Raw genomic sequence first — 45,118 nt, 5'->3', positions numbered from 1 at the left:
CCACTCGAAAGCTGAACCTTGTTATAAAAGTAAACTTTCATAACTGCCACCGAAATGGCGTTTGGTTGATGCTTTTCTTGCGCAAGTGCCCACACAGATTACTTGGCTTGATATATTGTTAAAGAACGTTTGCTCGGCTCAGTGGAGCTCGTAGCAGGGAAGCGAATTTTACGCGACCCGGTGAAGAAGTCAAGAGCTTGGTTTGTTTTTTTATCGAACCAGCCTGCTTGTTTCTTACTTGCTGCCACCTCGGTGACAACGGAGGCGAATTATATAGATCAGATTTGATCACGCAACCCCCAAAAGCACTTTTTTAGCAGAAAATGAATCGTTCGCTCGAACTTTCACCAAGTTGCGTTTATTTCGCAAGCAAACCGCTATTATAGCTACAATTAATCAACAAAAAGGCTCGCTATCTTTCAATAGCGAGCCTCAGTTTTCACTTTAAATCTTGCAACTAAAGTTGTTCTTTTATCCTGTTTATTTTCTTAACAGGCAAAATTAGCTAATTTTGAATACTATTTATTGCTTCGCTAAGTATGCTTAGCTTTTACTTTGATCATTATTCGACGAATCAGTAGATTGCTCATCTTTGGTTTTTTTAGCACTTGGCTCTACATCTTCTTCTTTTTCTTCTCTTTGATCACCGAGCACATGCTCTAACTTTAGTTTATTTACATTCTTGATTGTCATGACCGGACCAGAGATAGCATAGGCGGTGAATAATATGAATAGAACCAGAGCTGGTTCCGTAGCTACAATAACAAACACAAGCACAACTAATAAAATAACAAGAAAGTTTACCTTGCCACGCCAATCAACATCTTTAAAAGAGTGATACTTAAAGTTACTCACCATCAAAAGGCCACAGGCAATTGTAAACAACACTACCACTAAGCTCATACTCTCGGGGTCGAAATCGTATTTCGCTCCTACCCATACTAATCCCGAAACAATAGCTGCTGCACTTGGAATCGCTAGGCCTTGAAAATACTTTTTATCTGAACTCGCGCTCGCGGTATTGAATCGGGCTAATCGCAATGCACCACCAGCCACAAAAATAAACGCTGCTAACCATCCTAGCTTACCAACATCATGTAATGCCCAGTTATAAGCTACTAAAGCTGGAGCAATACCAAAAGAAACAATGTCTGCCATGCTATCGTATTCAGCGCCAAACTCGCTTTGAGTATTGGTTAAACGCGCTACTCGGCCATCGAGGCCATCAAATACCATGGCAACGAAAATTGCAATTGCGGCTAACTCAAAGCTTCCATTCATCGAGGCGACAATGGCGTAAAACCCCGAAAACAAGCCGGCAGTTGTCAGCAAGTTTGGTAATAGATATATACCCCGATGTTTATTTTGGTCTGGCATAGTTTTTCCTGTAATTACAAAAAGGATCTTATTCATTAGCTACAAAGCATATCATAACTGCCTACTATATATAAAAAGCGCCACCCGAAGGTAGCGCTTTTCCTTGCAAATGGCGTGAAATATGAGCTCTGTTAAGCTATTGAGTTATAACTAAGCCATCTTCTCCTGCATCCACTTTGATAATTTTTCCCGGTATCAAGGTTCCAGCAAGAATCTTTTGTGCTAACGGATTTTCAAGCTCATTTTGAATGGCTCTTTTCAAAGGCCGTGCACCAAACAATGGATCGAATCCAACTTTAGCCAGTTGAGTAATCGCTGCTTCCGATACGTCAAGCTTGTAATCTCGCCCCTCAAGGCGGTTAAACAAACGCTGGAGCTGAATTTTTGCAATTCGATTCAAATCGGAATCAGCAAGTGGATGAAACACCACCGTTTCATCAATGCGGTTTAGGAATTCAGGCTTAAATGCGGTTCGCAGAACATCTCCCAGCATTGCCTTCATTTCTTCATATTGCACTTCACCCGCATGCTCTTGAATTAGGTGTGAACCTAAATTAGAGGTCATAATGATTACCGTATTGCGAAAATCAACAGTTCGCCCTTGGCCATCGGTAAGGCGGCCATCATCAAGCACCTGCAATAGAATGTTGAATACATCGGGGTGCGCTTTTTCAACTTCATCAAGCAACACCACTGAATAAGGACGCCGGCGAACCGCTTCGGTTAGATATCCGCCTTCTTCATATCCCACATAGCCCGGAGGCGCTCCAACAAGCCTTGAAACACTATGTTTTTCCATGAATTCCGACATATCAATACGCACCATGGCATCATCAGAATCAAACATGAATCTAGCAAGTGCTTTGCAAAGTTCAGTTTTACCTACACCCGTTGGGCCAAGGAATAGAAACGAACCAATTGGCCGGTCCGGGTCACTTAACCCTGCACGGGAACGCCGAATTGAGTTCGCTACTGCAACCACTGCTTCATGTTGCCCCACAACACGCTGATGAAGGTTATCTTCCATTTGCAGCAACTTCTCGCGCTCTCCCTCGAGCATTCTCGACACAGGAATACCTGTCCATCGCGAAAGCACCTCTGCAATTTCTTCATCGGTAACTCTGTTTCGTAACAATGTCATTTCCTGCATTTCAGCACTTAAAGCCGCTTCTAGTTGGTGCTCTAACTCAGGAATTTTTCCATACTGTAGCTCAGCCATACGATTCAGATCACGGGCACGATTTGCAATTTCAAGATCATTTCTAGCCTGATCAAGCAATTCTTTTATATGCTGGTGCCCTTGCACAGCCATTTTCTCGCTGTTCCAAACCGTTTCTAACTCAGCGTAAGCTCCTTCCAGCTCACTCAATTCATTACTGAGCGTTTCCAAACGCTTTTTACTCGCATCGTCTTTCTCTTTCGCTAGCGCCTGTTGTTCAATTTTAAGCTGAATAATTCTTCGCTCTAACCGATCTAGCTCCTCTGGCTTCGAATCCATTTGCATGCGGATACTCGATGCCGCCTCATCGATCAAATCGATAGCTTTATCGGGTAACTGTCGATCGCTAATATAGCGGTGAGATAAAGTTGCAGCGGCAACAATCGCCGGGTCGGTGATCTCCACCGAATGATGCAGCTCATACTTTTCTTTGAGGCCACGAAGAATCGCAATAGTATCTTCAACCGAAGGCTCTTCAACTAAGACCTTCTGAAAACGACGCTCCAATGCAGCATCTTTTTCAATGTATTGTCGATACTCATCTAAAGTAGTAGCGCCAACACAATGAAGTTCACCACGGGCCAAGGCAGGCTTTAGCATATTGCCCGCGTCCATGGCGCCTTCAGCTTTACCAGCCCCAACCATAGTATGTAATTCATCAATAAACAGAATTACCTGACCTTCCTCTTGATGAAGCTCGTTCAATACAGCTTTTAACCGCTCTTCAAAATCACCTCGGTACTTCGCGCCAGCTAATAACGAACCTAAATCAAGCGAGAGCACACGCTTTCGTTTTAACCCTTCCGGCACTTCGCCATTTACAATTCGCTGCGCCAAACCCTCAACGATTGCAGTTTTACCCACGCCCGGCTCACCAATAAGCACTGGGTTGTTTTTTGTTCTTCGCTGCAGAACTTGCAGTGTTCTACGAATTTCTTCATCACGGCCAATCACTGGATCTAACTTACCTTGCTCGGCTCGCTCGGTAAGATCGATAGTATATTTTTGCAACGCTTCGCGTTGCTCTTCCGCATTAGCATCATCCACGCTTTGGCCTTTACGCAAATCTTGAATTACTTGCTCAACTTGCGAGCTCTGAACGCCTTGAGATTTTAATAAGGCACCCAGCTTACCTTTATCTTCAGTAGCCGCAAGAACAAATAATTCACTGGAAATAAAGCTGTCTTTGCGCTTTTGCGCATACTTATCGCAAAGGTTCAGTAGATTAGAACTATCACGCGAAATCTGTACATCACCACCAGTGCCCTGCACTTGCGCTGCCGCATCGAGAATTTTAGTAAGCTCCGCCCGAAAAGTGGCTATATTTACACCGAGCTGTTGAAGTAACGGCCGTATCGAACCACCCTCTTGATTCATTAAGGCAAGCATAATGTGAACAGGCTCAATAAATTGATGATCTCGGCCAAGCGCCAATGATTGCGCTTCCGCGATAGCAGATTGAAATTTACTTGTGAATCGTTCCATACCCATGATCTACCTCACTCAAAGCATAAAGTAATGCCAGTACAAGTAATGTAGGTGCGTTTTTCGCTATTTCAAGGATATCTAAGGAAAATTGTAAAGATTTATTTACGTGCGCCAGATTAACGTAGCCATGCGGCCAGTTTTTCCATCACGGCGAAAAGAAAAGTAATCCCGAGGCTGGGTAAAAGTGCATTCACCTCCGCCTGAAATCGATTTAACACCATGAAATTGCAACTGCTGGGCTGCAATAGCATAGATATCAGCGAGGTACTTAGCCTCATGCGGAATAAATGCACACGCGAGTTCTGGATGCAAAGATAGCATTGCTGAACGCACATCTTCACCCACCTCAAAAGCCTTTGGGCCAATTGCGGGGCCAAGCCATGCGTGTATCTTATTAGGAGGGGATTTAAACTCGGCTAAAACATTGCCGAGAATATTACTTGCCAAACTGCGCCAACCACAATGAACAGCGGCCAGTTCTTTACCGTTCTCACTCGCTAGTAATACCGGCAAACAATCAGCAGTAAGGATTACCAAAGGTGTATTTGCACAATCAGTGTAAGCTGCATCACCTTCTGGAATATCTTTATATCCATTTTCAGAAATACGAATAACGCCATTTCCATGCACTTGATTTAACCAACATGGTTCTTTCGGTAGTTTCAAATGATGGGTTAACCGCTTTCGATTCGTTTTCACTGCCGCAGGTAAATCGTGCACATGAGCCCCTAGGTTCAAACTTCCATAAGGAGCCACACTTACACCACCAACCCGTTGGCTACTAAACCCTTGAACCCGATCAGACATCGGCCAATTCGGCAGCAATCCACGAATCATACTTCTTTATGTTCCTTGCTATCGGCACGCAAAGCGGCGAGTAGGTTTTGCATATCTTCTGGTAATGGCACTTCCCATTCCATCATTTCGCCTGTTCTAGGGTGAACTAAGGCCAAACGGATAGCATGCAAGGCCTGCCTAGTAAACCCGCGCAGAAGGGTGATAAAGGCCTCACTTGCTTGCCGAGGTGGACGAGGCCGCCCGCCATACTGAGGATCGCCTACGAGCGGGTAAGTTAAATGCGCCATGTGTACCCGTATTTGATGGGTACGGCCACTTTCCAAGCGTAAACGCAAACGCGTGTGGGCACGAAAACGTTCTGCTACCCGATAGTGTGTAACCGCGGGTTTACCTGAGCGAGTAACCGCCATCAAGGTACGCTTTGTAGGATGCCTACCAATAGCAGCTTCCACCGAACCACCTGCTGTCATCACGCCCGTGCAAATAGCTTCGTACTCACGAGTAATTTCTCGAGCTTGCAATGCTGCTACTAAAGCCGTGTAAGTTGGCAAAGTTTTAGCTACAACCATCAAACCGGTTGTTTCCTTATCCAAACGATGAACTATGCCAGCTCTAGGTAATTGCTCAAGGCTAGAGCAATGATGTAGCAACGCATTTAATAGCGTTCCATCGGGTGTACCTGCTCCGGGGTGTACTACCAACCCAGCAGGTTTATTAATAATTAACAGATCGTCATCTTCATAAACAACGTTCAAATCAATAGCTTCGGGCGCAGAAAACACCTCAGGCTCAAGCGTTGCTTCGAGCACAACTTCTTGGCCTGCAATAACTTTTTCGCGGGGTTTAGTAACTACATTACCATCTATCCGAACATTGCCTTCTTGAATCCAGGTTTTTAAACGCGAACGTGAAAAATCTGGGAACAACTCGGCTAATGCTTGGTCTAATCTCGCACCTAGAAGGTGATCAGCAATAATTGCTGTTTGTTTCACATAATCTGTCATAGAACCTGCGTTATGCATCCTCGTGCTGTGCATCGTTGCTTTAGTACGTTACAATCTGGAATTAGTGCCTAGTGTACTTCAGATGATGATAAACATCCCAGGGAATTCAACGGAAAAATAAAAGAGATCAGGTTAATCATGAGAGTAGTTCTTTCGATCGCCATCTGCGCAGTGTTATTTTTAAGCGGATGTTCATCTCGTTCAAACGACGATATACAACGTTCTGAACTAGAAAACTTATACGAATTATCACAAAGCTATCTGCAAAATGGGCGCTTTGCCGATGCGGCAACGCTGCTAAGCCAAATTAATACGCGTTACCCGTTTGGCCCTTACGCCCAGCAAGTTCAGCTCGATTTAATTTACGCACAATATAAAGTGGGCCGACAAGATCAGGCTCTCACTGTTATTGACCGTTTTTTATCATTAAACCCTAACCATGCAGATAACGATTATGTTCGTTACATGCGCGGCTTAGTTCATTTGCAAGCCGAAGGGGCGTTCTTCCAAGATGTATTTGGTGTAGATCGTAGTGATAGAAATCCAGTTTACGCAGAACGAGCTTTTGATGATTTTGCTGAATTAGTTCAGCGCCATCCTGATAGCAAATATGCGGCTGATGCACGCCAACGCATGGTGTGGATTCAATCGCGCCTTGCCAGCCATGAACTTGCAGCTGCAGAATATTACTTGCGCCGAGAAGCCTATATGGCCGCAGCCCGGCGTGGCGTTTACATCGTAGAAAACTTTCCAAATGTAATTGAAGCCAAACGTGCTTTAGAAATTATGGTGGTAAGTTACGAAGCGCTCGATTTAACCCAAGAAGCAAGCGATGCAAGACAAGTATTAAACACTAATTTTTAATACATTGAGGGCGCTATTTAAATAGCGTCCTCATTTTCTTCCCCAGTACGAATTCTTATTACTCGCTCTACCGCCGAAACAAAAATCTTACCATCGCCAATTTTACCCGTTTGCGCGGTTTCGGTAATAGCTTCTAAGCATCGATCTAAATCAGCATCGGCTACCACGATTTCAAGTTTTACCTTCGGTAAAAAATCAACCATATATTCGGCGCCACGGTACAACTCCGTATGCCCGCGCTGACGGCCAAAGCCCTTTACCTCAGAAACGGTCATTCCCGCTATACCCACCTCAGACAAAGCAGCACGCACATCATCTAATTTAAAAGGTTTAATAATTGCTTCAATCTTTTTCATAGAAGTTAACCTTTATTGCTCGCAAATGAATGCATTAGTGTATGCACATAATGATTGGTAATTGGATACCGGCGATCTTTATTAAAGTTGCGGCGGGTAACTTTAGGGCCTACAGCTCCCTGCCGACGCTTATATTCGTTACGCTCGATTTTGCGGATAATATCTTTTACTACTTCTTCCGAATATCCTAAAGCAACGAGATCAGCGATGGATAAATCTCTTTCTGCGTAGCCATCAATAATCTCATCAAGTACATCATACGGCGGCAGCGAATCTTGGTCTTTTTGATCCGGCGCTAACTCTGCCGAAGGTGCACGAGTGATTACACGCTCGGGAATTGCAGGTTGTTCTGCCGAATTTAGCGAATTTCGATAAATCGAAAGTTGATACACTAAACTCTTTGGTAAATCTTTAATCGGCGCAAAGCCACCGCACATATCGCCATACAGTGTACAGTAACCCACCGCGAGTTCGCTTTTATTACCTGTTGTTAACAATAAACTACCATGTTTATTCGATAACCCCATCAACAAAACACCGCGGCACCGGGCTTGTAAGTTTTCTTCGGTGGTATCGCGCTCAGTATCACCAAAGAGTGGCGTTAACGTTGCCATGAAACTTTCTACCATCGGCTCAATAGGAACGATATCAAATTCACAACCTAATGTTTGCGCTTGCTCTTCGGCATCCGCTACGCTGATATCGGCTGTGTAGCGATATGGCATCATAACAGCCCTTACTCTATCGCCACCAAGCGCATCTACCGCTAGCGCCAAGGTTAACGCAGAATCGATTCCGCCGGATAGGCCAAGTAATACACTAGGAAAACCATTTTTTTGCACATAATCACGGAGCGCTAGCACCAACGCTTGATAAATACTTGCTGAGTTATCAAGATTACTAGGCAGGGTTTGCTTAACCGCCTGCATACCCTGGAAATGTGCGGTAACCACCGCTTCTTCGCAATGAGGCAAATGCACCGCCACTTCGCCATCGGCATTTAACACCACGGAATTACCATCAAAAACAACTTCATCTTGCCCACCAACGGTATTCACGTACACCAAAGGCAGTTGCGTTTCTTTACAACGCGCCGATAGAACTTGCAGACGTTGCGAGTATTTGTATTCCTCAAATGGCGAAGCGTTTACCGAAACCATAATCTGAGCACCTGCTTCTCGGGTTTCTCTCGCCGCTTCAGGGCTCCATAAATCTTCACAAATAAGTAAACCAATTCGCACACCCTGCAACTCAACCACAACCGGTTTTGAACCCGCAGTAAAATAGCGATGTTCATCAAACACGCCATAATTCGGAAGCTTGCGCTTGTGGTAAGTTGCAATTTCACGCTGCTCAGAAAAAACACTCAAGGCATTCCAAAAGGTTACGCCATCGGTTTGCGGAAAACCTATAGCAACGGCTACATTAGTTGTAGCCGCACAAATTTCATCCAGCGCAGCGGATACTACTTGGTATAAATCAGGGCGATATAAAAGATCTTCAGGCGGGTAACCGGTGATTGCTAACTCTGGAAAAACAATCAAATCAGAATCTTGATGCTCAGCAATGGTAGCTAGTATCTTTTCTTTATTCGCTTGAATCGCGCCTACAGTGAGGTTTAATTGCGCCAAGGTAATATTTAACGGTAAATGCATGCCGATATCCAATTCAAAGCAAAAGGGAGGAACGTTATTTGCGCTCTAATGTAGCAAATAATGTAGCAAATAATGCAGCAAATAATGCTGCGAATAATATAGCAACCTCAAGCACCTCGCAAACTTCAGCTTGATGCGAGTAGAAACCTTTCGCCACCACTGGTTAAATAAAAACCAGTGATTTCTTCACCCTGTTCCGGCTCAGCGATCTCTGCCCATTGATAATAGACATTACGGTGCACTCGCGCTCGAAATTGATCGCGAACAACCACGGCGGGTAAACTATTATCAATAATTAGTGGATTGGCTTTAGAAATCAAATAGCGTTCATCAACGTTGCTCGATACTTGCAGATATGGCAGCTCATTTTTCTGTACCTGCTGCCATGCAGTAATTACGAATGGCAAATCATCTACTTTTATCCGTACTTTTTCTACCGGCGTTACTAGAAAGTATTCGCCGTTCTCTTGTTTAAGTACACTCGCAAAAAGCTTTACTAGTGCTTGTCGGCCAATTGGCGAATTCATGTAAAACCACTGGCCATTCGCAGCGATACGAATATCAATATCACCGCAAAAAGGTGGATTCCATTGCTCAACTGGGGCTCTATGTTGATGTTCTAAGCTAGCTTGAAGTTTGCTTAAATCCATAGATAAAGCCTAGTTCTGGCGCAACAAATACCAAAGTGTTGCCTCAGTTCGGTTAGATACTTTGATAGCTTTAAATATTGCGGATAAATGCACTCGAATAGTACCTTCAGTGATACCAAGGATATTCGCGATTTCTTTGTTTGATAAGCCCTGTGCCAACAGCTGCATTATTTCGCGTTGCCGCGGAGATAGCTTTCTATCGGCCTCAGTTTGTTTGCGGTAAGGCAAATCATCGGTAGGTAAATACGGTTTATCTTGAAGGAGGCCATGTATCGCTAATTTTACACTTTCGGCGCTAGCATCTTTACGCAGGTAACTTTGCGCTCCTTGAGCTATTCCAGTTTGAATATCAGCTGTACCGCGGCGCCACGTGAATAGAACGATATGAGAATTTGGAGCCAAACTGTGCAATGTATTAGTAACGAAACGATGATCGGCATCGGGCAGATCTAACTCCGCGAAGATAAGATCATACATTTCACCTGAATTAAGGTAGCTTTTTGCTACTTCAAGGCTTGTGGCTTCATAAATTGCAATTGATCCAGGTTGCGACGTTAGCACATGGATAAGCCCGGTTCGCGTTAGAAACTGCGGATCAATAATTAAAATCTTCATATTCTCTTGTGCTCTCAAACAGTAACAACATTTTTTCGGCAAGAACTATATTGATGTCGAGTTCCTCTATTATTACACAAACTTTAACAAATATATTAGACAAGTGTTAGGCCTGAGTGTGTAAATAAGGGTCACTTGATGGCTTTATGAGATGAATATCATATTATGACCGCTATGTAATGTAATTATCACGTGATTGAAATTTATCTAAGCACTCTACCGATCAGAGCCTGTACTAGAGTTAAAAAACGAGTATATTAACCAGTACAATTATTTTAGTTATTGAAAAAGGTCTGCGATGAAGGCAATTAAACTTCTTTCGAGCGTGCTAAGCCTCGCTCTATGCTCCACGAATGATGGTTGTAAAAAACTATACAACTTGCCCAGTTTAAAATCTCGCTTTGCTGTGATTGCATCAGCATTTTTATTCACTGGCGCACTCTCGGTTTCTTCTGCACAAGCTGTTTCTTCTGCACAAGAAAGTGGGTTTGAAAATCATACGGTATTCCATAATTTTAACGGCTATACCTTCACAGGTAGCCCAGGCAAAACTGCGCGCCTGCTGAGCTTCACAGTAATGGTGATCGCCGATGGAAAAATTGTAGATACAGGAAACCAACAGCTAATCGAGCAATATGAAGGTGCTAGAAAAATTAATCTGCTCGGCAGAACAGTGCTTCCTGGGTTAATCGATTCTCATGGTCATATTTCTAGCTTAGGAGAGAACTTAAGCTTAGTTGATGTTCGCGGCACAACCAGCCGCACTCAAGCGGTTGCTGCGGTAGCAAATTACGCACACAAGAACCAACATCACGAATGGATTGTAGGCCGTGGTTGGAACCAAGAACTTTGGCCAGACCGCCGCTTTCCAACTCGGCAAGATTTAGATGAAGTAATTAACGACCGGCCGGTTTGGTTAGTTCGGGTAGATGCACATGCGGGTTGGGCAAATTCAAAAGCTTTAGAAATGGCCGGCATCAACGACGATACAGTGGATCCACCTGGTGGCCAGATCATTCGTGATAGTTCAGGTAAAGCTACTGGGGTTTTAATCGATACCGCCATGGCTATGGTTCAACAAGCTTTGCCCATTGCAACTGATGAGCAACTTACTGATATCAATAATAAAGCATTTGAACATCTACTTTCTTTAGGTATCACTCAAGTTCACGATGCTGGTGTAGACGCGCGCCGATTAGGGATATTCCGTGATTTAGCGGCAGAAGGTGAATTACCGCTACGGGTAAATGCCATGATTGCCTCAAGCGAACCAACGTTGGCCGAACTGCTTGCGGCAGGCACGTTTCGTAGTGCTGATGATATGCTGCAAATCAATAGCGTAAAGGTATATGGCGATGGTGCGTTGGGCAGCCGAGGAGCTCGCTTGATTGAACCTTATAGTGATGATGAGGGGAACACTGGCCTATTAATTAACCCCGAAGAGCGGGTTCGAGAGTTGTTTACCGTAACCCACAATAGTGGCTTTCAAATCAACTATCATGCCATTGGCGATTACACCAACCGCTTAGCTCTAAATGAGTTTGAACGTTTGCCAGCCTCGGAGCATGAATATCGCCACCGTGTTGAACACGCGCAAATTGTGAGTATGGACGATATCCCACGCTTTTTAGCGTTAAATATCATTCCTTCAATGCAACCTACTCATGCCACCAGTGATATGAATATGGCTGAAGATCGGGTTGGTTCTGAGCGAATTGCCGGCGCCTATGCTTGGCGCGAATTCTTAGACCAAGGATCGTTAATTGCCGCTGGCTCTGATTTCCCAGTGGAACTAGCAAACCCCTTTTATGGCATTCATGCTGCAGTAACACGGCAAGATCGTGATAATCAGCCAGTGGAAGGTTGGTATCCTGAGCAACGCATGAGCTTACAAGAGGCATTGCGAAGCTTTACCCTTGATGCTGCTTACGCAGGCCATTTGGATAACGTAACCGGCACCTTAGAACCCGGTAAATGGGCTGATTTTATTGTTCTCGATCAGAACCCAATGCGTATCAAGCCTGAAGATTTATGGCGAATTCGTATTGAATATACTTTTGTAGCCGGAAAAAAAGTTTATAAACGTCCAATTTAATCGCTATCTTGCGCGTAACCATACGTATATTTAGATTCTAGCGAGAGAATATAGCCACCTAGCGCTGTAATTAGTGTTGTTATAAGGATAACTATGGCAGACCAATTTTTATTTGCCGATGAAGCGGCCGATTCGGAACCAAAAGAAACGTATCCGCCGTTTCATATTCTCGTTGTTGATGATGATGAAGAAATTCATGTGATTACCAAAATGGCATTATCTGATTTTAAACTCGATAAGCGGCCATTAGAGTTTCATTCAGCGTACTCAGCAAAAGAAGCAAAAGAGATCCTCAGCACCCGTAACGATTTTGCCATGATGCTACTCGATGTGGTTATGGAATCAGATCATGCTGGCCTTGATGTTGCTCGCTGGACTCGAGAAGAACTTAAGAACAAGCTTATTCGTATTGTTTTGCGCACCGGCCAGCCGGGGCAAGCTCCAGAGGAAGAGGTGATTGCCAAATACGATATCGATGATTACAAAGAAAAAACCGAGCTAACCTACCGCAAGCTGATGACATTGATGTATTCAAGCTTGCGGGCATTTCGCGATTTACAGGCGATTGAGCACTATAAATCAGGCTTAGAACGAATTATAAAAGCATCAGCGGAAATATTTTCAGCACAATCGGTAAACCAGTTGAGCCAAGGGATTTTAGAGCAGCTCGTTGCTTTACTAACCCGAACGCAAACGGCAGCTTATTGTAAACTCAACCCTGAAGGCTACACCGCTAGTGCTGATAATGATGAGCCGTTACAAATCATTGCCGCCACAGGTGAATACAAACAACGAGTAGGTGAATTGCTCAAAAATAATGATGCGCAACGAATTGTGAATGAGTTGCGCCAGCGCAAAGAAACCGTTTCTTATGAAATCCATAATAATACTTACTATGGGCTTTATAAAACCTCGCAATCGCAATATTACTTGCTGTTTATCAAAGGTATTGGTGAGTTAAGTGATACCGATAAGCATTTGCTAAGCTTATTTATGAACAACACCGCTATTGCGTTTGAACACGCAATACTATTAAACCATTCTCGTTAATAATGTGAGCCATATGAGCATTGACCAAATTCGCCGCGATTATACCCAACGTTCTCTTGAGCGCAGTGATTTATCAGCAAACCCAATAAGCCAATTTCAGCAGTGGTTTGATGATACCTTGAATAACAACTGCGGCACCGACCCAACCGCAATGGTTCTCAGCACCTGCGCAGAAAACAAACCTACGCAACGTGTGGTTCTTTTAAAAGGCATTGCTGAAAACGGCTTTGTTTTCTATACCAACTATGAGAGCCAAAAAGGCAAACAACTTGCCGCGAATGCGAACTGTAGTTTGCATTTTGCTTGGCTGCCGCAAGAACGCCAAATTACCGTAACCGGAACCGCAGAGCGTTTATCTATCGCTGAAAACACGCGCTACTTTCAATCACGCCCAAGAGCCAGCCAACTCGGCGCTTGGGCTTCCGCACAAAGTGAAGTAATTGCTGATAGAAAAAGTTTAGAGCAACAATTAGCTGAAGTAGAATCTCGCTTTGCTTCAGAAGAGGTGTTACCTCTGCCGCCATTTTGGGGCGGATTTCGTGTTGTGCCAGAAACTATTGAGTTTTGGCAGGGCCGAAGCGGCCGCTTACACGACCGTTTTCGCTATCAAAATACCGCAACAGGCTGGCTATTAGAGCGCTTACAGCCTTAATGTAACAGGCAGTTCAACACCCAACTTCTCTGCACAATACTGCAAGCGGGGCCACGTGAGTTCATCAAGTAACACGCCACGTTCCGTTTGTTCTTTTACCTGTGCAAGCGCACCGCTTCCAGGAACTCGAACCGGATGTTCCTTACTGATTGGTGCCGCAGCTAAGCAACGTTGCATTAAATCTTCGGCTACACGCTCAAACGCTTCTTTACCAGCAAACGCCTCGGGATCAATAACTTGAACAAACAGAGTATTTTGTTCACCATCATCCATTGCATCCGCACGGCCATATCCAGTTAAACCAAGTGTCCATAGCTCGCTTTGCAAACATAGGCCATAACCCTTGTATCCTAAATCGGCTCCACCTAAGGGTAATAGCGCACCCCCTTCTTCGATATACGCCTTCGGATCATTAGTTATTTCACCCTTTTGCGTAACAATCGCAGGCCACGGCAATAACTCACCACGATCGTAAGCTTGCCGCACTTTGCCCGCAGCGGTAACCGAAAAGCTCATATCCAATAACATAGGTTCCGAGGATGTCGGAACCCCTATCGCATAAGGGTTTGGGGAGAATACACGGCTAATGCCGCCAGCTGGAGCCACACTCGATTGTGCTGGCGTTGCTGCCATCATATTTATTAGGAAACCTTTTTCCGTAGCAATTTGTAAATATGCCGCAAGGCTAGCCACATGCTCACAACGGCGAACAACCACAGTTCCGGTTCCCGCATTCAACGCCATTTCACACGCCTTCTCTACCGCCAAAGGCGCCACATATAAACCGGGTAACGCGTTTGCATCCCAGGTTTCCACCGCCGCTCTGTGATTAATTACCGAAACTTCACCAGAACCGCGTGCAGCACCGCTTTGTAATTGCTTTACGTTATATGGCAACCGGCGCATACCATGAGTACGAAAACCCAGTAAATCGCCCCACAGTAACGATTCAGCCATACTTTTAGCAATTTCCTGATCGGCTCCTGCTTTTACAAAACAGGAAGTTGCAAATTGTAATAATTGTTCTTTTGCTACTCGAACTTGCGTCATAACCCAACCTTTTTCATAAAAAATATAGTGTAACCGCTAAATCATACTTGGTCAGCGCCCTTTCGTCCGTTAAGCTGTAAGATTAATCAGATTTTCGAATACCTGAGGAAAGGAAGACAAGATGAATAAAATCGCTGTGATCACCAGCGGGGGCGATGCGCCGGGAATGAATGCCTGTATTCGAGCTATTGTGAATACAGCATGGCAAGATGACGTTGAAGTTATCGGCTTTCGCCATGGTTTCCGAGGAATTACTCAAGATTTAGCGCAACCACTGCACCCTGATGATATGCGCCTAGTAAGCCAGCGAGGCGGAACATTCCTGAAAAGCTCTCGTTATCCTGAATTTCGTGAAGTTGCCTCAGCGCAAGCGGCCGCTAAAGTGTTAGATAGCCATGATATAAGTGCTCTTATTGTGATTGGTGGCGATGGATCATTTCGCGGCGCAGCGCACCTACAAGCGCACTGGCAAGGACAAGTAATTGGTATTCCTGGCACCATTGATAATGATATCGCCGGCACCGATACCACAATTGGCTTCTCTACGGCGGTTGATACTGCCATGGATGCAATCGATAAGGTTCGCGAAACAGCAGAAGCGATGGCGCGGGTGTTTCTAATTGAAGTTATGGGCCGCCACGCTGGCTTTATAGGCTTACATGCAGCCATTGCAGGCGCTGCAGAAGCCATGTTGCTTCCTGAACTAGAACCGCAACCAAAACTTGCCGATATGGCTGATAATATTCTACGCGCTCGCGAGGCATTCCCAGATAGTAGTTATATTGTGGTAGTTGCCGAAAACTTATGGCCCGGAGGCGTTCACGAACTTGGCAATAATTTATCCAAAGCAACTGGCGTAACTTGCCACCCTTGCCCGCTTGGTCATATTCAGCGAGGCGGCCGGCCAAATGCACAAGATCGTATTTTGGCTATGCAACTCGGTGCTGCTGCCGTATCTGCTATTCTTGAAGGCAAGCGAACGATTATGATCGGCCTTGAACAAGAACACGTAGTAGAAGTTCCGCTGCATTTAACCTTCGCGCGCGACAAGCCGCTCGATCAGCGTTTGGTGCAATTACAGCTCGGCTTGCAAGGTGTAAATTTAGCTTCAAAAAGCACCACGAAAACCGCATAATGGCGGCCCTTTTTATACAGCATAATTAAATTTCTAAAGGTGGTTAAACAATTGGCAAATATATTCCCTATCTCAGTAACCCTTGATGAGCCGGTACGTGCCTATTTTGGTGCTGATTTGGCAACCGAGATTACGGCAAAGCATACCTACGTAATTGGTTTTGGTTTCGATGGCACTGCGTGCTTTCGTAAAGGCACACGCTATGGGCCAGATGGCTTGCGCGCTGTATCTGAGGATATTGAATCATATTCGCCTTATTTAGATCGCGATTTAGAAGATTATGAATTCTACGATTTAGGTAATTTGCAGCTTGGTGATAGCACTGATGTTGAAGCTCAGTGGCAGCATGCTAGCGATGATTTTAAAACCATTTTTAATAATCTTGATTTAGCCGCAAACCAAGTAAAAGTATTAACACTTGGCGGCGAACATTCAATTTCTTATGCCCCGATTGTGAAATATTTAGAGCAGTATCCGAATCTAGTGTTGTTGCATTTAGATGCCCACGCTGATTTGCGCGATGGCTTTAGCGGCTATCATTATTCGCATGCTTCTATTATTCGCCGTGCACTCGACCATTTCGGCCCTCAGCACGAGTTAATTCAATATGGTATTCGTTCCGGTACTCGCGAAGAATATGCATACATGCGCGAACACAAAACAGTGCGTACTTCACGCAAGGATTTTTTAGAAAGTGTTGCCGCTATTCCGGCCGATCGCCCCATTTATTTAACCTTAGATTTGGATTACTTCGACCCTTCATTCCTACCAGGTACTGGCACACCAGAACCCGGCGGCGAAGATTTCCATTCTTTTGTAAGTTTGATTAAGTTATTGAAAGAACGTAATTTTGTTGGCTGTGATGTGGTAGAACTTTCTCCGCAAATCGACCCTACTGGAAATTCAGATGTATTCGCGGCAAAAATTGTTCGCGAGTTGTTACTTGTACTTGAGGAGAGCCGCGCATGACACAGCAATGGAATATCGAAGATGCGGAAGCACTTTACGGTGTAAAACGTTGGGGCGCCGGCTATTTCAGTATTGGTGAACACGGCAATATTCAAATTTCGCCGAATCATCGCAAGCCTGATGTGTATATTGATATGAACGAAGTGTTAGCTGAAATGAAAGCCGAGGGTATAGAGTTTCCCGCGGTAATTCGCTTTCACGATATATTGCGTTCACAAGTTGAAATCATTAATGAAACATTCCGCGATACCATTACAACTGCGAACTACAATGGCAAATATGTAGGTGTTTACCCGATCAAGGTAAACCAAATGCGCGAAGTAGTTGAAGAAATTCTTGATGCGGGCGAAGCCTATAACTACGGCCTTGAAGCAGGCTCTAAGCCCGAGCTTATGGCGGTGTTGGCGTATAATGAAAACCCTGAAGCGCTCACTATCCTCAATGGCTATAAAGACGAAGATTACCTTACGCTTGCACTCTTGGGCCGCCATATTGGCCGTAATATGATTGTAGTAGTAGAAAAGTTTTCTGAACTTGAAATGCTGGTGCGGTTATCGAAAAAGTACAAAATCGACCCCATGATCGGCTTGCGCTCAAAAATGATGGTACGCAGCACTGGTAAATGGTCGAGCTCTAGCGGTGATCGAGCAAAGTTCGGTTTAAGCATTGCCGAAATCGTTAACGCCATGGAATATCTGAAAAGCCACGATATGCTGCACTGCGCGAAACTGTTGCATTTCCACATTGGCAGCCAAATTTCTGATATCCGTAAGGTTAAAGAAGCAGTTACTGAAGGCGCTCGCCTGTATGCAAAACTAGTACAAATGGGTGTTCCACTCGAATATCTCGATATTGGCGGTGGTTTAGGCATTGATTACGATGGCAGCAGTACTACAACCGATTCATCGCGCAACTATTCTACCGAAGAATATGTAGCCGATATTGTTTATGGCGTGAAACAAATCTGTGATTTGGAAGACGTTAAACACCCAAATATCGTAAGTGAAAGTGGCCGCGCCATTACTGCTCACCATAGCCTTGTGGTTACCAACGTGGTTGGCGAAGTAAACCCGGGTGCTACCGAGTTTGATTTTAGCGCGGAAGAAGGCGAACACGTTCTTGTGAGCAACATGCGCGAGCTCGTAAACGGCCATGATATACACCCGCAAGAGCGCTACAACGATGCAGCCGCCTACAAGCAAAGTGCGTATGAAGCGTTCAAGCTAGGTATCTTATCGATTAGGGAAATGGCCAAAATCGATACCATTTACTGGCGTGTATTAACCGATATTCACCACGGTTTAGATAGCGAAACTCGGCAAATTCAAGAACTTGAAGAGCTCGAAGATACTTTAGCTAGCCAATATTTAGCGAATATGTCGATTTTCCAATCGGCTGCTGATACCTGGGCCATTGGCCAGTTGTTGCCAATTGTTCCGCTTACTCGCTTGCACGAAAAGCCGGAAGTGCGCATTTCAATCGCCGATATAACCTGCGATAGCGATGGCAAAATTGGCAAGTATATTGAAGGCAATAGCATTAGCGATAACATTCCAATGCACCGCTTACGCAAGGGTGAATCTTACCCTATTGGTATGTTCCTTACTGGCGCATACCAAGATGTTATGGGCGATATGCATAACCTGTTCGGGCGTTTAACCGAAGTGCATATTTTCAGCCATGATGACGAACCAGGCGCTTTTTATATAGAAGAAATAGTTCCTGGGCATTCAGCTGAGAAAGTGCTGGAAACCATGCAGTACAATACCGATTACATGGCCAAAATGGTTAAGAAATCGATTGATAAGCAAATTCGTAAAGGCGCACTAGCACCTCGCGAAGGTGTGCGCTGGAGTGATTTCTATGAGAGCTGTTTGGCCGGAACAACCTACCTGCGCGATGAGCGAAAGTAGGTTAAAGAAGCACTTTGCTCAGGAAAAGCATTAGAAATGGGCATTTCCTGAGCAGTTGAACGGCAAACGCCAAAAAGCGGTTGACTTCAACTCTCAGAAAACGTTTAATTGCACCCACATTACGCAGCAGCGTAAAGCAAGATTTGCCCGGATAGCTCAGTCGGTAGAGCAGGGGATTGAAAATCCCCGTGTCGGTGGTTCGATTCCGCCTCCGGGCACCATTATTTGAAAGGCCTCGCTAGCAATAGCGGGGCTTTTTAATATCTAAAATACCCATTTCAGCTAATATCTACTGTTAGTATATAAAAATTTGATATTCCCCTCGCAATTTTCAAAATTTGTGTTACCCTTGCCGCGCTTTTTCTAGGGGTTCAAGCAAGAATATCCAATTCTAGCCGCGATAGCCCCAAAAAAAATAGCCCCTCCCTTCGAAGTCTAAGCTCGGCCAGCACCCAAGTGCATGCCTATTATATGCAGGTTTTAGAAATGAAAATTGCAATAGGAATACTAGCTCTAATTTTTGGAACATTTTTAAGCGCACCCGCTTATGCCGCTGTTCCAGAACTTGATATGACCAACACCACCATCGGCTTTTTTGCGCTCGGTATTTTCGTTCTTGCCTATATTTTGGTTATGGGTGAAGAAAAGCTGCATATGCGTAAATCTAAACCTGTTCTAGTTGCTGCGGGGATAATTTGGATTTTAATTGGTTGGGTTTATACCCAACAAGGCATGCAAGATTCGGCTGAACACGCATTTAGGCAAACGCTTTTAGAGTTCTCTGAGTTGATGTTATTTTTGCTAGTAGCAATGACATACATTAACGCCTTAGAAGAACGTCGTTTATTTGATGGCTTGCGCTCATGGTTGATTCGTAAAGGGTTTAGCTACCGCTCACTATTCTGGATTACCGGCATTCTCTCGTTTGTAATATCACCAATAGCCGATAACCTTACTACGGCATTACTGATGTGTGCGGTGGTAATGAAAGTTGCCGAAGGTGATAAAAAATTCATTGGTATCTGCTGCGTGAATATTGTTGTAGCGGCAAATGCCGGTGGTGCTTTCAGCCCGTTTGGCGATATTACCACGCTAATGGTTTGGCAAGCAGGTATGGTTGCAGCGCAAGAATTCTTAGTACTCATGATTCCAGCGCTAGTTAACTTCCTTATTCCATCGATAATCATGAGCTTCTTTATCGAAAACCGTAAGCCATCGGCAATGAGTGAAAGCGTTGAGTTAAAGCGCGGCGCGTTCCGTATTATGGCGCTCTTTCTACTTACTATTGCCACCGCTGTGGCTTGCCACACCTTCCTCAACCTTCCGCCGGTTTTAGGTATGATGATGGGGCTTGGTTACCTACAATTTTTCGGTTACTTCTTACGCATGACACTTCCTGGTTCTCTTGCTCGCAAAAAGGCCATGGCCGAGCGAGTTGGCGATCAGGAACGTTTAAAGCGTTTGGGTAGTGTTGTGCCGTTCGATGTATTCAGCCGTGTATCCAGAGCTGAGTGGGATACCCTATTATTCTTCTATGGCGTTGTAATGTGTGTAGGTGGCCTTGGATTCTTGGGTTATCTAGGCTTGATGTCAGATTTTCTCTACAACGAATGGAACCCCACCTACGCTAACGTAGTTTTAGGTATTGCCTCTGCGGTTATCGATAACATTCCAGTTATGTTTGCGGTGTTAACTATGCAGCCGGAAATGTCGCATGGCCAATGGCTTCTAATTACTTTAACCGCAGGTACCGGTGGTAGTTTACTTTCAGTAGGTTCTGCAGCAGGTGTTGCACTTATGGGGCAGGCTCGAGGCTACTATACCTTTATGACGCACTTAAAGTGGGCGCCAGCAATATTCTTAGGTTACATAGCTAGTATATTTATGCACCTATGGCTGAATGCAAGCTTGTTTGATCTTTACGGCACCGTGTAATAGCTCATATGCTTTAGCAGAAGAAAGCGAACCTCCGGGTTCGCTTTTTTTATGCCCTCTGCTTCACTATTCAGAAAACTAATGCGCCCTATTCATTCATTATGTGAATGCCTATAATTTTTTGCATAGATTGGATGAATATTAATTGTAAGCTCATACTAATTTGCAAGTTAACATTGAACTAACAAATTAGGTTTTATTATGAGCAAGCAAAAAAATAATCTAAACGAACTAGTTTTTACTGAAACGCTACCGGCTCAATTTCAGGAAATATTCACCGAACAAGCGCAAGCACTTATTGTTGAGCTTACTCGAAAATTTCGCCCTCGCTTGCAAGAGCTTCTCGCATGCCGTGAAGTGGCACAACAACACTACGATCAAGGCGCCCTGCCGGATTTCGCAGCAGAAACGGCTCCTATTCGAGCTAGCCAATGGAAAGTGGCTGCAATTCCAAAAGATTTGCAAAAACGTCATTTAGAAATCACTGGCCCAGTTGAGCGAAAAATGATTATCAATGCTTTAAATGCCGATGTTGATGTATTTATGGCTGATTTCGAAGATGCCCAATCACCTACCTGGGAAGGCTTGATTCAAGGGCAAATCAATTTACGCGATGCCAACCTTGGCAGCATAGAGCACATCGATCCTGTTAGCGGAAAACAATATGTATTAAGAGAAAAACCCGCCATGTTGATTGCCCGTGTGCGAGGCCTGCATCTTCCCGAAAAGCATTTGTTAGTTGATGGCCAAGCGGTTCCAGGTGCCCTGCTCGATTTTATTCTGTATTTCCTGCACAACTATAAATCTCGAGCTGCCAAAGGCAGCGGTGTGTATCTGTATGTGCCCAAGCTTCAGCATCATCAAGAGGCCCTGTGGTGGAACGATGTATTTAGCTATTTAGAAGATAAGCTGAAACAACCTCGCGGTACTGTTCGTTGTACTGTGCTTATCGAAACATTACCCGCCGTATTTCAAATGCACGAAATATTGCACAGCTTGCGCCACCATATTGTTGGCCTAAATTGCGGCCGCTGGGATTATATATTTAGCTATATTAAAACCTTACGCGCACACCCAAATCGCGTGCTCCCCGATCGCCAAGTAGTGAGCATGAATCAACCCTTCTTAAGCGCTTATTCTCGTTTACTCATAAAAACCTGCCATCAACGCGGTGCCTTGGCTATGGGTGGCATGGCTGCATTTATTCCTAGTAAAAACGAAAGTGAAAATACCGAAATTCTGAATAAAGTAAAAGCCGATAAAGAACTTGAGTTTAGCAATGGCCATGATGGTACATGGATAGCCCACCCCGGCTTAGCGCCAACCGTTCGCGATGTTGCCGCCAAATACCTTGGCGATTACCCGAACCAACTGCATGTTAGCCGGGATCAAGATGCAGAAATCAGCGCAGCAGATTTGCTCGAACCGAGCGCAGGTGAACGCACTGAGGCAGGCATGCGCACTAATATTCGCGTTGCATTGCAATATATCGCGGCTTGGTTATCCGGTAAGGGCTGCGTGCCGATTTACGGGCTAATGGAAGATGCCGCTACCGCAGAGATATCACGCACATCAATTTGGCAATGGATTCACCATCAAAAAGCACTCAACGATGGCCGAACTGTTACCAAAGCGCTATTTCGCAGCATGCTAGAAGAGGAAGCAAAGGTTGTTGCTGATGAGGTAGGAACAGAACGCTGGCAGAGCGAAAATTTTGCTACTGCGAAAACGTTACTCGACGAGATTACCACAGCCGATGAACTCACCGAGTTCCTTACGCTGACCGGTTACCAGTATCTATAGAAATCAGAACTTAACTACTATATTCAACAAGGAATACAACCATGACAACACCAAAGCACATGCAAAAAGAAGTGGAAGCGCTGGAGCAAAAATGGGCTACCGAGGAGCGTTGGAAAGGCGTTGAACGAACTTATTCAGCCGAAGAAGTTATTCGTTTAAGAGGCTCGCGGAAAACCGCGCACACTCACGCAGAAAAGGGTGCCGAGAAGCTCTGGCGGTTAGTTAATGGCGCAGCACAGGATAAGTTCGGTAAGAACTATGTGAACGCTTTAGGTGCTCTTACCGGAGGCCAAGCCGTACAACAAGTAAAAGCTGGCCTACAAGCTATCTACCTATCGGGTTGGCAGGTAGCTGCCGATAATAATTCAGCGGCAAGTATGTACCCGGATCAATCGCTATATCCAGTAGATTCGGTGCCGAAAGTAGTAGAGCGCATTAATAATTCTTTTACTCGTGCCGATCAAATTCAGTGGTCGAAAGGCATTGGCCCAGAAGATGAAGGCTATGTTGATTATTTCGCGCCTATCGTTGCCGATGCTGAAGCCGGTTTTGGTGGAGTACTCAATGCCTATGAACTCATGCTGGGTATGATCAAAGCCGGTGCCGCCGGAGTTCACTTTGAAGATCAGCTCGCTTCCGTGAAAAAATGCGGCCACATGGGCGGTAAGGTGTTAGTACCCACGCAAGAAGCAGTGCAAAAATTAATTGCAGCTCGTTTAGCCGCCGATGTTTCTGGCACTGATACCCTAATTGTGGCACGCACCGATGCTAATGCTGCCGATTTACTAACCAATGATGTAGATCCCAACGATACACCATTCTTAACCGGTGAGCGCACAGCGGAAGGTTTTTACAAAGTAAAAGCTGGTATTGATCAGGCTATCTCTCGCGGCCTTGCCTATGCTCCTTTTGCTGATCTGGTTTGGTGCGAAACGGCTAAACCTGATCTCGAAGAAGCACGCCAGTTTGCCGAGGCCATACACGCTAAATATCCCGGTAAACTGTTGGCTTACAATTGCTCACCTTCGTTTAACTGGAAGCGAAATCTTGATGATGCCACCATTGCCAAATTCCAACGGGAGCTCGCCGCTATGGGCTATAAGTTCCAGTTCATTACCTTGGCCGGTGTCCATAACATGTGGTATCACATGTTTAACCTTGCTTATGATTATGCTCGCAACGATATGTCGGCATACGTGAAGCTACAAGAAGAGGAGTTTGCCTCAGCAGATCGTGGTTACACCTTCGTAGCGCATCAGCAAGAAGTGGGTACGGGTTACTTTGATCATGTAACCAATGTAATTCAAGGTGGCATTTCTTCAGTAACCGCACTTAAAGGCTCTACCGAAGAAGAGCAGTTTTCTTAACCTGCTGCTCTGATTAAAAGAGATTGGGGAGGCTGCTCCCCAATCTTTTATTTACACTATAAAGCTGATTCTTGTACTTGCCCTTCCTGTTTATAAACAACGCCTTCTTTCATTACAAAATCAACTCGTTGCAGTAAATTAATATAACGAAGAACATCACCTCGTACCGCGATAATATCGGCCACTTTCCCTTCTTGAACAGAGCCGAAACGATCTTGCACGCCCATCATCACTGCCGGCCAATACGTTGCCGCGCGGATAGTTTCCATGGCATCAAATTCCATAACCTCTACCCACCAAGCCATTTCTTGCCAAGTTGATTGGCAATGAAATTTCATTGGAATACCACTATCAGTACCAATCAACATAACCACTCCGGTTTCTTTCAACTGGGCGATTTTGTTTCTTAACGTTGAACGGCGTAAAGGCGTGAGTTGCATGTAGCCAAGCTGTGCAGGTTGCGTAATCGACGAACGAATATCAGCAATAATATCGGTTGATAATCCCTGCTCCCAGCATGGATCGTCCAAACGCGTAGGATTCTGAACAGTATTTGTGTAGTTCCATAAACCTTCTACGGTTGGCGTCCAAAACAATAAACCATCAAAAATGCCTGTTGCAGTTCGCTCAATTAGGGCATCGAGAATATCTTGCGGATACCCCGGTGCCGTTGTCAGCCCGGTATGTTCGAAGTTATCAATACCGATATCTAAACCAACACGAATTTCATCCGGTTTATGGGCGTGCCCAACTACCTTCATACCCAATCTATGCGCTTCATCCACAATAGCCTGGGCAACCTCTCTTTCCATATCGTCGTGGTCAATTAACTTAACCATTTCCATGCCTGCTTCATGTAACTGGCGAACGCGGCCTTGGGCTTCGGCCACTGTTCTCACTTCCCAGCGGTAATCGCGTTGCCATTCAGCTACTTCATGCTGCAAAAACGGCCCCGTAGTATATAAATGAGGACCGGGAATTCGGCCACTTCGAATAGCTTCCTTAACATTCTTAGAAGCCGCCAAGGGCGCGCCCAAATCTCGCGTGCTCGTTACGCCAGCAAGAAGAAGTTGCAACGCTGCCGCTGGCATAATCTCGCTCTCGAAGCGATCTGAATATGTTGCATTCCAATGTGGGTAATCTGCGTGCCCAACTAACATCAAATGTGCATGGTTTTCCCAAAGCCCGGGGAGTAAATCATGCCCACCCATATTTATTTCTCGATATCCCTCTGGAACCTGCAACGTATCCACAGTACCTACTTGCTGAATAACACCGTTTTCAATTAAAACAACACTGCGTAAAAGGGGTTCAGCAACGGTGCCATCGATCAGCCGCCCCCCAACTAGTGCTATTTTCTCCGCCTGAACAGGCCACGCGCATGCGATTAGTACACAAAAAATGATACTGCGAACCATAAACACCTCGTTATTATTTTTATTAAATTCAATTTAGCTTAGTTCGAATACCTTGATATCACAAAGAAAACTTTCTAGGTGGCCTCATCATACCTCACATGAAGAAAGCGAATGGCTTGCGGGTAAGGAAATATATCGGCGATAACGCCCGCTTTAATTTTATCTTGCTGCTCGCGCCAATAACTCGCATAAGCCAGCTCGGGATATAGCGCTAAGAAACGCCCGCGAAGTTTCGGGTTATAGAACACATATTGCGGCAGTTGTTCTGGGAATACATCGTTTGGTGCTACTGATATGGAACCGGCATCTTGCAAAGAATCTTCCATTGATTGGGATTTTGGTAGTTCGCGAAAATTCATTTCATGCAGATATTGAACCTCATCATAGTCATAAAAAACCACACGCTTGGTGCGCGTTACACCAAAGTTTTTCAATAACATATCGCCTGGAAAAATATTTGCCGCCAACATATCCTTTAAGGCCTGGCCATAATCTTGAATGATAGCCTCGGTTTCTGCCTCATTGGCATACTCTAGGTAGATATTCAGCGGTGTCATTCGTTTTTCAATGTAGAGATGGCGAATTATCAGCAAATCGTCCTCGAACTCCAAAGAACTGCCAATGCTAGTTTTTAGCTCCGCAAGCAAATCGGCAGAAATGCAACTTAGAGGTAGAGCTACATTAGAATACTCTATGGTATCTGCCATTCGCCCCACTCGATCGTGGCGCTTAACCAATTGGTAACGTTCTAACACCGTATCGCGGCCAAAGGGTTTGCTCTCACCAAACTCATCTCGGATCACCTTAAACACATAGGGAAACGAAGGCAGTGTGAACACCATCATTACTAAACCACGAATACCAGGCGCTGCTACCATTTGCTCATCAGATTCTGCCAAATGGGATAATAATTCACGATAAAACTCGGTTTTGCCTTGTTTATGTAGGCCGATAGCAGAGTAAAGCTCAGCAAGTGTTTTTCGCGGCATGAGCCCTTTTAAAAAACGAACCAACGCCGATGGCGCTCGCGTGTTCACCATGAAATAGGCACGAGAAAAACTGAAAATAATCGTCATCTGATTCACATCAGTAATCAATGCATCCAGAAAAAGCTCACCTTGTTTATCTACTAACACGGGCACAATGAACGGATATTGCTGGCTTTCCGTAACAATACGCCCTACTACATAAGCCGCTTTATTCCGGTAGAAGGGGTTTTGCAGTACATCAAGGCGCATTTGATGGGCGGCAAGCGCTCTTATATTAGCCTGACGCTGAAAAGCGCGCATTAACTGGGAAATATTTGCCTCTAAATCTGCAAATTTAGCGGTGAAATGCATTTCATGAATGATTCTACGCAAGGTTTCACGAACACCTTCAGCAACCGGGAAATAACTTTGGTACTCGGTTTCTACCGGTAAAGGAATTCTCCGCGCTAACGTTGATTCCACAAATATAAATTGATTGTGAAAATACCGTCGGTGAAAAAGTTTACAAAATACAGAGTTGAAGAAGGTTTCGGCAAGTTCTGCCTGTGGGTGAAACTGCAGTAGCTCTTCGTAAATACTTCTTACTTCTTGCCAAAGCTCGGTGTTGGGTTCATCAGTAACAATTTCTTGATTCAACAGCGCAATAGTTTCTTGAACTCGCAAATCGTAAAAGGAAATACGATCCCGCGCCGCTGCCTGCAATTTATCCCAAGCTCGAGCAGTAAAATGTTCTTCTGCAGTATTAGTGATATCTTGAAAGAGTTGATAGTGATGCTGAAAACCCTGCAATATCAAGCGTGCTATGCGGCGAGCCTCCGCCATAAACTATTCTCCTAAAATACCGGAACTAACATTGCAGTTCTGAATTGCTTCTTTATAATTCATTCATCTTATTTATTATAATCAGAATAGGCAATTCATCTGATGAATCATTTTCGAAATATCGATCTCAATCTTTTGATCTATCTTGATGCATTACTTCGGGAGCGAAATGTTACCCGTGCCGCAGAACAATTAAATATTACCCAGCCGGCCATGAGTAATGGCCTAAAACGCTTACGTAACTTGCTAAACGATCCGCTATTAGTGCGCACAAGCGAAGGTATGGTGCCTACCGAGCGCGCATTATCAATGCAAAAACAAGTTCGCCAAATTCTCTACTCAGTAGAGGAAGTTATTCAGCCTTCGCGAACCTTCACTGCCGAGAGCAGCGAGCGAGTTTTTCGTATTATGGTATCTGATTATGCCGCCTCTACTTTGATGTCGCCACTACTGAAGGCATTACGTGATCAAGCACCACAAGTAACTATTGATTTAATGACACCAAGCGATGTTAGCTTTCATGATGTTGAGAACGGTAAAGTTGATATCGCTATCAATCGGTTCGATGATTTACCGCAATCATTTCATCAGAAAAATTTATGGAGCGATGATTTCACCTGCTTGATTCACCATGAGCACCCTCTTATTCAAGAGTACTCATTGGAAAATTATCTAGCAGCCCAACATTGTTGGGTAAGTAAAACAGGCTTTGGCGTGGGTATTGGCATGACACCTGATGCCGTGCAAAAGTTAGGCTGGGTTGATGAAGCGTTGGCAAAGATTGGCCACCAGAGGCGTATTCGTGTATTCACCCGCAACTATCATGTAGCAATGCACTTAGCACGCGAAGGGCTAATTGTTACCCTGCCCACGCGCGCGGCAAAACTATATGCGGATAACCCCGATTTAGTGCTGAGAAAGCCACCATTTCCGATTCCAGCCATTGATTTACAAATGATTTGGAGCCCTCTGTTACAACACGATGAAGGGCACCGCTGGTTTCGCCAATTAGTGGCCGATGTTGCCGCTGAAAGCTTTAATTAACATTTGAATATAGATGTTCTAACCATCTTTTTTCCGTGCATTTTGCAGTATTTCATCGGTGGCACTATAAAGTTCTTGTAGGTTTTTGGCAGCCTCGGCGGTAGATGAGCAAGTTCCGTAGTAAAAGCTTGGGGCTTCGCCATCCTCACTCAGCTCTGCAATCATCAACAAGTTGCGGAGTTTATGTATTAGAGTATCAGCTTGGCTCGCTGCGCTGGTTGCTGAATTGCTATCTTCCACCAGAAGCACCATAAATTCACCATCACCTACTCGGCCAATTAAATCAGCATCATGAAAAGCCCGCTCTAACGCTGATTGGAATACGCGCTCTCGCCACGCATTGCCGCACCCGATGTTTTCCACTTCAAAATGAAATAAGCTCACACCTAACGAGAATCGATTACAGAGTGATACAAGATCGTTCGCTCGAGTTTCAAATTGCCGGTGTTGAAACACAAACTGGTTCATTTCGCTTTCACGCGGCGGTTCACTGAGCAGTTCCGTTTCTACAAGCTGTGTAATGGCTTTCAGTAACCGTTGGTCTGTAGAAGTGATATCTCTTGGCTCAATATCTATCACACAGAAGCTACCCACCATTTCGCCATAAGGGCTAGCAATAGGTTGGCCGGCATAGAAACGAATATTCGGCGAGCCTAACACATTTGGATTATCGGAAAACCGAGGATCTTCTAAGGCGTTTGGCACTAATAAAATATTCCGATCATGTACCGCTATATCGCAAAAACTATCTTTTCTCGGAGCCTCGGGCCCACTTATGCCCTCAAAAGATTTAAACCAAAGCCGATCGCTATCTACCAAAGAAATCATAACTGTTGGTACTTGGAATACTTTTTTTGCTAAACGCGTTAATCGGTTAAAGCGCTCTTCTTGTGGCGTATCGAGTATTTGCATTGCATGCAGTGCATTCACCCGAAAATGCTCTTCGGCAGCAGGCTCTCGTTGCAGCAGCCAGCGCATAGCTTGCTCAACGTCCATTGGCCGGGCGAAATAGAAACCTTGAATTAAATCACACCCAACATCATGCAAATATTCCAATGTTTCTGCATCTTCAACGCCTTCGGCAGTAACATCCATATCGAGTGCATGTGCCAAATCGACAATACCTTTGATTACTTTTCGAGATTCATCTGAAGTAACCGCGCTATGCACAAACGAACGGTCAATTTTCACCTCAGTAAATGGCAAGCGTACGAGTTGCAGTAATGATGAATAACCCGTACCGAAATCATCAATGGATAAACGGAAGCCTTTAATGCGCAAACGCGTTAATAAATCGAGTGAAGCCACTGGATCGGCCATCGCGCCAGTTTCCGTGAGCTCCAAGATAATCCGTTCAGGTGATAATTTATATTCCTTCAGCAAGGCTTCAAGTTCGGAAAATAAATCATTACTGTGCAATGATAACGCAGAAATATTAATCGCGAGAGTTAGGCTGCGCGCGTCACCAGTAAAATCAGAAGTGCTTGATTGTTCAATTAATTGCGCAAGAAACGGAACCGCTTGCTGCATTACCAAACGAGTAAGATCATCTATAAGGTCATGCTTCTCGGCTATATCAATAAAATAGTAAGGCGGAATATTTCCATATTCAGCATGATGCCAACGTGCCAGCACTTCAAAACCATTCACTAAATGAAATCGGCTCTCAAACTTAGGCTGAACAGCGATAGTAATTTGTTTTTTTGCAATTGCTTCTCGCACAGATTCAAGTGTTACTAAGGTTCTGTAATCGGGTGTGGCTGAAAGAGCCTTAGTTTCGCTTCGTTTAGCGTTATCTTTAGCGCTCATTTTTGTAGATTTTTGCACTAGATCACGAAACGTTTTTGGCGAAAACGGCTTTTGTAACGTGCCAAGTACATTTAAACCATGGGCACTAACTGAACGGCTAGCTGCATCGAGAATACGCTGGCCAGCACCACTGGTAATAATGATTTGCGATTGTAAATCCAGCCCGGCAAGCTGCTGAATAACTTCAACGCCATCCATGCCTGGCATAATTAAATCTAACACTATGAAATCGGGAGGCGTAGCAATGATACGAGTAAGAAATTCATCGGGAGAATCAGTAAAATAACTATCTAAACCAGCATATTCAGCAATGTGCTGAATAGTTACACCGGTTTGCTCATCATCATCTAAGATAATTAAACTCGGTTTGCTCATATACTTGAACCTCTAGCGTATTCATGTTTTCAGGGGAAGCCAAATCATCGTATCAAACATGCGTACACGCTTTGTAATCTCGGCATCACTAAAAAGGCACCCGAAGGTGCCTTTTAACTATAATACCGCAAATAGAGGTTCTACAAGTGAAGTTTTCTATTCAAAAAAGAATACTTTACGTTCACGTGTAGTTCGGCCTATTTCGTTCATGCTTTCAGCATCAAATAAACGGCCATTCACCATGGTATGAGTTACTCGATCACTCACCCGAATATCTTCTAAAACATTGCCATCGATAATTGCTAAATCAGCAAGTTTACCCACTTCTAGTGAGCCGATAGCATGTTCCATACCAAGGCTTACTGCTGCATCGTAAGTGGCTGTGCGCAGTGCTTCAATCGAATTCATACCACCTTGCGCCATCATCCAAATTTCCCAATGCTGAGCCAAGCCCTCACGTTGCCCGTGCGCACCCGCAGTAACTTTTACACCGCGTTCTTGTAAAGCATGAGCTCCGGTAGCTACATTAATATGGTTGTAATGATGCGAAGGTGCAATTTCACGGCGCATAGAACGCGGGCGTAAAACACGCTCAGGAACATAAGTGCTTAATCGAGGGTGGTTCCATACATCAGTATGGGCATACCAATAGTTCTCACCCCAGATTCCACCGTAAGCCACACCCAAAGTTGGGGTATAAGCTGTTTCTGTTTGCTCCCACAACTGCAGCACATCTTCAAAAATGGTTTCAACTGGAATCGAATGCTCAATCACAGAATGGCCATCAGTAACCATGCTAATGTTGTGCTGGAACAATGAACCACCTTCAGGCATTACCATCATTTCTAGTTCGCGAGCGGCTTGAATAATCTGCTGGCGCTGATCCCGGCGCGGCTGATTATAACTTTTCACCGAAAACGCACCTACTTTCTTCATGCGCTCAAGATGAAAACGAGCATCGTCTAAGCTATCAACGTGCGCCGTTGCCGACGGGCTATTCGCGCCGTATAAAATAGTGCCGGTAGAAAAGATACGCGGCCCTACAATTACCCCAGCCTTCTGCATTTCACTGGCCGTAAATATTTGCTGGGTGTTATTCGAAGGATCGTGAATCGTGGTTACCCCGAAAGTTAAACCTGCATATAACGCCCAATTTTGCTGCGGAATAATCTGGCTTTCACCTTGCGCACCATGTGCGTGAGTATCGATAAGGCCTGGAATCATGGTTTTTCCAGTAAAATCGATTACTTCTGCACCGCGCGGGATATTTACTTCTGAGCGAGAGCCTACCGCTGTGATTTTATTGCCGCTTACAACTACTGCGCCATCTTCAATCACTTGCTCGCCGTTCATGGTTACTACTGTGCCACCAACAAACGCAATTACCTGATCAGGAATATGCGTAGCGGTTGTGAAACCGATATTAGTACCATCAGCTACCTTCTCAAAGTTACTTTCACCACCAATATCAAACATTCCGCTAAGGTTTGCTGAATAGAGCTCTGGGCCTAGTGTCCAATAAAGGTTATTACTATCCGATGTCCAAGAAAGGTTATCACCCGCTCGCTGCGATAATTGCTCAATCGGGAACTGGCGATCGTTAGGGCCAATGTTAATGGCCGCACCGCGCTCAACAAATGGCGTTACAAAAACCCGGAAACGCTCGGCAAATGCTAAATATTTACCATCAGGCGAAACCTTGAACTCAGTAGCATGTGATGATGTATATAGCGTACGGGTTTCACCGCCATCAATTTCAATACTACGAAGTTCTGGGCCACTGGCGCCAAAGCCATTCACGTAAATACGATCGTTACGCGCACCAAACTGCACTGAACTGCCACTGCGAGCAATACGCTCAGGAGCATCAGCATTCAGAGGTAAATGATAAATACCCGCTTGTAACCCATGCTGCGGGTTAGTTAAATAGCCACCACTAATTTTACGGTAAACAATGGCTTGGCCATCTGGCGAGAACACCGGTTCAACAAATTTGCCGGGGCCTGTTGGTAACACGCGTTCGCGATTATTCCGCAAATCACGCACAATTACTTGCCCTTGTTCTTGATCGTGCCAAGTGGTGTAAACCAAATAACGGCCATCACGAGAAAATGATGGGAACTGCTCAAAGCGTTCGCTTTGCCCAGTTAACCGTTCTGCATTTCCATTCGGCAAGCCACGGGTGTACAAATGCCCTAATGCTTCATAAATAACTCTATCGGCATTTGGCGATACTACTGCGCTGCGTAGCATGCGCACATCGAAATCGTCATGCTCAATGTGTTGGCGAAAACGAACCGCATTTTGCACTTCTTTTTCAACTGAAACATTGAATGGAATGTTCGCAGTACGCCCATTCGCTATATTCAAACGGTGTATTTGTCCTTTGGCATAAAACACCAATTCAGAACCATCGGTGTTCCAGCCCATGCTTGGATAAACACCGTGAATCGCCCACGTTTCTTGCATATCGCGGCTTAAATCAGCATAAACTTCCTTGCTTTCACCGGTTTCTAAATCATACAGATACAGCTTGCTTTGGAAATCATCGCGGCCTACATACGCCAAATAACGGCCATCAGGCGAAGGAACTGGCCGTACGGCACCACCCATGCCTGAAATAACTGTTTCAATATCGCCAGTTTCTAGCTCATAACGCTTAATGCTGTAGATGCCAGAAATAGAATCTTTGTTGTAATGGAAGGTTTGCCCGGGGGTATCATCTTGTGAGTAATACACATATTTACCATCGGGAGAAAATGCTGGCTCGCCCAGATCTTTTTGATCATTCGGGCGCGCTGTTAACATTACACCTTGGCCACCACTTTTGTGATACATCCAAATCTCACCGGCACCAAGCGAACGGCGGGCCGTGAAATGTTTACGCGCAACGAGGTATTCACCATCGGGGCTCCACGCAGGGCTATTCAATAAGCGGAAACTTTCGTTACTAACTTGCCAAGCATCACTGCCATCAGCTTTCATTATCCAAATATTATCGCCACCACCTTCATCAGATGTGTATGCAATATACTGGCCATCAGGGCTGTAGGTTGGTTGCATGTGCCAACCAATACCGCCACGAATCAACTCAGCTTCACCGCCAGCGGCAGGCATACGATAAATATCGCCAAGCATATCAAATACTATGTAAGCGCCATTCGGGCTTACATCTACACTCATCCAAGTGCCTTTATCGGTATTGATACTTACAGTGCTGAATTCGCCCATAGGCTCGCTAACGCGCCACTCTGTTTCGGCGCTAGCAATACCGCCAACACACAATGTAGCGGCGATGCCGGCAATCGGAATTAGTTTTTTTAATTTAAACATGAAGGATCCCTAATCATTGTTATCAAATAAAAGCTGATAACTTATGGTTTACCTACTTCATTGGTAGGTTTTGCTTACCTTGTTGTAAACCACCACGAAGGCAATGTCTATGCCATCGCGGTGAGCTCACTAATGCTTGCGATTAAGCCAACATCATTGCCACTGCCACCACCACAAGTGCGGCGAGCATGGGCACTAACACGGTAACCACGAAAATATCGCGATAGGCTTCTTTATGAGTAAGCCCCATTAGCGTAAACAGCGCAATTACTGCCCCGGAATGCGGTAACGAATCAAGGCCACCGGCGGCTAAATTCGCAATACGATGAAGCAGCTCTGGCGAAACACCGAGTTCAATGTAGGCCGGCGCTAGGCTCGACATAAATATCTGTAGCCCACCCGAAGCTGAAGCTGTAATACCTGAAATTAAGTTTGCAGAAATGAACACAGATACCAAAGCCGGCAGTTCCAGCGCCAGCAACCATTCTGCAAAGGCATGGAAACCTGTGGTTTGGATAACTACGCCACCAAAACCGATAACCGCAGCAGTATTAATCAACGGCAATAGTGCATCATCAGCTCCTTGGCCTGCCGTGCGGATAAAATCTTTTCGTACCGGCGGGAACAGCAAATAACAAACCCCTGCCCCCATCAGCAACGCAAAGCTTGCCCACAATATTGGTTGCGTGAGGGCAAAATTAATCCAGCCAGCTTCGATTGAAAACTGCATGAGTAAGCGCGGCAATACGATAAGGGATAGCACCACAAGAACCGGAAAAATCGAGCGCCCCCAGCCCGGAAGATTGCCACCAGAACCACCTGCCATTGCGGCCATTTGCTCATCTTTTGGTGTTGCAACATAGCCTTCGCCATTGGCTAAGGCAAGGTGCCACTGGCGTTGTAAGTACCAAATACCTAAACCTGCCATTAACACACCGGCCAAAACACCATACCAACCGCCAGCGAATAAATCGGTTCCCAGTGAATTAGCCGCAATTACGTTGTGAATGGAGGGTGTTCCCGGCAACGCTGTCATGGTGAAAGTACCCGCACCCAAAGCAATAGCCGCTGCATATAAACGCCGAGGAATATTGGCCTCTTTCATCAGGGTAACGCCTATCGGATACATGGTGAAAATCACCACAAATACCACAACACCGCCGTAAGTAAGCAAGGCACATACCAGCATGGCAATTAGCAACGCGCGTTTAGCGCCCAACCATTGCGTAATTGCCATTGCAACGCCCTGCGCAGCTTGGCTGGCAGCCATAATACGGCCAAACAAAGCACCACAAAGAAACAACAGCAGAAAATTACCGGCGAAACTGAATGCCCCAGAAGGGCCAAACGGAAAGTGTTGAAGAAACACTTCTTGCAGCGCCATGCCGTTGGTAAGGCCAATAACCAAAATAGCTAGCAGCACGGCGAGTAGAATATTCCAGCCCCGTAACGCCAACACAATCAATAGTGCTAAGCCTACGAGTAACCCTAGATTCCCAAGCATAATGAAACCCTGTTGTTATTAATATTGGGTATCAAGGTAGCAAAAAATGCATATCCTCTGCCACTGCTAAAACATCGGGGGGTGCAATTGCTTTAGTAAAATGCTGAAGTTTGGTTAGCGGCATTGGCCTACCCAGCAGATACCCCTGCGCTTCGTGGCAATGGGTTAGCTTCAAAAATTCTAGCTGCGCCTGGGTTTCTACCCCTTCAGCGATAATTCGTAAATCGAGGTTTCGGGCGAGCTGCAAAATATCGTGATACAGCAAAGCATCACGCGCTCGATTCGTAGCATCGCGTAAAAAGCTACGATCAATTTTTACTGTGTTTAATGGCAATTTTTTTAAGTAGCTTAACCCGCAATAACCGGTACCGAAATCATCAATACTCAACGAAATCCCCATTTGCCGCAGTTGCCGTAACGCATTAAGTAAAAGCGGAGCGGGCTCTAACACCACAGTTTCGGTAATTTCTAAATCTAAGCAATGCGGCGCAACACCCGCTTCAGCAAGGTATCGTTGCACGACGGTAACTAACGGCACTCTTTGCAGATAACCTACCGATAAATTTACCGAAACTCGTTTTATCATAGGCTGAAGGCGGGAGAAATCGTGCAGCGCTTGCCGTAGTGTCCACTCGCTCAGTAGCACTATCAATTCACTTTGCTCAGCCACAGCAACAACTACCTGCGGGTTTAACCAGCCAAAACCTTGTGAATGCCAACGCAATAAGGCTTCAATACCGGTAATTTTTTGCTCCACAAGGGAAAATTGCGGTTGATAATACAAACACAGTTGGTTGGTTTGCATAGCGCTTAAAAGGTTTTCTTGAATAAACGTTTTTAGCGGCGGCGAGCTTTCATTCATAGCGGTTCCGGATTAAGTGGGAGTATTCCCAAAGCCTAATACAAAGCCCGCAAGATGCACGGCTGTTCAGCCATAACACCAGCACACACGGCAATCACGGATATTTATGGCGTTGGTAAAAAAGTGTTAGTGCCGCGCGCGGCTGAGTGCAGATAACTGTGTTACCCGCGCTAAAAGCACCGCACCGATAATGAAGAACGCAATCACCATTAACAACGCGTTTTGCCGAGAAAACAAATCAGCGACAATCCCGAACGTAGCCGCTAGCAGCATCGCCATTCGATTAAACACACCCCAAAGCCCGAAGGCACTGCCATCGCGTTCAGGCGCGGCTAACAAACCCACTAATGAGCGGCTCGATGCCTGAATAGAACCAATACCGGTACCGGCGAGCAAGGCTACGATAAGAAACACATCGCGCACGCTCATATTCAGCCAAGCCGCAATATCATGAATACCGTACATGCCACTTATTGCGATAATCCATAAACCAATAACTGCGAATAATACTTTTCGGGCCCCCACAAAGCGCTCAACGACACCGAATCCTATGGCACCAAATAACGCACTAAATTGAGTGGCCAAAAATACAGCTACTAAATCGGTTTGGGTAAGCCCGAGCTCGCCGGTGCTGTAGATACCAATAAATTTAATAACGGTTTGCACACCCGCCATATAAAACAAAAAGGCCCAAAAGAATCGGAAGAGCACAGGTTGCAAGCGCTGTTGCCGGAATAAGTTCAAGCTCTCGCGCCAATGCTCACGAGGAACCAGATTGGTTCCTTTAGGTTTATCTTTAACGAGCATAAAGGTAGGAATGGCCACTAACACGAAGTAGATAGAAATCGCGATCATGGCCCACTGATGCTGCGCAATATAAAGGCCACGTTCGGCGATAGGATCAGCACGAATAATAATCACCGATACCATTACCATACTCACAAAGCCACCGAGGTAGCCAAGGCCCCAACCAAGGCCGGATATCAACCCCATGTTCTTTCGGCTGGCAAGCTCGGGTAAAAATGCCGACATAATGGCTTCACCCACCATCCATGCAGTGTTGGTAATCAAAATAATAGCTATGCCCCACCAAACATCGCCGGGGCCGATAAAATAAAGTAGGCAGGTAAAGCTAGCGCAGATAAGGGTAGACCATGCCAATAGCTTCTTTTTCGAAACCCCGCGGTCGATCCAATGCCCCACCATAGGTGAGAGAACCATGGCAATTAATGTAGAGCCGATAATAGCAATCGACCAATAGGCATCGCGCCACTGGCTTTCTTCAGGAACAATGTAAGCCACAAAAAACGCAGAATAAACGAAGGAAATAACAATGGTGGTGTAGGCTTGGTTGGCAATATCGTACATAGCCCAACCAAATATCTGCCGCTTTGGCGCGTTCTTTTTTACCTGAATTGCTGCCGAACTTGTGGAGCTTTCCATCGTTAGTATCCTTTTAAAGCCCTTCAGTTAGCGGCTTCGGTTTCTACAATGCCGTTCCGGTTAAGCACCACTTTCCAGCGTTGGATATCATCTTTATCACCCCAACGCTCACGAATAACTAAATTTAATACTGAACGCTTTTCCACGATATCACGCACTACCTCGTTACCTTCTTGCCGATAAATGGGGTAAGTACTTTGTTCTAATAATGGCGCTAATACTTCTAAATCTAAAACCAAGGTTTCACGCGTAGTTGCATAGCCACTTAAAAATCGTGAAGGCAGCATTTTCGACCAACTACTGTAATGCAATACGGTTTCGCCGCGCTGAGGTGTTGATGCCCTGCGCGCTTTTTTAATTTCGGTAGCCAAATCTTCAAAGTTTTTATAATCAATCCACTCTACCGATTTACCCACTACATTTTCGTTATTCGGATCAACAAATTCATGGCGCCACTTCGGCCTGCCTTTACGCAGCCAAAGCCAAAGCTTTTGCCGAATATCATCTTTAAAAACTTCCCGAACCGCATATAGCAGCGCCACCGCAGCAATAAATACGGCGGTAACATCGCCCAAGGTATCCCGCGCCCGCAGCACCGCATAGGAAACGGCTGTCATTACTACTGCCGCTACACCGGCCTTCACAAAGCGCTCTTCGATATTCCCTAGCTCATGCCCTACCCGCCGCAAGGTAACCGGAAACTCAATCAGCCGGCGCAATAGGCGCATTTTATTCGACATCCGCGTGCTATCGGTTTGCACTCGATCAGAGTTGTACTCATTTTCATTTCTATATTTCGCTTCTCGGCGTGCTATACGCAACAACAACTCGCGAATATCTTGTTCATCACTGGCGAATTCCAACTCAGCAGCTAAGCGCAAAAACTGTTGCTCTGAAAACCACGATAAATAGTTATCGATATTGGTGTAATAACGCCGAAGGGCATCTTCTTTAGGTGCCGTGCGGCGTAATCGGCGCATAATGGTAGCGCTCAAATCGAGCAATTCCGCTAATGTTTCACGCAAATTTTCCGGCCGTTCACGCAAAATACGCCCTACTTCTTGCTCAATTGCATTCACATACTGATAGGCATACAAACTTAAACTCAGGCGGTATTCCGGCGTGGGCCGTTCTTGCTGTTTTGCTAAACGCTGAACCAAACGGCTACGCACCAACGGTTCTAACTGAACTTGGCTGTGGTAGGTTCGGCTAATATGAAAAGCCTGATGGTAAAGCGAACGCTCGGTAACCACATCAACAGATAAACCCAGCTCACCCGGCACAAACAAGAAAATATCTAACTTGTGCTCTGGGTAATCACCTAGGTTTCGCACAATGCGTAAGCTAAACGAATCATTGCTATCTACAGTAACCACGCGTGCTTATTAATCCTGTGCCTGTAAGAAGTTTTCCACCGATTCTCCGGTGAGCGTGCCAATGCGTTTGAATATATAGAATATAGCACCCATCAAAATGATCATGGTGGGCAATACGATAACTGGGAAGCTTAGCGCTGTCATGCGCGCAATTTCGCCGTTAAATGCTTCAGTGCCAGCAGGGCTTACTACAATCATTCGTGCCAGAATATAATTTAGCACCGCAGAGAGAAAAAATGCTGCGGCTACCGCATTACCGCCATTATTAATCGTTTTTTGGAATTCCTGTGTTTTCCCACGTTTGCTCAGCACCGCATTTAATTTATCAAGATCAAGTATTTTGCGATTCAGCAATATTTTTTCTACCAACGGAAAACGAGTAAAGCGGCTGCCAAATACCACCAACCCAATAATGCCCGGTACCGCGGCCTCTTTAATCGCAATATACGCAGGATCAAGCTCTAACAAGCCAATGCCGCCGGTAAGCAACACGCTTACCAAGCCTAAAATCGAAAAGCCGTTAATTTTTTTACGCCGATACAATTCCCAACAACCAAAACCTAAGGGGAATGCGAGCGCTAACACCAGCGCTGTGGGCGCTCCCAGCCGCGCATCACTGCTCAATTGCATTAGAATAATAACGGGCAGGAAAATATTAAATAGCATATTAACCATTAGGCCGGGTTCTTTAATTTCTTTCTTTGATGTTTGATTTCGATATTCTTGCATAAGTAACTTCTAGGTTAATGGTGGTGTTCAAGCAATTGCGTGCAGAGTGCATAATACGCGGCGAAAGCCTATTCGTATAGGCGTAGCATAGTATGTTATTTGCTAAGATTTTGCAGCAGTGCATGCATAGGGTAATATACCCATCAAATTTAACGAATATGGAAATTTTATGCACAATCATCGTTCGTGGTATCGCCGTTTATGGCCTCTGTGGCTCCTGATTATTATTGTTATTCTTGCTTGGTGGCCTGGCCGCAGCATTTTAATGAATACGCTTACTGAGCGTGAAGCGCAGCGTATCGCTAGCATTACCCCAGATCAGGGCGCGGCAACTACACCTGAACGATTAAGCATAGAACGCATCATGGCCGATTTACACTGGCTCGCTGATGCCGAGCGTGAAGGCCGAGCCCCAGGAACTGATGGTAGCCAAGCTGCCCGCGATTATATTATCGAACGGTTTCAGGAACTTGGTTTAACACCCGCTGGAACCGAAGGCTACGAGCAGGCGTTCACTCATGAGCGCGTGGAACGAGCCGTAAACATACTTGGCGCTATTGAGGGGCAAGATCCAACGCTGCGCACTATCGTTATTACCGCACATTACGATCACCTTGGCGTGCGCAATGGCCAGATTTACCATGGTTCCGATGATAACGCTTCAGGAACCTCAGTTTTACTCGAAATGGCACGTTATTTTAGTGAAAACCAGCCACAACATACTTTGCTATTTGCTGCCCTAGATAGTGAAGAACGCGGTTTGTTGGGCGCACATGCACTATTTACTAGCGGCCACCTTGATCCGAAAACAATTGCCTTCAACGTAAACATGGATATGCTTAGCCGCAACACCGATGAATTGTTGTATGCGGTAGGTACGTATCACCACCCGTGGTTGGTTCGCCTAGTACAACGCGTGCAAGCAGAAAATGGTGCTCGCATTGTTATGGCCCATGATCGGCCGTGGTTTAAAGCTGGCCACACCGATGATTGGACACTGAGCTCTGATCATGGCCCATTTCATGAACAAGGTATTCCTTTCATTTACTTTGGCGTAGCCGATCACCCAGATTACCACGCCCCAACCGATACTTCAGATAAGGCCGATGAGGCATTTTTCCGTATCACTGCTGAAGCAACATTGAGCTTTACAAAACTCATTGATCAAGTGCTTTCAGAAAAGCGTTAACAGTTTACGTTCGCAGTATTAGAGAACAGAGGTAGTAACTTAGTGCGCTCGATTTATCGATTAATCATTACTGCTGCGCTCTGCGTTGTTGGCTTCGCCGCAACCAGCACGATAGCAGAAAATGAAAAACCGTTGCACCCGAAGTTCAACGAGCTTTTTCAAAACACGTTGAACCTTGAGCAAGTGCCAGGCGGCGTATACGCCATAGTGCATCGCAATCAAATTGTAGAAATGCAGGCGTTTGGTGTTCGCGAACTCAACGGCACTGCGCCGGTAGATGAACATACTGTATTTCGTATTGCTTCGGTATCGAAAACCTTTGCTGGCACTTTAGCTAGTATGCTGGCAGACCAAGGCCAATTTGACTTATCTGAGCCGGTAAGCAAATACGTACCTGACCTGCAATTTAAGAATCCACAATTTAATATTGATTTAGAAGTGGGCCATCTTTTGGCCCATAGTTCAGGCGTTGTTCCGAATGCCTACGATAATTTAATAGAAGCTAATTACCCGCGTGAACGGATTTTGCCGCACTTCAATCGTATTAACCCAATGTGCACACCCGGTGCTTGTTACGGCTATCAGAACGTTTTATTTAGCTTGGTTGAAGATGTTATTGCACAAAAAACTGGGCGTGATTACAGCAGCTTAGTAACTGATTTAATTTTTGAACCCTTAGCAATGAGCGATGCGTCCATTGGCTTACAAGGCTACCTCGGCAGTGATAACCGCGCTGCTGCCCATATTCGAGGGCGCAATGGCTGGTTTCCGCGGGAAGTGAACGCTAACTACTATCGCTATGCTGCCGCAGCCGGGGTAAACGCAAGCGCTACTGATTTAGCGCAATGGTTAATAGCGCACATGGGTTATCAGCCCGATGTTCTGCCGTTATCGGTTTTAGAACAAATTCGTACCCCACAAGTGCGCACTACTCGCGATCTGCGCCGCCGTAATTGGCGGCCACTGCTTTCCGATGCTCATTATGGCTTGGGTTGGCGAATCTACGATTTACAAGAAAAAACATTGCTTTACCACGGTGGTTGGGTAGAAGGGTTTAGAGCCGAAATATCCTATTCACCTGATTACGATATTGGGTTGGTTATTTTAATCAATGCCGAAAGCACAGCTATCAATGGCCTTTCACCATACTTTTGGCGCGATGTACTCAATCGCATGGAAACCGAACAATGGATTCCATACCAATACGCCAACGATATAAAACCCATGCCCTCGCCATTGGAAACGCCAGCTGTAACAGCTAGCTTCCCATTCGATTTATGCTACTCGTGTTTGTGGTAAACACTTCGCTTTAGATGTTCAGCGCTTTGGTTCTGGCACATCGCTCTTATTAACATTCTGAGCGTTGGCAACTGAAGAAGCGAATGCCTTATCATCTTGATCTGCGTTCAACCCATCTTGCTCCTCGCTTTTTGCCGGAGTAAACGATAAGCGAGTTGTGCGTGACCATGCAACGGCAGTAAGAATACTTAGCTGCCTATTCTCATCAACATCTTTGCTCGTACGCACTTCCGTTCGCCAGAGCTTGGTATAAGGCAAAACCCACCAAAGCTGCCAAGCCAAACATAGCGCGGTTGCAGCAATAACGGCCCATGATGGCAACTCAGCAAGGTTAAGAACGATCAGCTGCAGCAATATCAACAACGCCGCACAACATGCGAGCTGCATTCTTGGGAAATCGAAACCCCTTATAATCCAATGAGGGTTACGCGACAAAGGAAGTAGCGTGGCTACCACAATTAAACCTGTGGCTATATAAATGAGAATATCCAACGCCTACCTCCTACCCATAGATTCAATCCCGTTTCGCATAACCACTGCCAATAGCGCTGAATGGCAGTTTTAAACCAAGCTCTGGAACTTATAGCGCTATCCACGCCGGCAGAGTGTTGCAGGGGTTGAAGGCTCCGAAAAACCCGGATTGTTAGCTGTTTCCAAGCATGTACGCACGAAGCTGCCGCTCCTCTCGCATAACATAGAGCACGAGAACCCGCTGCCCATCCTCACGATAAAAAATGCGACACGGGGTAACAACTACCTCCCTGTATACCGAATCAGGGAGCTCTTGAGGAATCCGCCCGGATTTGGGGAAATTTTCCAAACGCTCGATTTTATCGAACACTTCCTGAACCAAAGCGCTTGCGGCAGTAGGCTTATCGAGAGCAATGTACTCAGCTATGGCATCCAGTTCTTGAAGGGCTGGCTCGGTCCAGATTACTTCAGCCATTTACTCATTTTCTCCCTGGCCTCAGTTTTGCTGCATGTTCTTCCCTCAAGTACCGCACGCTCTCCCCTTGAGAGCCCCTCAAGCAACTCAAGGCGACGCTGCATGAACTCGTAATCCTGAACATCAACAAGGTATGCGGATGGCTGGCCATGCTCCGTAATCAATACGGGCTCTTTCGACAAGTGCAGATCTGCCAGAATCTTTGTGGCTTGGCGCTTGAGGTTCGTAACTAGCTCAACTTTCATAGGTTCACCCTGATCTAAACTTTAAGTGATACTATAGTATCACTTTCCGGGTAAAGCAATCCTAGCCAACCCTCCGCATGTGGCGTCATTAGCGAAGCGGTTTGTTAGCAGCTTCTCCAAAATCACTCTATTCCACGCCCGCCTGCCGCTGTCCTATTTGCCCGAACAATTGAATATTCATATTCTCACTGTCGCCATCGAAGTTCGCGTATACTCCGCTTTCATGAACGAACACGTTGGGCCTGCCTTCGATCGGAACCATGACAAGAGAAAGACGATTTCCAGCCGGAAATACCAGCGTGAGTGAATCTTGTGCGTAAACCACCGAAACCTCCCAACCCTGATCCGGGAAAACATAGGTTCCAGCCAGTGACTTCAAGACGGCATCGGGTTGCTCCGCGCGTTTAACCCTCTCCTCGCGGAATATTGACCAATCATAGGCGCGGGACACTGCGCTGAAGAATTCTTCACCGAGATTAGCTCCATTATCGGAGTTGGCTAGAAACACCGCACCATCGCCGGTCCGCAAATTCAATGTCATGCCTGCCCTATAACCAACAGTGCCGCCATAATGGGTAACAAAGAGCTGATCACCTTCACCCATTAATCTGAAGCCGTACGCATGGTTAGCGATGGGGTTGGCAAGCATCTCGCGGATACTGGCCTGGGTGAATAAGCTGCTCTTGCCCTCGTAACCTTTGTGAATTTCGAGCAAAAACATAGCTAAATCGGTGGCCGTTGCCCATAGGCCAGCAGCAGCCTGCTCGGGATAGTTGTTCCAACCTCCTGCAACGATAGCACCGTCTATCTGATGTCCGCGAGCGGTATGTGAATGGCTAGAAGTAGGCAACGGCATGGTGAAATCCGCTTGTTTCATGCCCACAGGGGTGAGCAGCCACTCGCGCATGATCTGATCGAAAGGTTTATGCAGTTGATCCTGCAGGGCGATTTCTATAACGGTATAACCACCACCTGAGTACGCGAGCGAAGTCCCCGGCGCGTTCAGAACCTCCACTTTGCGGGAGTTGCTCGGTGTTTCACCTCGCACGATCTGGTGGTCTGTCGGTATCGGTTCGTTCTGTGCATATCCGGCGTAGCCGCCCCGTGCAATGCCCGACGAGTGTGCGAGCAGGTTACGGAAGGTAACCGGGTTGGCTTTGGTTTGTCGGCCAGGCGGCAGATCATAGGATAACAAGTAATTTTCGATGTTCTCGTCAAAATCGATCAGTCCTGCTGTATTCATGCGCAGCGCAGCGAGCAAAGTAAAAGGCTTGGCGATGGAGCCGGCTTGGAATAGGCTCCCACAATCAGCATCGGTGCCATCTTTTTGCAGCTGCCCCCAAGCTGCACTCCAATCCAACTCGCCTTTGTGGATTACTGCCACTGATAGCGCAGGCGTCTTGGACATGGCCATGCGCGTTTCAACGCTAACGGGGTTTATTTCGCCGTCAAACACCACATGTGGCAGCATCCCGTCCTCGACCTGATTTTTGCGCGCTTGTGCATCACTCGCAGTATAGCAACTCCAATGCTGCTGAAGTTGAGCTTGCATGGGGCCTTCGAGCCCCGACATTGGCAATGTGTCGACAACGGCTGAAATGGTGAGCCCACTGAGCAGCGGCATAAGCAGGGTGTATTTGTTCATTTGTAATTGCGTTTCCTTGCCCGTTATCGATCTACGGATGAGATTTCGAGTAGCCTAACGCCACGCACATGGACACGAGCTTGCGAGCGTCACCC

General features: G+C 45.6%; 35 protein-coding genes and 1 tRNA gene. 14 read left to right on the top strand and 22 right to left on the bottom strand.

Annotated elements, in window-relative coordinates:
- Positions 1-543: 543 nt before the first annotated feature.
- The 4 genes from pssA to rluD form a co-directional block, all read right to left on the bottom strand.
- Positions 544-1,377 (bottom strand): CDP-diacylglycerol--serine O-phosphatidyltransferase, encoded by an 834-nt coding sequence (gene pssA / locus A28LD_RS06880; RefSeq protein ID WP_007420353.1) that lies wholly within the window; start codon positions 1,375-1,377, stop codon positions 544-546.
- 136 nt (positions 1,378-1,513) lie between these two features.
- A complete protein-coding gene (gene clpB, locus A28LD_RS06875; protein ID WP_007420352.1) occupies positions 1,514-4,087 on the bottom strand; it encodes an ATP-dependent chaperone ClpB in 2,574 nt (857 codons plus the stop codon).
- 99 nt (positions 4,088-4,186) lie between these two features.
- Positions 4,187-4,921: a peptidoglycan editing factor PgeF gene (gene pgeF / locus A28LD_RS06870; protein WP_007420351.1), complete on the bottom strand. Its 735-nt coding sequence runs from the start codon at positions 4,919-4,921 to the stop codon at positions 4,187-4,189.
- A complete protein-coding gene (gene rluD / locus A28LD_RS06865) occupies positions 4,918-5,886 on the bottom strand; it encodes a 23S rRNA pseudouridine(1911/1915/1917) synthase RluD (protein WP_040487132.1) in 969 nt (322 codons plus the stop codon). Before rluD ends, pgeF begins: the two co-directional genes overlap by 4 nt.
- 138 nt (positions 5,887-6,024) lie before the next feature.
- On the opposite strand from rluD, the gene A28LD_RS06860 reads away from it, so the two are divergent.
- Positions 6,025-6,750, top strand: coding sequence for an outer membrane protein assembly factor BamD (locus A28LD_RS06860; RefSeq protein WP_007420349.1), 726 nt, complete (start codon positions 6,025-6,027; stop codon positions 6,748-6,750).
- 17 nt (positions 6,751-6,767) lie between these two features.
- Here A28LD_RS06860 and A28LD_RS06855 read toward each other — a convergent pair whose 3' ends face one another.
- The 4 genes from A28LD_RS06855 to A28LD_RS06840 all read right to left on the bottom strand — a co-directional run bounded on the left by A28LD_RS06855 (position 6,768) and on the right by A28LD_RS06840 (position 10,026).
- Positions 6,768-7,106: a P-II family nitrogen regulator gene (locus A28LD_RS06855; protein ID WP_007420348.1), complete on the bottom strand. Its 339-nt coding sequence runs from the start codon at positions 7,104-7,106 to the stop codon at positions 6,768-6,770.
- Between the two features lie 5 nt (positions 7,107-7,111).
- Complete coding sequence (locus A28LD_RS06850) at positions 7,112-8,761, bottom strand: NAD+ synthase (RefSeq protein WP_007420347.1); 1,650 nt, start codon at positions 8,759-8,761, stop codon at positions 7,112-7,114.
- Between the two features lie 125 nt (positions 8,762-8,886).
- On the bottom strand, positions 8,887-9,411 hold the full coding sequence (locus A28LD_RS06845; RefSeq protein ID WP_007420346.1) for a DUF1285 domain-containing protein: 525 nt from the start codon (positions 9,409-9,411) through the stop codon (positions 8,887-8,889).
- A 9-nt stretch (positions 9,412-9,420) separates the two neighbouring features.
- Positions 9,421-10,026, bottom strand: a complete 606-nt coding sequence (locus A28LD_RS06840; RefSeq protein WP_007420345.1) for a LuxR C-terminal-related transcriptional regulator — start codon at positions 10,024-10,026, stop codon at positions 9,421-9,423.
- Between the two features lie 298 nt (positions 10,027-10,324).
- Between A28LD_RS06840 and A28LD_RS06835 the strand changes: the two genes are divergently transcribed.
- From A28LD_RS06835 to pdxH, 3 genes are all read left to right on the top strand, one after another.
- Positions 10,325-12,121 (top strand): amidohydrolase, encoded by a 1,797-nt coding sequence (locus tag A28LD_RS06835; protein ID WP_007420344.1) that lies wholly within the window; start codon positions 10,325-10,327, stop codon positions 12,119-12,121.
- Positions 12,122-12,214: 93 nt separating this feature from the next.
- On the top strand, positions 12,215-13,171 hold the full coding sequence (locus A28LD_RS06830; RefSeq protein WP_007420343.1) for a DUF3369 domain-containing protein: 957 nt from the start codon (positions 12,215-12,217) through the stop codon (positions 13,169-13,171).
- Between the two features lie 13 nt (positions 13,172-13,184).
- On the top strand, positions 13,185-13,823 hold the full coding sequence (gene pdxH, locus A28LD_RS06825) for a pyridoxamine 5'-phosphate oxidase (RefSeq protein ID WP_007420342.1): 639 nt from the start codon (positions 13,185-13,187) through the stop codon (positions 13,821-13,823).
- Here pdxH and A28LD_RS06820 read toward each other — a convergent pair.
- Positions 13,812-14,873 carry an Ldh family oxidoreductase gene (locus A28LD_RS06820; RefSeq protein ID WP_007420341.1) on the bottom strand — a complete coding sequence of 354 codons (1,062 nt, stop codon included), beginning with the start codon at positions 14,871-14,873 and terminating at the stop codon, positions 13,812-13,814. The two genes, pdxH and A28LD_RS06820, sit on opposite strands and share 12 nt — an antisense overlap.
- Positions 14,874-14,994: 121 nt before the next feature.
- On the opposite strand from A28LD_RS06820, the gene A28LD_RS06815 reads away from it, so the two are divergent.
- The 7 genes from A28LD_RS06815 to aceA all read left to right on the top strand — a co-directional run bounded on the left by A28LD_RS06815 (position 14,995) and on the right by aceA (position 23,995).
- Positions 14,995-16,008 carry a 6-phosphofructokinase gene (locus A28LD_RS06815; RefSeq protein ID WP_007420340.1) on the top strand — a complete coding sequence of 338 codons (1,014 nt, stop codon included), beginning with the start codon at positions 14,995-14,997 and terminating at the stop codon, positions 16,006-16,008.
- Positions 16,009-16,059: 51 nt separating this feature from the next.
- Entirely contained in the window at positions 16,060-16,977 is a 918-nt protein-coding gene (speB, locus tag A28LD_RS06810) for an agmatinase (protein ID WP_007420339.1), read from the top strand.
- Complete coding sequence (speA, locus tag A28LD_RS06805) at positions 16,974-18,890, top strand: biosynthetic arginine decarboxylase (RefSeq protein WP_007420338.1); 1,917 nt, start codon at positions 16,974-16,976, stop codon at positions 18,888-18,890. The genes speB and speA overlap by 4 nt, the downstream gene beginning before the upstream one ends.
- Before the next feature lie 145 nt (positions 18,891-19,035).
- Positions 19,036-19,111, top strand: a tRNA-Phe gene (locus A28LD_RS06800).
- A gap of 265 nt (positions 19,112-19,376) precedes the next feature.
- Positions 19,377-20,825: a sodium:proton antiporter NhaD gene (nhaD, locus tag A28LD_RS06795; RefSeq protein ID WP_007420337.1), complete on the top strand. Its 1,449-nt coding sequence runs from the start codon at positions 19,377-19,379 to the stop codon at positions 20,823-20,825.
- 201 nt (positions 20,826-21,026) lie between these two features.
- The gene (gene aceB / locus A28LD_RS06790) at positions 21,027-22,628 is read left to right on the top strand and encodes a malate synthase A (RefSeq protein ID WP_007420336.1); all 1,602 of its coding nucleotides are present in this window, start codon (positions 21,027-21,029) and stop codon (positions 22,626-22,628) included.
- Between the two features lie 41 nt (positions 22,629-22,669).
- A complete protein-coding gene (gene aceA / locus A28LD_RS06785) occupies positions 22,670-23,995 on the top strand; it encodes an isocitrate lyase (protein ID WP_007420335.1) in 1,326 nt (441 codons plus the stop codon).
- A 56-nt stretch (positions 23,996-24,051) separates the two neighbouring features.
- Here the strand turns inward: aceA and A28LD_RS06780 are convergent, their stop codons facing one another.
- The gene (locus tag A28LD_RS06780; RefSeq protein ID WP_007420334.1) at positions 24,052-25,413 is read right to left on the bottom strand and encodes an amidohydrolase family protein; all 1,362 of its coding nucleotides are present in this window, start codon (positions 25,411-25,413) and stop codon (positions 24,052-24,054) included.
- Positions 25,414-25,487: 74 nt separating this feature from the next.
- A complete protein-coding gene (gene aceK / locus A28LD_RS06775; protein WP_007420333.1) occupies positions 25,488-27,224 on the bottom strand; it encodes a bifunctional isocitrate dehydrogenase kinase/phosphatase in 1,737 nt (578 codons plus the stop codon).
- Positions 27,225-27,326: 102 nt separating this feature from the next.
- Here aceK and A28LD_RS06770 point away from each other — a divergent pair, with 102 nt between their 5' ends.
- Positions 27,327-28,268 carry a LysR family transcriptional regulator gene (locus A28LD_RS06770; RefSeq protein ID WP_007420332.1) on the top strand — a complete coding sequence of 314 codons (942 nt, stop codon included), beginning with the start codon at positions 27,327-27,329 and terminating at the stop codon, positions 28,266-28,268.
- Positions 28,269-28,286: 18 nt separating this feature from the next.
- Here A28LD_RS06770 and A28LD_RS06765 read toward each other — a convergent pair whose 3' ends face one another.
- From A28LD_RS06765 to A28LD_RS06735, 7 genes are all read right to left on the bottom strand, one after another.
- A complete protein-coding gene (locus A28LD_RS06765) occupies positions 28,287-30,452 on the bottom strand; it encodes an EAL domain-containing protein (protein WP_007420331.1) in 2,166 nt (721 codons plus the stop codon).
- Positions 30,453-30,608: 156 nt separating this feature from the next.
- Entirely contained in the window at positions 30,609-33,785 is a 3,177-nt protein-coding gene (locus A28LD_RS06760) for an amidohydrolase family protein (RefSeq protein WP_007420330.1), read from the bottom strand.
- Positions 33,786-33,927: 142 nt separating this feature from the next.
- Positions 33,928-35,289 carry a GntP family permease gene (locus A28LD_RS06755; RefSeq protein ID WP_007420329.1) on the bottom strand — a complete coding sequence of 454 codons (1,362 nt, stop codon included), beginning with the start codon at positions 35,287-35,289 and terminating at the stop codon, positions 33,928-33,930.
- A gap of 31 nt (positions 35,290-35,320) precedes the next feature.
- Positions 35,321-36,151: an EAL domain-containing protein gene (locus A28LD_RS06750; protein ID WP_007420328.1), complete on the bottom strand. Its 831-nt coding sequence runs from the start codon at positions 36,149-36,151 to the stop codon at positions 35,321-35,323.
- A gap of 126 nt (positions 36,152-36,277) precedes the next feature.
- Entirely contained in the window at positions 36,278-37,594 is a 1,317-nt protein-coding gene (locus A28LD_RS06745) for an MFS transporter (RefSeq protein WP_007420327.1), read from the bottom strand.
- A 23-nt stretch (positions 37,595-37,617) separates the two neighbouring features.
- Positions 37,618-38,970, bottom strand: coding sequence for a hypothetical protein (locus tag A28LD_RS06740; RefSeq protein ID WP_007420326.1), 1,353 nt, complete (start codon positions 38,968-38,970; stop codon positions 37,618-37,620).
- Positions 38,971-38,979: 9 nt separating this feature from the next.
- Complete coding sequence (locus tag A28LD_RS06735) at positions 38,980-39,699, bottom strand: VC0807 family protein (RefSeq protein ID WP_007420325.1); 720 nt, start codon at positions 39,697-39,699, stop codon at positions 38,980-38,982.
- Positions 39,700-39,868: 169 nt separating this feature from the next.
- Between A28LD_RS06735 and A28LD_RS06730 the strand changes: the two genes are divergently transcribed.
- Entirely contained in the window at positions 39,869-40,888 is a 1,020-nt protein-coding gene (locus tag A28LD_RS06730) for a M28 family peptidase (protein WP_007420324.1), read from the top strand.
- A 42-nt stretch (positions 40,889-40,930) separates the two neighbouring features.
- Positions 40,931-42,187, top strand: a complete 1,257-nt coding sequence (locus A28LD_RS06725; RefSeq protein WP_007420323.1) for a serine hydrolase domain-containing protein — start codon at positions 40,931-40,933, stop codon at positions 42,185-42,187.
- A gap of 18 nt (positions 42,188-42,205) precedes the next feature.
- Here A28LD_RS06725 and A28LD_RS06720 read toward each other — a convergent pair whose 3' ends face one another.
- The 4 genes from A28LD_RS06720 to A28LD_RS06705 form a co-directional block, all read right to left on the bottom strand.
- Entirely contained in the window at positions 42,206-42,679 is a 474-nt protein-coding gene (locus A28LD_RS06720; RefSeq protein ID WP_007420322.1) for a hypothetical protein, read from the bottom strand.
- Between the two features lie 151 nt (positions 42,680-42,830).
- A complete protein-coding gene (locus A28LD_RS06715) occupies positions 42,831-43,133 on the bottom strand; it encodes a type II toxin-antitoxin system RelE/ParE family toxin (protein ID WP_007420321.1) in 303 nt (100 codons plus the stop codon).
- Positions 43,121-43,378, bottom strand: coding sequence for a type II toxin-antitoxin system Phd/YefM family antitoxin (locus tag A28LD_RS06710; protein WP_007420320.1), 258 nt, complete (start codon positions 43,376-43,378; stop codon positions 43,121-43,123). The genes A28LD_RS06715 and A28LD_RS06710 overlap by 13 nt, the downstream gene beginning before the upstream one ends.
- Before the next feature lie 127 nt (positions 43,379-43,505).
- The gene (locus A28LD_RS06705) at positions 43,506-45,023 is read right to left on the bottom strand and encodes a serine hydrolase domain-containing protein (RefSeq protein ID WP_007420319.1); all 1,518 of its coding nucleotides are present in this window, start codon (positions 45,021-45,023) and stop codon (positions 43,506-43,508) included.
- Positions 45,024-45,118: the final 95 nt, after the last annotated feature.

Source organism: Idiomarina sp. A28L, from assembly GCF_000218785.1.
GTDB lineage: Bacteria > Pseudomonadota > Gammaproteobacteria > Enterobacterales > Alteromonadaceae > Aliidiomarina.
Note: the sequence above shows the minus strand (reverse complement) of the source record. Positions and strands in the feature narration are given on the sequence as shown.

Bases quoted from the DNA above. Each gene is read 5' to 3' on its own strand.
- pssA (WP_007420353.1), bottom strand. From the start codon at position 1,377: ATGCCAGACCAAAATAAACATCGGGGTATATATCTATTACCAAACTTG.
- A28LD_RS06745 (WP_007420327.1), bottom strand. From the start codon at position 37,594: ATGGAAAGCTCCACAAGTTCGGCAGCAATTCAGGTAAAAAAGAACGCG.
- aceA (WP_007420335.1), top strand. From the start codon at position 22,670: ATGACAACACCAAAGCACATGCAAAAAGAAGTGGAAGCGCTGGAGCAA.
- A28LD_RS06710 (WP_007420320.1), bottom strand. From the start codon at position 43,378: ATGAAAGTTGAGCTAGTTACGAACCTCAAGCGCCAAGCCACAAAGATT.
- A28LD_RS06840 (WP_007420345.1), bottom strand. From the start codon at position 10,026: ATGAAGATTTTAATTATTGATCCGCAGTTTCTAACGCGAACCGGGCTT.
- aceK (WP_007420333.1), bottom strand. From the start codon at position 27,224: ATGGCGGAGGCTCGCCGCATAGCACGCTTGATATTGCAGGGTTTTCAG.
- rluD (WP_040487132.1), bottom strand. From the start codon at position 5,886: ATGACAGATTATGTGAAACAAACAGCAATTATTGCTGATCACCTTCTA.
- pdxH (WP_007420342.1), top strand. From the start codon at position 13,185: ATGAGCATTGACCAAATTCGCCGCGATTATACCCAACGTTCTCTTGAG.
- clpB (WP_007420352.1), bottom strand. From the start codon at position 4,087: ATGGGTATGGAACGATTCACAAGTAAATTTCAATCTGCTATCGCGGAA.
- A28LD_RS06850 (WP_007420347.1), bottom strand. From the start codon at position 8,761: ATGCATTTACCGTTAAATATTACCTTGGCGCAATTAAACCTCACTGTA.
- A28LD_RS06755 (WP_007420329.1), bottom strand. From the start codon at position 35,289: ATGCTTGGGAATCTAGGGTTACTCGTAGGCTTAGCACTATTGATTGTG.
- A28LD_RS06860 (WP_007420349.1), top strand. From the start codon at position 6,025: ATGAGAGTAGTTCTTTCGATCGCCATCTGCGCAGTGTTATTTTTAAGC.
- A28LD_RS06715 (WP_007420321.1), bottom strand. From the start codon at position 43,133: ATGGCTGAAGTAATCTGGACCGAGCCAGCCCTTCAAGAACTGGATGCC.
- A28LD_RS06835 (WP_007420344.1), top strand. From the start codon at position 10,325: ATGAAGGCAATTAAACTTCTTTCGAGCGTGCTAAGCCTCGCTCTATGC.
- A28LD_RS06855 (WP_007420348.1), bottom strand. From the start codon at position 7,106: ATGAAAAAGATTGAAGCAATTATTAAACCTTTTAAATTAGATGATGTG.
- pgeF (WP_007420351.1), bottom strand. From the start codon at position 4,921: ATGATTCGTGGATTGCTGCCGAATTGGCCGATGTCTGATCGGGTTCAA.
- aceB (WP_007420336.1), top strand. From the start codon at position 21,027: ATGAGCAAGCAAAAAAATAATCTAAACGAACTAGTTTTTACTGAAACG.
- A28LD_RS06780 (WP_007420334.1), bottom strand. From the start codon at position 25,413: ATGGTTCGCAGTATCATTTTTTGTGTACTAATCGCATGCGCGTGGCCT.
- A28LD_RS06830 (WP_007420343.1), top strand. From the start codon at position 12,215: ATGGCAGACCAATTTTTATTTGCCGATGAAGCGGCCGATTCGGAACCA.
- A28LD_RS06760 (WP_007420330.1), bottom strand. From the start codon at position 33,785: ATGTTTAAATTAAAAAAACTAATTCCGATTGCCGGCATCGCCGCTACA.
- A28LD_RS06765 (WP_007420331.1), bottom strand. From the start codon at position 30,452: ATGAGCAAACCGAGTTTAATTATCTTAGATGATGATGAGCAAACCGGT.
- A28LD_RS06770 (WP_007420332.1), top strand. From the start codon at position 27,327: ATGAATCATTTTCGAAATATCGATCTCAATCTTTTGATCTATCTTGAT.
- A28LD_RS06735 (WP_007420325.1), bottom strand. From the start codon at position 39,699: ATGCAAGAATATCGAAATCAAACATCAAAGAAAGAAATTAAAGAACCC.
- A28LD_RS06845 (WP_007420346.1), bottom strand. From the start codon at position 9,411: ATGGATTTAAGCAAACTTCAAGCTAGCTTAGAACATCAACATAGAGCC.
- A28LD_RS06750 (WP_007420328.1), bottom strand. From the start codon at position 36,151: ATGAATGAAAGCTCGCCGCCGCTAAAAACGTTTATTCAAGAAAACCTT.
- speA (WP_007420338.1), top strand. From the start codon at position 16,974: ATGACACAGCAATGGAATATCGAAGATGCGGAAGCACTTTACGGTGTA.
- A28LD_RS06815 (WP_007420340.1), top strand. From the start codon at position 14,995: ATGAATAAAATCGCTGTGATCACCAGCGGGGGCGATGCGCCGGGAATG.
- nhaD (WP_007420337.1), top strand. From the start codon at position 19,377: ATGAAAATTGCAATAGGAATACTAGCTCTAATTTTTGGAACATTTTTA.
- A28LD_RS06705 (WP_007420319.1), bottom strand. From the start codon at position 45,023: ATGAACAAATACACCCTGCTTATGCCGCTGCTCAGTGGGCTCACCATT.
- A28LD_RS06730 (WP_007420324.1), top strand. From the start codon at position 39,869: ATGCACAATCATCGTTCGTGGTATCGCCGTTTATGGCCTCTGTGGCTC.
- A28LD_RS06820 (WP_007420341.1), bottom strand. From the start codon at position 14,873: ATGACGCAAGTTCGAGTAGCAAAAGAACAATTATTACAATTTGCAACT.